This window comes from Hahella ganghwensis DSM 17046, assembly GCF_000376785.1.
GTDB classification, from domain to species: domain Bacteria; phylum Pseudomonadota; class Gammaproteobacteria; order Pseudomonadales; family Oleiphilaceae; genus Hahella; species Hahella ganghwensis.
In genome coordinates, this window is the sequence record NZ_AQXX01000088.1 from 1 (window position 1) to 45,431 (window position 45,431).

Here is a 45,431-nt window from a genome sequence, read left to right on the forward strand (position 1 = left end):
GGCTGGAAGACCAGGAGTTATCGGTGCTGGCACTGCACTTGTTGCAGATCTCTTTGGTTTACGTGAATACCTTGATGATCCAGCAGGTGCTTAACGAGCCAAACTGGTTGTCACGGATGAAACTGGAGGACTTCAGGGCGTTGACGCCGTTGATATACGCACATGTGAATCCCTATGGGATATTTGAGCTGGATATGAACACGAGACTGCCCATTGAAGTGGCCGCGTAAAAGTTGGCGGTTATCGCAGCTACCCGGTCACTACCCCGTGACACTGGTCCGGGCAGCAAACCGGGACGTGATATTGATCGAACGTTTTGACAGGGAAAAGACACCGAATGGCTGGACAAGACGGTCCATGGTTTCCGCGCTGACGATCTTTGAGCTGGATGACATGATGGCACGGTATGCCAGCTATGAGGATTTGGCTGAAATAATCCGCCATCGATTCGATAACCCACAAGCCTCTTTGGAAGAGCTATTCGCTCGACTGACTTTTAACATCTTGTGCGGTAATACAGACGACCATGCCCGTAATCACGCCGCGTTTTGGGACGGTCACCGGCTCCAGCTGACGCCTGCTTATGACCTTTGTCCTCAGGGTCGAACAGGCAATGAGGCTTCACAAGCAATGAGAATTCTCGGAGATCGAAATCAATCGCAGCTGACTCTCTGCTTGGAGGCGTGTGAGAAGTTCAATCTCAGGAAAGCCGAAGCTCTGAGCATAGTGGCAAAGCAGATTTCCGGCATTCGCCACTACTGGAAAGAAGTTTGTGACGAAGTGGAGCTCAGTGACGCCGATCGACAACTGCTTTATCAGAGACAGTTTCTGAATCCTTATTCGTTGGAAGGGATAGAGCATCACTTTAAGGCGCATGATTAAATCTGAAATTGGAGGCGTGATATCAACTAAAATATCTCAAATCCATTACAGCTCTCTAAACACTCCACAAACTTTAGCAGTACGGCCTTATTAGTACTGTAGTTCTTTTCTATTTGTTCTCGGTGAAATTCGCCATCGTCAGGCTCTTCTGTTCTTTCACCATTGAGTAGTATCCGTTCGGTCTCGGATAGCTTTGGAATAACTTGCGCCCTAAGTGTTTGCGCGACCAATGAACACTCTTCCTTGCTAAGACCATTGTTACAATATGCCTCATGCAGGCTATCCACAAGGGCATCGGAGAATAGATTCAGCCTTCTTATTTCTTCAACAATTGCACGCCAATGCCAAAAATTGATGCTGAAACAAATGTCTTCAGTCTCTTTATCAAACAGGCTTATTCCCATGTTCTACCTTCCAGTTATCCCCACTACACAAATTCAAGAGCCAACAAGACTCGCTCACAGGCTTTGCTATATAGAAAGTGCAGCTCTGGATTCAAATATCCGCAATATAAGCATGAATCAGCGTAACCAAGATAATCGTATTCGTTACCCTGACTATCCATCACAATGACGTTACTGTATGGCTTCCCGCTAGGTATTTCATGATCGCGATACTTCCAAACACTGGAGATTCCGGCAAACCAGTTAGATCCCCAATACGCATACTCTTTGGGGGTAAAAAGAGGGAATCTTGGAGGGCTATAGCTTTTGCTATTAGGTTTGTAATAAGGGTTTAGAATACAGCCCTTGCGAGCAAAGGCCTCGCGATTCTTCCTGTAGTCCTCAATCGCTCCTTTTTTCGTGCCACCTCCCATCGTCCAGTCAAATGAACTAAGATCATCTGCCGAACAATCAAGTGACCATTTGTCTCCGTGCCTTGAGTAGGTTACCCACTCTTCGCCACACTCCTCTGAAACCGAAGTTTTACCTATCAGCCCTTCTTCATCACCAAAGGGTACGGCCAATAATATCTCTTGTCCCTGATGTGGGCGGTATAATGCTAAAGGCAGCATCATTGACTTATCTAAGTCTGTTAAAAACACTTCATCCGGGTCGGGAAACGCCGTGAATTGTTCATTGTTCTCATAGATTGGTTCCACACATACTCCTTTGAGACATTGGCTCGATATTTTTTCACTTTATCCGCTTTTTAGCTCAGGATCCTAACCCCATGACGACTCAATACACCTTTATACGTGAGCAACCAACTCACCTTGTCTACCACCATATTGCGTAAATTGTTTGATTCCCTTCATGCCCCGCTCACACAACGCTTTGTACATGACTTCATTCATAAAAAGTGCATGCCCCAGCGAGTGAGGAGGATAATAGTGAATCCAAAGCGGTAGTGATACCACAAAAGCTCGTACCCGATCATCCTGTTGAATAGTCGCTATATGCTTTCCTTCCAGCTCTGGGTGAACAGAAAAATCCGTGTCCAGCATGGGTTTTTCTTGGCTTTCAATAGTCACATAACGGCGCATATTCATATGGTAGTAGGGTTTGTTTGTGACTAATCCGCCACTTTCATCACAGACTTTGATTGGCCAGAACTGATGACCAAAGGGATCGTGAGACTCAATAATCGTTTTGGCTGGTTCGGACACATAGGTGATACCATTCAATACCAAAACATCCGGCATGTCACAGCCACCGAGGGTGACCTCAAGGGGCACATCCATTCGCCACTCCGCTAAAATTGGCGCCTTATACACATGACACAAGGAACACCCGTCAGGAGTGATATCTTCAAAATACTGTTTATATTCACTTGGCGACAGGCGACGATCCATTTTGAACGGTATAGATCGCTGGGGACTAAAAAAAGTCTCAGAAGGCAAGTTATTGTAGTCAATTTCTAATCGATAGATCATTTAGAAGAGCCCCCCATCACACCTCACTCCCGCTCGAACTAAACTACGCATACCGACTCCTCTCCTACACCGTATTTCTCGCTGTACAATTCTAAACCACTGAGATCGGCTTCTTGAAAGGCGTTAATCAACACCTGACTCATGTACAGTATTGAGCGTTCTTTTACACTGCGTTTATCAATATCCTCCGCACAATGCTGCCACAAGGGTAGCTTTCCAAGACACTCCCTCAGAATAGAGTTGTCCTTTACCCTGGCCATAAAATCCTCACCATGGGGCACAGGATGAAACCCTAGCTCTGTGGCTGTCGCAGTGCGATTGGACGGTGCAATGGTTAAATGTCGGCGTTGGCAAAACCAGTAATACGACTGATCACTTGTAAATGGTTGTTCCTGATAATCAATTAAATGCACCGGAAAGTATTCATGCGCCAAGTCATCAAAAGACTCAACAATCGCCCTTGCCCCCTGGGAAATAAACAACTTGCCGCCGACTCCCCATAGATCCGGTAGTGTTTCTGATTCCTTCCCCTGATGAAAGCGAAGGCAGATTCCGATAGGACGATCAGCAATACTTGGTGCATGAAAAAACTTTACCCCTGGCTGATTGAAAGCCGCTGGCGCAGGCTTGAATTTCCTCTCGAAATGGATCCAGCCGACGCCCCAGCGCTCGCTTGTGTCACTATTTTGGCGAGGTACTGGAAAGGCCTCCAATCGCTCCTGTGTCGCCAGTTTCGATACAAACCGATAAAACATATGAATATCCTGGTTATAGCCTTGTGCTGTAATTCAAGCAGGCACAATTGACTAGCTGGTAATACATCGTTGATTGAAACTTCGGTGAGTAGATAGCTTCTGACCTGGTCAATGCGAATGGCGTTATCTTCACTACAGGCAGGTATGCAATAACCTCATGTCGGAGCTATTAGGAAATACATCAACCTTGGATAAGTGAATAGTGATCTCAACACTTTTCAGACTTATTTGTATCCATAGAGGACAAAGCCATCTTCATTTACTTCAATGGGTAGCTCCCCCAATTGACTAAGTTTCTCTAACGCCTCACTAAATCGTTTGTCACACTGATACTTTTTCCCAGTGCCAGAATCTACTCTTTGCTGATATCGCCTACCCTTTATTGCGTATATTTCCTTTAACTTAAAAGGACCGTGAGCACAGCAATCTTTGGTATGATCGTTTTCACACCCGCCTTCCGGAAACACGGTTTCAGACAAGAACCTCTCTTGCTCAACAAACGCGAATTGCACAGGCAACCCTACTGAGCCGAGAATATCCAACACCTGACGTGATCAACAAAGTTAGGTAGCGTCAGCGAGATTCTAAATTCCCTCTAATATTCGCTGGATGCGTATTCCTGTAAACATCCGTCAGCTTCTTAATCCCCGCATGCGTATAGATCTGCGTGGTCGAAATATCCACGTGACCGAGCATAACCTGCACATGCTGAATGTCGGCTCCGTTATCCAGCATTGAGGTCGCCACGGCATGTCTGAATACATGGCAGGCTCCCTTAATTTCCACTCCGGATCGTCGAATATATTTTTCTTTCACGCCCTAAGGCACCACAACCTCAAAATCCCCCTTCGGCTTCTCAAACACCAATAAAAACTGCACTAGGTCGATAAGGCTCCCTTCAACATTCAAATCATCTGTCGTCACAAGATCCATGATGTCTTTGTTATCGATAAGAATATCGACAAACAGGTCGTGGGTGATTTTCATGGAGATGTCGGATTCTGACGCCGCGGCATCCGTATCTTCGAGGAATTTGTGGTGCAACACGGAATTTTCGAACCACAGCAGATAACGCTCATTGATGTCTGTAAAATGGATCTTTAATTTGGTTGTCTGGTCTTCTGCTTTTTCGGGAATGACGCGTACGGCCATGGAGGTAAAAAACTTTTCGGCGCCTGTATTCTTCAGCACCTGTTCCATGACTTTGATGTCGATCCCCTCCTCCGGTGCGCCGTTATTCAGCTCATGGGTGGCGGTTAGATAGACGTTTCGCCAGGGGCCGGATTCGGCTTGATAACCTAATTGGGTATAGGTTTCAGCCAGCAGTGTTTTTGCCTTGATATGGTCTGGTTCGGCAAAGACCAAGTGATTGAGTAGTTCCGCTGCCCAGCGGTAATCGCCATTGGAGTAGGCTTCCCTGCCTTGTTTGAGAACAGATTCCGCACCGCCCATGGCTTTGACATATTTCTCTGCAGACTGTGCAGGCGGAAGTGGGTCGAGATTGGCGGGGTTGCCGTCATACCAGCCCATATAGAACTGATAAACCGCCTTGGCATTGTGTTTCAGCGAACCGTAGTAGCCTCGGTTTGGCCAGTAGTTTGCGAGTGACTTGGGTAACCTGATCTGTTCTGCGATTTCCCTTGAGGTCAGGCCGTTGTTGATCATCCGGACGGTCTGATCGTGAATGTATTTGTACAGGTCCCGCTGTTTACTCAGAAATGTCTGAATGGCCTGATTTCCCCACAGCGGCCAATGGTGCGACCCAAAGTACACTTCTGCTTCCGAAAACAGTTCCTTGGCTTCATTGATGTGATTGCTCCACTTTAATGCATCCCTGACCTTGGCTCCTCTCAGGGTATAGAGGTTGTGCATGTTTCGGGACAGCAATTCAGCGCCGCAAAATGCTTTTACCTTGGGAAGATAGAAAGTGAACTCTGTGGGAGATTCGGTTTCAGGGGTATATTGGAAGACCATTTCAACGCCATCGACGACGAGCCTTTGACCGGTTTCAGATACGGTGATTGATGGTTCAAGTATCGAAAAAGTGCCCATGACAGGCCCTTTACCCAGGCCAGAGCCGATGTAACCCTTGTCGCTTTTCTCCAAGGCAGAGCCATACATATATCCCGCCCGGCGTCCCATGGCTAAACCGACAATCACATTCTCGCTGGTGGCTTCCCCCATAAACCCCTCAGGGGCAATGATAGGGATGTTATGTTCAGCAACCTGCTCGGGAGTCACAATGCCCAGTGCGCCACCAAAATGATCGATATGAGCATGGGTGAAGATAATCGCGGATACAGGTTTTTCACCCAAGTGCTCGTTAGCCAGAGATAAGGCTAGCCGGGCCGATTCCACGGTTGTCAGTGGATCCACCACGATCCAGCCTTTATCGCCTTCGATCAGCGTCATATTGGCAAGGTCAAATCCCCTCACCTGATAAACGCCATCGGTGACTTCATATAAGCCTGGCTGGTGATTGAGCGTTGCCTGTCGCCACAGGCTTGGATTTACCGTATCGGGAGCATCACCTGTGATAAAGTTGAAAGCCTGTGTATTCCAGACACTTTGGCCGTCTTTGATAACATTGGCATGCGCCCTTGCGATCAATCCTTTGTTGCTGTCATTGAAGTCTTGTTTATCTTCAAACGGTAGTGCCTCCAGCACCTTGGCATGCTGAGCTTTTGTGTACTCACTGGCTTCGCTGCTTGACTCGCTGAGAGGGCCTGAGCAGGCGCTCAACAATAAGATGCTTATTACGGCGGACAGATTTTTTGCGGGCAGGTATCTTTCTGGGCTATTCGACTGACTGGCTCTTATAGGTTTGGGGTAAATGTGCCGCTTATTCAAATCTCATAATCCTTCATTCTGACCAATATCGAGCCCTACCATCTCTGATTAGGGGTAGATATCAATAAACGCTAATACCCCCTCTGCTTATCAACACATTCCGGTATGATGCCTTTCTGAAAGAAATCATGGATATTCTGAGAGACGATATCGCTTGCCGTATCATAGTCTGTTGGCGCGGAAATATGCGGTAACACGGTCACTTCTTCGTGATTCCATAGAGGCGAGCTTTCTGGCAGCGGTTCTGTTTCAAACACGTCCAGCACCGCATGCTTCAGGCCTCCGGCATCCAGTGTTTCCAGTAGGTCATCGGTTTTGACCGTTGCTCCCCGACCAAAATTGATAAGCGAGGCATCTTTCGGTAATGCTGAAAGCAGCGCTTTATTGATCAAGCCATTTGTCTGAGGCGTCAGAGGTAATAAATTAACCAGAATGTCCGCCTGTTTAACGGCTTCCTTAAGAGCTTCAGGCCCAGCATAGCATTTCACCCCTGGTACTTGTTTTGGATTTCGACTCCAGCCGGACACCTCAAACCCATTCTGTGTCAGACGCAACACACTGGTTAACCCCAACTCCCCCAACCCCAGCACCAGGACCCGGCATTGACTGGCCGAACGGTAGCGAATCTGGTGCCAGACTCTCTGCTTCTGTTGTTGCCCATAGGCCGGCATCTCCCGATGCAGATATAGCACCCATGCCAGAACCGCCTCCGACATAACCTGTGCCAGGTTCTGGTCTTTAAGGCGAACGATCTTGAGCGGGTGATCCTCTAGACTAAGCAGTAAAGCCTCCACACCCGCCCAGAGTGAGTGAACCCATTCCAGTGCGGGCAGCAATCTGACCTCTTCCGGATCAGGATTGGCCACGATGGCAACACGGGCTTTCCGGCGTTCATCGTCACTACAGTCCTGAACCTCAAGAATTCGATATCCCGGCATTTTTTCCTGCAGTATCTTCAACCATTTTCTGGATTCATCAGGTTCCAGTTGGTGGATAAAAGGGATTAACGTCATTGGGGTTTTACGTCTCCGGTTTAGCTCTTCCGATGTATTTTTTTGCTTGCTCTCTTTTCTCTTGTGAGCTGAGCCTGTGCGATAGAGCGTTAACTGGCAAAAATTCTGCTCATATCAGTGAATCCTTTGATCTCAATTGGATTCCCACATGGGTCTCTAAAGAACATGGTGTGCTGCTCACCAGGCTCGCCTTTGAAACGGACAAAAGGCTCAATTTCAAACACCAGCTTTGCATCGATTAATCGCTGGGCCAATGCCTTGAACTGTTCCAGAGGCAGTATTACACCAAAGTGTGGCATAGGGACCAGGTGATTGCCTACTTTGCCAGTGGGTTGGGTGTGAAATGGTTCGCCCAAGTGCAAAGAAACCTGGTGCCCGAAAAAATCAATATCCAGCCAGGTTTCTGTACTACGTCCTTCAGTCGCTCCCAGAAGATCGACATAAAAGGCCCTGGCCTGCTCCAGGTCCGTTACATTCAGCGCAAGATGAAAAACTGATGCCATTTTCAAACTCCTCCAGACTTTGGATCTGCTATATGACATTTATGATTCATCAGGAGTTTACCTATGAGGATTGATAAGCGTTACTATATATCTGTTAACCCCATCAAAAGTATTTCTTATGGATAGTCGATATCTGCAAAGTCTTATTTTCGTCGTTGAACAGGGCTCAATTGCGGCAGCAGCCAGAGCTCAGAATCTGACACCAGCAGCGATCAGCCAGAGAATTCAGGCTCTGGAGCATGAACTCAACTGCCCATTGCTGGACCGTTCCAGCCACAAAGCCGTACCGACTCACCACGCCGTCAGCCTGCTACCCAGAGCACGACACATTGTGCAGCAAACTCAGGCGTTAATGGGAGATATCGACCAGGATGGACTGACAGGCCCGATCAGAATTGGCGCGATTGATAGCGTGCTCAGTAGTCTGTTCCCAAAAGCCATGGTCCGGATTAATAAAATCGCGCCCCGGGCCAGATGTCAGATTACACCGGGCACCTCCGCTTTGCTCTATGACGCAGTGCAACAGCAAAACGTGGATATCGCCATTACGGTTGCCCCGACCTTTTCTCTCCCGAAGTCACTGGTTCAGACACACTTGTTTGAAGAGCCTTATGCATTGATCAGCCATAAAAAAGCGGAGAGTGTAGAGCAGGCTCTTCGGGAGCAACCATATATTCGTTACGACCAGAATTCCTGGGGCGGACACAAGATCGCGCAATGGCTGAAGGAAAAGAAAATCGCAACGAATGTCATAGCAGACCTGGATGCATTACATACCATTGCTCAGATGGTTAACGCCGGGGCGGGTGTCTCGGTGATTCCTCTGTGGGCCGGCATCCGAAAGCAACTGCCACAGCTTAAGATCATTCCCTTAAACAATCCCGAACTCATGCGACCGATCGTTGCAATACACCCACATTATCCGGAGCGCCCGGCGTTGGTGAGCGCCCTGATATCGGCACTCGCCGAAGCGGCCTCCGAGGCAACGCCAGCAACCTAAGCCGATTGTTGGCGATGCACCTCTTCCGCAATTTCCAGCGCTTCCTTGGGTAATTGCTTGGGTTTGGATTTTTGCTTGCGCTGGTTTTTAGCCGGGATCAGGGAGCGCATGGATTCCAGCTTGCCAAAACACAAGAGCTTATCATCCGGTTCCAGTTGTCGGCTGGATTTAGGGTTCGGGATGACCTTGGTTCCCCGGTAAAGCGTCAGGACATTGATATCCTGATCCTGAAAGCCAGAGTCCTGGATAGTGCGGCCGACATAATGTGAACCTGGGGGAATATAAAGTTCGCTGACCCCGTAACCTTTGCTCACCGTGAGACGTTGACGTATATCAATCTCTGGAAAGTCCACCTGTGCGGAAATGTAATCGATAATGGCACCGGCAATATCCAGATTGGTGCAGGTTTCTATTCCCTCCAGACCCGGAGATGAATTGACCTCCATTATCTGTGGCCCATCAGCCCCTTCCAGCATATCCACACCGGCAACATGCAACCCCATAATCTGTGCAGCACGTACTGCCGTCTCTTTGTATTGGTCGCTCAATTGAACTGCTTCTGCAACGCCACCCCGGTGCACATTGCTACGAAACTCCTGTCCCTGGGCGACTCTCCTCATCGCTGCGACCACCTGATTACCAACAACAAACGCCCGGATGTCTTTGCCTTTGCTTTCGGCAACGAATTTCTGCACCAACACGTTCTGTTTCTGGCTCTGAAGCAGCTCTATCAATGCTTCCGCTGACTTTGTGCTTTCTGCCAGCAGAACCCCGATGCCCTGAGTTCCCTCGATCAATTTGATGATGACCGGCGCATTACCCACACGGGAAATCGCCGGCAAGACATCTTTCTTGTCGCGCACGTAGTTCGTTTTGGGAATACCAATATAATGCCGACTCAGCAGTTGCAGGCTTCGGAGTTTATCCCGTGAATTCAATATTCCGTGAGCGCTGTTGGCACAAAACACATTCATTTCCTGAAACTGCCGGACGACAGCGGTGCCATAGTAGGTAATGGACGCGCCGATACGGGGTAAGACCGCATCAATACCAGAGACTTCTTGCTGGCGGTAGTACAGACTCGGTGAGCCTCTTTCGAGATCAATCGCAAATTTCAGGGTGTTCATGACTTTGACACTGTGTCCGCGTGCCAGCGCTGATTCCTTCAGTCTTCGGGTGCTGTAACATTTTGGTCCACAGGAGAGTATGGCAAGTTTCATTGGCCTGTCCGATTGGCTAACGTTCTTTTAAGCTTCGTATATTCTGATCAAAATGCAAGCAGACCAAGACCTGCTTTGGCTGCGCAAATGCTAACGGTTTCCATGGGTCGCGAACGAGTATCCAGCGGCATGCGAAAACATCAAAATAGAAGACATTCATCAGGGAAAACTATCAATAATAGCCACCAAGGATATTTAGCAACGATAACCAGCAACGATAATTAGCAACTTCCACAAAACCCAAAAACTCCGCTTATACTTAATCAATCAGAGCTTCCGTCTACCTTTCAGGTTTGGGACGTCGTAGTATGTGGCGATTAATCTTTACGCTGATTCTGACCTTCTTTCTTGGGCAACCATCCTGTTACGCTGAAGAGCGCCTGGCACTGGCGTCTGCCCTCCTTCCGCCCTATGTCTACGAAGAGTCCGGGCATGCCAAAGGTGTTGCTGTCGATATTGTGAGGGCCGCACTCAATGAGGAAGGGATAACCCTCAGTATTGTCATTGTTCCACCAAACAGAGCGATAAACATGCTGGGGGGAAAACAGGTCGCCGGCTTTTTCCCGATTTTGAAGAACGATGACAGAAGCATGTTTCTGCATTTCTCCCAACCGCTGGCCTATTATCAAATGACCCTGTTCACACGAGGAACAGGCATCACCTCGTTTGAAGCGCTCAAACATGACAACAAGACATACAAAATAGGATTATCCCAGAACTATATCTTTCCAGAAGAATTTCAGTTTCTGTTGGATCCTGATCGACACGATCCAATGTATCTGACCTCCAGGCTGCCGATCGAGCTGCTTCATCTTCGAATGCTTGCTTCCGGCAGAACCGATATCACCATCATGGACGAAAGTATCGGGGACTATTTTATCCATCAACACAAGAAGGAACTGGCGGATATCCGGAAGATACCGGGCGCCAGGGTTCCCCAGTTACCCATCTTTTTGGGACTGCTGAAAGCGCTTCCGGAATCAGAGTCCACAATAACCAGGTTTAATCAAGGACTGTCAAAGCTCTTTAACTCCCCAAGAATCCACGAAATATATCAACGGTACGGTGTTGATTCCCCAAAGTAATGGGCTTCGCTGTTGCTTGCGATCCATTGATATAGACGCCTCATTATTCACCCACCTCGCAATTCCATTCTCCGTTAGCTTTAATCCAGGCGAAGATGCAACAAACCACCTGATAAAGTGAGAAACACATGCGCTTGTAAAGTACGGGGTGTATAGTAATTGACGGTTGGATTTCCGGGGTGTATTCGGTACGGGATATCAGCGACTAGGACAAAAATGGCTGTATCAACTTTTCATATCAACGGAAGGAACCGAACTATGAAAATCTCGAGTTGTTTACTCGTTCTTTTAATCTCTCTCTTTTCTATCGCAGGGGCAAATGCCGCTCCCACTTCTTTCTATCTGATTGTGATCGACAAAACAGGCTCAATGACCAGCACCCGCTCGACTACCGGAAATTCCCGTTTTCAGGATGCCATCACTCAAGCCGAAGGTGATCTGCTGGAAGCCATCAATGAAGCGCAAAGTGTCGGCGGTGATCTGCAGGTGTCTGTTGCCACATTCAATTCAACCATTGGATATCAACAACTCCTGGATTTTGGCAATCCCACCAGCGCGCAAACCGTTTTGAATAACCTGAGATCAAACAGACCGGGGGCCAGAACTAACCTGGCCGACTCGCTGTGCACAGGGGCGGATGAACTGTTTGATGAGTCAACCACCGACAGCTACAAAAGAGTGATTGGTTTTTATACGGATCTGGATGAGAACCAAAGTTCCGGATCCTGTTCTGGTAGTGACTGGATGTCAAAAGTCATTCAGAAGTTTTTCAGCGGATTTCCCAATCCGGTGTTCAATGTCACCTTGTTTGCGACCGTTGATGATCTAACCGTCTCTTCCATGTTGATGGGGATCGGAAAGGTTGTGAAGGAATCGGATCCACAGCGGAAGGAAATGTCAGGACTCTACGAAGAGTTGGGACTGGTCGCCCCCGCGCAATTATTGAATATCAAAGATGAAGTGAGGTTTATGATGACGTTAGCCGGCTATACCGGCGGCGCAGTGCTCGGCATTGCGGATACTCAGGACGACCCGGTTATTGATACTGACAACTCGGATTGCGGCAGATTCTTCCCCTGCCCCAATCAATAAACCTATATAGCAATATACCCGGCAACAACTAACCTCATAAAGAATTTAGTTAAAATAACAGTCAGGGCGTAGGCCAACGTCCTGACTTCAGCAGGATCTTTTAATCAGCAGCCTTTTAATAAATCGCTAGAGCGTCGCCCGATTAATAATACGTTTCTTTAGCGTATTCTTCCGCCAGAGCCTGCTTCTGTTTACGCTTTATTTTCTTCCATCGCTACCCTGACTCAATGCCGAAGATTCTTTCGTCGTATTTGTCGTATTTCAAAAGTGAAGCACGAACATCACTTAATGCTTGCAAAAGCTTCTTAATTATAAATAATGATAATCATTCTCACTTATATCCACCACCAACCTTTCGGCACGACCGTAATTCATAGAGATTGAATGGATGTTATCTGATCAGAATGAAGCTGTTTATGCTCTGTATAGCGAGCATAATGACTGGCTCAAGAGCTGGCTTCGTAAAAAACTTGGATGTTCACATAGTGCGGCTGATATGGCGCAGGACACATTTGTCAGGGTTCTCTCTGCCGCGCCCAATCTGTTTACGATAAAAGAGCCAAGAGCTTATCTGACGACGATTGCCGGGCGATTGATTATCGATAATGCCAGGCGCAAAAAGATAGAACAGTCCTATCTGGAGACCTGGTCCGCTTTGTACGGCGAGCACGCGGTTGCCCCCTCTTCTCAGGATCTGGTTGAAGTAGTAGAACTGTTGGTAGAGGTCGCCAATTTACTTGAGGGACTGCCTGAGAAACCCCGCCAAGCCTTTCTCATGAGCCGACTTGAAGGGAAAGCCTATAGTGAAATCGGTGAGATTCTTGGCGTATCCGTCAGTATGGTGAAAAAATATGTCGCTCAGGCATTGCTGCATTGCCATGACTTTATGAAAACCTGATTAAGAGCTCTGTTACCTTACTTAATTGCTGCTACCTCACTAAATATGAACCATCACACCGAGCAAAGTGTCGTTAATGATCGCGAAGTAATCGAAAAGGCAGCGGAATGGCATGCCACTTTGACCTCCGGAGAAGCCACTCAAGATGAGCGTGAGGCATGCAATCGTTGGCGAAATGCCCACCCGGCTAACGAGGAGGCTTATCAGAAGCTTTACGCGCTATCCCACCGGTTTGACTGCCTATCCCCTGAGATGCGCAAGCCAGTGGGTTCGGTGCTGAATGAAGTGCTCAAGGAAGATACGGTTCCCGTAACATCAGGATTTAAAGCCACGGTGCTTGTGCTCACGTTTCTCGTGGTCTCAATTCTTGGCGTGCAATCCTTGACTTCATCGTCGTTGGCGATTGACTACCATACCAGCGTGGGCGAGCGAAGGAGCATCACTTTGAGTGACGGCACTCAGTTGATACTTAATACCGATTCCGCTGTAAAACTGGCATTTGATGATTATGAGCGCCGGCTGTTGCTGCCTCATGGTGAGATTCTGGTAGAGGTTGCCCATGACCCGACAAGGCCGTTCGTCATCGAAACGTCTCAAGGAACTGCGCGAGCCCTTGGTACTCGTTATAGTGTCCGGACTCTGGATGATGTAATGGATGTCGTTGTAACAGAGTCCAAGGTGGAAGTCTGTCGCAGTGAAAGTTCTTCTCTTGATTCCCCCTCCTGCGTGACAACTCATCAGGGCGAGATGGCCCGAGTGCACCACAACAGCGTTGAATGGTCGCAGCACCATGACACCTTTGGATCCACTGCCTGGAGCCAGGGACGCCTGGTGGTGGATGAATGGCCTTTACCTCGTGTCTTGGAAGAGCTCAAACGTTACCGTCCTGGCATCATGCACTTTAACGCTGATGACCTTGCCGACATAAAAGTTTCCGGTGTTTTTCCATTGGACGATACCGAACAGACACTGGATATTCTCAGCCAGAACCTGCCTGTTCAGGTAAATCGATTTACGCGTTTCATTACACTTGTGCGTAAATTGCAAACCAAATTACACTTGCCGCCGGACTGAAAATTATTGACGAGAAAAAATTAAAATCGGGCTCCGTATGCTGCACCCGATGGATCTTTGTGCATCGTGATATAGCGGATGGCTAATGCTCTTACTCTTTCTCACCCTTGTATGAAAGTTCTGTATAACTGAGCCATAAACTCGTTATTTTTCGGCTACGCTTGCAAGTATTACTTATTAATACCTAACGACCCGACTGACTGAACTTTACGCTCTATCGTTCAGGAATACTCTGCAGTTCGTATGATGAGCCTCGTCTCAAGTCTGAAGGCTCACTCTTCTTCAGGCGACAATTAAAATAACCAGGAAGAAACGACATGCGAACTCACAAGAGTATTACGGCTTTGCTGCTAACGATTGCCATTACCTTCTTTATCCAAGGGTGTGCAACCAGCCCTAGAAATGTGGCATCTCAGGATATCGATCAGGTTCTCAATCCGGTCACAGATTCCCTGCTATCCAAAGAAAAAGCGCCTTTAGTATTTCCTGCCTCCGTAGGCATTCTCATGATCCCCTCTAATAATTCACTTAAGCTTCCGAACACAACATTACGTTTGGCTGCCGACAGTCTAAAAAAGGAGCTGTTGAAGAATAGCCGCTATATCAACCGTGTGGCTATTGTGAACAATAGTGACCTTGGCAAGAAGTTTTCACTTGAGGATATCAGACAGGCTTATGCGGTGGATATCGTCGCTGTGATCACCTTTGAGCAAGATCAGAGAAGCCGTCGCAGTGGCATAGCTGCCTTGTCAGATATCGCCGTGATTCCAGCGTTCACCGTTCCCACAGTCGAGCTCAAAACCACGTCTGTTGTTGAGGGAACCATCGTTCACGTTCCAAGCAATGCGGTCATTTTTAGAACGACAGGAATAGATGATCGATCCACCAATATGCCCTCCTTTACTGCTCAGGAAAACGGAATGAGAGAGGAGTCCATTAAAGGATTAGCGGCTTCTGCGGAAAACTTTGGCATGGAAGTCAGCCAAGTCCTGACAGGGCTCACCAATTTCAGAATGTCGAATGCCGTTTCCATGAATGATGTTATTGGAGGTGACCTCACTTCAACTGAACAGTCCTCCGCCAACAAAAAAAAAGGGCCTGAAAACCAATGGGAACAAGTTAACGATTACAAAAGAACAGGTGGCACTACAACTCCTTGGAATCTTATTGTATTGGTCTCGTTTTTTGCTCTGATCAAGAGAAGGTTTATCCGATAGATCCCCCGGGCCAAGTGTGGTGTTCTTTCAAGCTGCACTTGGTTTTATTGGTTACACAAACTCCTGCCACCTTCTTGTTGCTAGGTGCTTCAAACTTTCCTCGCCCGAATAAATTCTAAAAAAACTTTACCTCTACTGTCCCTTTCCGGATTTCGCACGTCATCACTAGTGTATCAACAGAGATGTAAATGCGAATTATTAATGATTAGAAGATGTAAGTTCCTGGTTGTTCTGGGACTGATGCTGAGTTTTGCCAATCTGACTTGGGGAGAAGCGCCTGGATCATCGCAACGCCCCTCTTCGGGCTCGTCCGCGGTACCTCTGTATCAATTTGATATTCCCGCCGGCCCCCTTGGTCCTGCGTTAAACCGGTTGGCGATGGAGGCGGGTCTGGTGATGTATTTTGATCCTTACCTGGTTCAGGGCAAGGAAACGATGGGCATACAGGGGCGTTACTCCATCACCCAGGGATTCTCTGCGTTGCTGAAGGGGTCCGGACTCATCGCCATCCGCAGCGCTTCCGGGCATTACACAGTGAGCCCGGTGATCTCGGGTGAATCATCGCCATCAGAAGTGTTTGTGACATTGGACGCCCTGGAAGTCTATGCCAGCACAGAGACTGGTAAGGTCTACCAGACGCCCGCTGCAGTCAGCGTCGTTAGCCAGGAACAGATAAAGCGTCTGCCGCCCAGAAATACGTCCGATGTGCTCACTGCTGTCCCCGGTGTCAATACTTCTCAAAGTCGCCAGGACCCCGGAGTTTCAGTGAACATTCGTGGATTGCAGGACTTCGGACGGGTCAACATGATGATTGATGGCACCCGACAAAATTTCCAGCGCAGCGGCCATGGGTCTAACGGTGCTCTGTACATGGACCCTCAATTACTGGGAGGTGTAGAGGTATCCAAGGGGCCGTCGTCGACACTGGGCGGAGCAGCAGTCATTGGGGGCGTCGTAAACTTCCGGACACTGGAATTTGAAGACCTCGTATCGGACGACAAAGATTATGGCGGTCGTTTAAATGCCACCACAGGCAGCAACGCCTATCACTTTTCCGGCAGTTTGGCCGGCGCGGCCAGAATAACCGAGGATCTTGATCTGGTGATCGCTGCGGGCCGCAAAAATGTCGGCGCCTTTGAGAAGGGTCGACAGGGCGGCAATGCGGACAACGGAAGTTACTGGGAAGGCACCAGTCAGTATACCGGCCAGGATCAATGGTCAGGGCTGTTGAAAGGAACATGGCGTTTTACTGAGGAGCAACAGGTAAAACTGAGCTACATCGGCTTCAATGCCGACTTTGAAGAAGGTAGCAACACGGATGAAGGGGCCATCGACAGCAAAAGCAGAATCCGAACGGATACCTTCCTGACCAACTATGAATGGTCCCCATCAACAGACTGGGTTGATCTGAAAAGCAGCCTCTATTATACCCGCACCCGAAACGATCAGTACCGCCCGGAAACCCAGGATCCTTCAAACCCCTACGGGGAATTCAACGTACGTTATGAAACCAATACCCTGGGCGGAACATTGGTGAATCAGTCGCTACTTGATCTACCAGAATACGAGTCAATCATCACCTTCAACTACGGAACAGAGTTTTACTACGACTGGACCCGCCCACAAACAGAACAACTCAGTGAAGGCGAAGGCCGCGCAGAGTGGATTTCAGGCCCCACACCCGAGGGCGATCGGTGGCTGACGAGTCTTTTTACCCGAACTGAATTTTCTCACGCTTCAGGATTGGATCTGATTGCCGGATTACGTTACGACTATTTCAGCCTGGAAGGCAATGGCGAAATGTATGTGGGCTCCATAGACAATCCACCGGGTGTTCGCCCTTCCTCCACAGCCATTTATACTGACTTCAATGTTGCCCGTCATCAGGGATATTTTTCTCCGACATTTACCGCTGCTTACCAGTTCAAGAATATTCAGGTTTTTGCCAATTACGGCCTGGGGATTCGTCCACCGTCGATCACCGAAACCCTCATGTGGGGCACGCACGTGGGGAACTCATTTCCTTTTTTCCCGAATCCCGGACTGGAACCAGAGCGCTCTCATAATCTGGATGTCGGAATGAACATGCGTTGGCAGGCCCTGCTAGGTAACCAGGATCAATTGAATCTTAAGGCGGTGTGGTTTGATAACCGGGTGGACAACTACATCACTCAGGCTCAGATCATGGGTCCGGCATCCACCAACAGCAATTCAATGGCCGTCGCTTTCGTCAATCTCGAAGATCGGGTAAGGAACTATGGCATCGAGTTTCAGGCCGAATATGAAAGCCGTTATTACTTTGCCGAATTCAGCCTGACCCGTACTCACAGTGATCTGGGACGTGGCGGCTATGATCCCTTCCCGCTGGGTAGCATTGTCGGATATCCACCTACTGATCATGGTGAAGCTAATGGTGGCGGTCTGATGTATGTCCCTCCTCCCAGTAAAAAGATTGTGTTTACCAATGGCCTCTATCTGCTTGACCGGTCACTGATCCTGGGGGCTCGGCTTCGTCTTGAGGACAACGAAGGACGCGGAGGAACGGCATACGAGAGCGTTGTCGACTGGGAAGTCTACGACCTCTGGCTGAGGTATGAGGCAAGCCACTGGCTGACATTAAATGTTGCCGTCGACAACCTGACAGATCGCAATTACGCGGAACTTAACGGCACCTCTTATTGGATCGCCCCCGGCCGCACAGCGACAGCCACGATAACTCTGACTTACTGAAAACAATGGCCTTTCAAGGCATGACATTGATAAGAAAAGCAATTCAAAGGAGACTCCCAGTGTTATTTTCATCATCCATTAGCGTCACTCGTCCTCGTTCGCGCCCTCGCTCGCTTCGGGGAACCAGGACAATATTCTTTGTCAAAAAACTGCTCTGTTCGATGATGTTGCTTGGGTTGGGAAATGCCGTTGCAGCAGATTTTTCCCCTGAAGTTCTGCATCGTTTTTCGGTGGAGGCAGCCACCGGCGGTACTGGCGAGCTGGTAGGAGCGAAGCCTCATACCCCGCCCGCATACAACCCTGTTGACGGCAGGCTCTATGGCGTCACGCCTGAAGGTGGATTGCTGGGCATCTACAGCACCCAATATCGTTTTACACCAGGCGCCGATATTCCTGACTATGAAGGCCGCTCCAATGAAGTGAGCGTCGTTGGAGGTTTTTATACTGGTTTGGTAGTTAACAGTGACGGTATCGTATTCGGTGGGGCCAATCCTCTGGTGGTTCCCTCCCCCTTCCCCTACCCGACAGCTGTTACCGGGCTTCTATTTCAATGGTCGGATATCGAAGGCATGAAAAATGCCTTTCCTGGCGAACCAACAAAAACCGAATATGGCAGCGCATTCGATTTACGGGGCCTGATGGACGTAGATATGGACGGCAATACCTATTTTGGCGGTGGCTCCGGCCGTGCCGGCATGGCGTTGTACCGGCGTACTTCCGATGGAGAACTCCAACAGCTTGTCGATTTCTCACGTGCAGAATATGTGCAGGGGTCAGGATCTTCCAGCGTGTACCTAAAAGGCCAGTATCCGGCAGCGGTTCTCTTCAGTGATATTGATCGCGCCGTTTATGGAATAACCGTCCAGACGCAATCTGGCGGAGCCGGTGATCCAAATTCAGTCCCCCTTGGAGACGAGGCTGCCGGCACCTTGATTCGTATTGCTGAAGCGGACTTTACCCATGACGGTAGCAGCACGGTAGATGTCCTGCATACCTTTGCCAGGAACGCCGAAGGTGAAATTCTGGCCAGTGATTCCGGGCAACACAGTCTTGTTGAAGTGGGTCATTGGCTCTACGGCACCACAAACAAAGCAATTTGGCGAATCCGCAAAAATGAACCAGGCAGTTTCACCCTGTTGCATCGCTTCGGCAACGGAGAAGGCGTTGACGCAAATGACGATGGCAGCCAACCACATGGACCTTTGGTGTTGGCGGAGGATGGCCACCTTTACGGCACTACCCGAACGTCTTTCGCCAAAGGCAGCCCGGCGCAGGCCGGCACCCTGTTTCGTATACGACTGGGATCGGAACCGGATCATTCCGACGACACCTATGAACAGCTTCATCAGTTTGATATCGAAACAGATGGCGCGTGGCCGGTCGGACTCACCCCAGGCCCTTCCGCCAATGGCATTCACACCCTTTACGGGGCCACAGCGCGAGGGGGAAGTACGGGCAACACCCTGACCAACACCAGCGCTGAAGGTCTCGGGACCGTTTACGCTTTGAACATTAAAATCCCCGGCAACCTGGCGCTGAACGTCGATCAGGAGGAAATCAACTATGGTGACAAAGTGAACCTCACCTGGAACGGCGACTATCTGGACAACTGTATAGCCACAGGAGAGTGGGAAGGGGAAAAACTCGTCGACGGCACCGAAACCATTACTCCCAATCAGGTTGGTGAGGCGGTGTATATCCTCGATTGTCAGGATATTCACGGTAACGACCTCACGGCAACCGCAAGGGTTCAGGTCAATTAAATCGACACGAATGATGGATCAGAAGGTGAAGACGACAACGGTGGTGCTTCCAGTGGCGGAGCTTCCGGTGGCGGCGCTATCAACCCCTTGATGATCCTGCTGCTGGGCCTGGCCGGAATCCTTGGCAGAACCTGCAAACACCCATCTGCCCCAAATTGATCTTCAAAATCTCACCATGAGAAATGGCTGAATATTTGGGCAGACATATAAATGGAACAAACGATTTTTCGGGTCAGCCTCCAATTAAGGCAGCATCCGAAAAAATAACGGCGGCCCGGCAAGGCCGCCATAACCTAAGTAGCAAGTTAAAAGCCGCTACCAGTATATAACAGTCATTAAGGAGAAATCATTATGGCCATTACAGTGACCTATGGCGATACCTTTTACGATTATGACAACGCAACACCTGTGTCCTGGGCTGATCTTGACAGTTTCTTTACTGCTTACGAAAGCCATTTCGATGTCGCTGATCATAGTGAAAATCCAGGCGCTTTTGCGGGACAGGAAGATCCTGACCCGGTAGTTGATACTGGCATATGGGGGAATATTTTTGGCCCCTTCTCCGGTACCCAATATGTCCTTGAAGGAGAGGCTGACGGCCTGGATCTCGGATTTATTGTCGAAGCCGCCGATGGCAGCTACCTGAACTACACCTTCTTCTCCGGCCCTTCTCACACGATGTACGGCGAAATAGCTTCCATTACTTTCGGTAGCGGTTTGGAGCAGGACTCAACAACTGGAGAGTACAGCTTCAGCGAAGAACTGGTCAGCATCGACGGTTTGAACAGCATTGGTCTCAACGGTGGGCTGGACGCTAATGGCGATGTCATTGGTCGCAATACCGGCAACAACGATACCCATAACCTGATCAATGCACTGAAAGACGGTGATGCCTCTGATCTGGTTAACATCCTCGCCGACAATGGTTATACCGAAGCGAACCAGTTGGCTGAAATACTGGGTGTTGCAGAAACCACAGAGTCTGAACTGGCATTTGCTGCCTGACTTTAGAATATTTTTGAACCAACGGTGCCTCCTTTATAGGGGCACCTTATTCAGGCTACGAGCTTGCTTTGTTAAGCGCACCTTTTACACATTCATTTATACAACTGGAAACACCATGGCTGATCTCCCCAAACTGCGCCCGTTAACTGCTCTGTTATGTCTGCTGGGCACTATGTCCGGTTTACCGGTACAGGCGGAAAGCGCGGATGTCCGGGTCAATTACCTTACCTCATTGCACAACAGTGGTCCCAGCGGCTGGCCGGCCGCCTCTTCTCCCCTGGCACCTCCAATAGAGGCGAACAATAAACAACTATATGGACTCGCTAGCGGAGGTATTTTTACCCTACCAACGACACCTTCCCATTATTCATTGTTCGGAGCCATTCACGAGGATACGGAACTAAGGGATTTTCCCGGAGCCATGGTCGAGAGTTCCTTAACCGGCCATCATTACGGTAGCGCCTATTCAGGAAAAGCGACCAGCGACTATCAGAGTGATGTCCTGAATGGTGCAGTATTCAGAGTGGAGTTTGACGGCACGGGATTCGAGCTGCTGGACTCTACCATCGGTACAGTGAAACACCCCAACGGGGCCGTATTACTGGACGAAGAAGACAATCTCTACGGTTTGGATCGCGGACCGGATAACAATGGACGGCTCTTTAAAGTCTCTCATTCCGGCGAGTTTTCCGTCATTCACCAGTTCAGTGCCGGCCCCGCTGGGCAAATGCAGTTTCCCAACGGCATGACTTTAGCCAGCAACGGCTGGCTTTACGGTATTACAGCCTATCGAAGAGGCATTCCCTATGTTGATGGCACTCCCACAGACCAAGACACGCCGGTAGGTACCCTGTATCGAATTGATCCAAAAGACCCCGACACCTTTGAGATACTGCACACCTTTACCCTAAAAGAAGGGGAAATTCCCTGGTATGACCTGGCTTACAACGGTTTGGGGGTTGCCCGTCTGCCAAGTAACGGTGCTACCCTTGCTCATCTGGCGGAAGGCCCTGACGGTTATTTCTACGGCACCACCTCTATCGGCAGTTGCCTGAGTCAGGGACGATTCGTCAGCGGAACTCTGACTCTCCGGGAAGCTCCGTTGTGTGGAGGCGCCTATCGTGCCACTTTCAGTAAAAACGGCGAGTCTGCCATGACCAGCCCTTATCCTCACTACGATGGTCCCATGGTTCACGGGGCAATTTATCGCATCGCACCGGATGGCAGTGAATTTACTATCCTGCATCGCTTTAACGGCGAAGATGGCAGTCAGCCAAGGGGCTATCTGGCCATTGCTCAAGACGGTTTTCTCTACGGCACCACGTTGAGCGGAGGTCAACACCAAAGTGATGTTGACCGATATCTACAGGGAGAAAACTATCCCGGCGGACTCTACGACCTCACCTATGACGGTACACTTTACCGGCTCAGGATACCCGAAATCGACGTCACCGTTGACGGCAAGGTGATTAACAGTGGATTTGAGCACCTGCATTCATTCCGGGCAGGTGTCGCCGAAGACAGTGACGGCAAAGCCCCGAACGGGGTGTTAATGGGTAGTAGTGGCAAACTTTACGGCACGACAAGATACGGAGGACGAGGTTTTACCAGTGCCAATGGCAAAATCTGGCAGAACGACCAGAGTGGCACCGTATTCGAGGTAGACCTACAGGGGGACATTCCCGGAGCCAGCATTAGGATCACTGCCACACCAGGTGTCGCAAAGGCTGGAGAAACTGTGCAAATCACCTGGACCACCAATGCAGCTTCCAACTGCATTGCCAGCGGTGGCACACCCAGTGACGGATGGAGTGGCAACCAAAATACAATGGGTAGCATCGAAGTCAGTCCTGATCCCGGTGTTTACTACTATACCCTGACCTGCGATGACGATATCAAGGGAGGTCAGGTCGGCGAAGTAGTCCCCCTCAGGGTCGATGCAGACGATGTGACCAATGACGGAAATAATGTGAATTATGGAAACGGTGGAGGCAGTTTGTCCCCCTACTCCTTGCTGATCTTACTATTAACCGGTGTTGCAGCAGGAAGAATCAGGAGGCGTTCAAGCGCTTCCAGTGGAGATATCCTGGCATGAAGGCCGCGACAGCCCGCGGAGCAATCCGCCAGGCATTATTGCTGCATAAGTCGGCCTTTCGCAGTGTGGGTGTTTTCAGTGCTGTTATCAATCTTCTCATGTTGGTGCCGGCCATTTATATGCTGCAGGTCTATGACCGGGTGCTGGCATCGGGCAATGGCTATACATTGTTAATGCTGACCTTATTGGCGACAGGTCTCTACATGTTGATGGGAGCACTGGAATGGGTACGAAGCCTGCTGGTGATCCGTATCGGTGATCAACTTGATTATCATCTCAGCGCAAGGGTCTACAACGCCAGTTTTCGTCATCAGCTCAATGGCGCCCAAACCGACGCTTCACAAGGCGTCAATGATCTGAACCAGGTGCGTCAGTTTATGACGGGCAGCACCTTGTTCGCTTTTTTCGATGCGCCCTGGTTTCCGTTTTACCTACTGGTGATTTTTCTGTTTCATCCATGGCTGGGGAGTCTCGCCCTGGCTGGAGGAATGCTGCTATTGATCCTGGCCTGTGTCAATGAGCGCTGGTCAAAAAACTCATTACAAAAAGCCAGTGAATATATGGCGTCATCCAGTCAGTTGGCCGCCAGCCAATTGCGTCATGCGGAAACGATTGAAGCCATGGGGCTCCTAGGCCAGTTGCGTCAACGCTGGCAACGCATTCATCGCCAATCTCTCCTTCATCAGAGTGACGCCAGCGAACGCTCGGCCCTTATCAATGCGATAACCAAAACCACTCGGACGGCGCTGCAATCTTTTATGCTCGGTCTCGGTGCTTACCTGGCACTGCAAGGAGAAATCACTCCGGGCATGATGGTCGCAGGTTCCATTCTGGTTGGGCGTATGCTCTCTCCTGTGGAACAGTTGGTGAGTGTCTGGCGTCAATGGGCCAATACTCAGATTGCCAAGCGCCGCTTGCAAGCGCTGTTAGACGCCTATCCTCCAAAATCGGCCGGTCTGTCTCTGGCCAAGCCTAAAGGTGCCCTACGAGTAGAAGGCGTTAGTGTGATTGCGCCGGGGGGTAAAATACCAAGCCTGGTGAACGTCTCATTTACTTTAGGTGCTGGAGAGGTACTTGGGGTTGTCGGCGCATCTGGATCTGGAAAATCCTCTCTGTTGCGCGCCCTTGTGGGTGCCTGGCCGCCCAGGTTGGGGAACATTCGTCTGGACGGGGCCGATATTCGGCAATGGGACAAGTCCGAACTGGGGCCAAGTATCGGCTATCTGCCACAGGATGTTTCCCTCTTCAGCGGTACCGTCGGAGAAAATATCGCCCGGTTTGGCGATCTGGATACTGGCAAAATTGTGGAAGCCGCCAAACTGGCAGGGGTTCATGATTTAATTTTAACGCTCCCTGGTGGCTACGACACCATGCTTGCGGAGGGGGGAGCCGGACTATCCGGTGGACAGAAGCAAAGAATCGCCCTGGCCAGAGCCCTGTATGGCAAACCTTCTCTCGTCGTACTGGATGAGCCCAACGCCAATCTCGATGAAACCGGTGAAGCCGCATTGGCCAATGCTATCCGACAATTAAAATCCTCAGGCCAGACCGTAATTCTGGCCACTCATCGGGTCGGCGTACTGGCGCATACCGATAAGATTCTGGCCTTACGCGGCGGGGAACTGCAATCCTTCGATTCAACGTCCAAGGTTTTATCCGCACTAAAAGGGCAAAAGGCTCAGACAGGCACTCCCCCTTCGTCACAGCAACCATCGCCTTCGACGCCACCAGACTCCGGCAATCCCGGCGTGAAGATCTCTTATCGCTTCGGCGCTCAGACATCGGTACCTGAGGCTCAGGAATAAAACTATCGGGTTCGCCCTTGGTTCTTCTATTAAATCACCCAATCACTAGCAAGTTATTTAAGCCATCCTATGACTACTGCAATGAGCACTGAAAAGCACACAACAAGCGCACCAGGTTCGCAACCCATCTATGCAGACTCGATTCAGGAGAGCCCCCGTGCTCTGTCAGAATATCCGGATAGCAGACGATATAGCCGAATAGGCTGGATGATTGTGATAGCTGGCTTCGTCGGCTTTGTCGCCTGGGCAGCATTGGCGCCGCTGGACCGTGGCGTGGTGGTTGAAGGCGCTGTCACCGTCGCGGGCAATCGAAAAGCGGTGCAGCACCCTAGTGGCGGTGTTATCAAAAACATTCTGATACAGGAGGGTGACTACGTTCAACAGGGGCAAATACTGGTGTTGATGGACAGCACCGTCCCGCAGGTCAAAGTTCAAGCTGCGCAAAGTCATTATTTTACCGCTCTGGCCACTGAAGCCCGACTGATGGCAGAGAAAGAAGGCCTTGCAGAAATCGACTTTCCCGCCTTATTGCAAAACTTGGAATACGCTGCCCCAGGGAAGGAAACACAGGACAGCGCCGCGCTCCCAAGCCCAAGCCTTGCCACCACTATTCGACAGACTCAAGAACTTCAACGACAGTTGTTTATCAGTCGTCGACAGGCCAGCTACCAGCAAGATCTGCGGACGCAATTGGCCGAGATTCGCCTGGACATTGAAAGTCAGCGTGAGCGAAAGATCACAGCAGAGCAGACTCTATTACAGAGCCGTATTATTGCCCCGGTGGCTGGCCGTGTAGTGGATTTAAAGGTCTTCACAGAAGGAGGCGTGGTCAGCGCAGCAGAAAAACTGATGGAAATTGTGCCTGATAACCAGCCTTTACTAGTAGAAGCACGTCTTCCGTTGGATGTGGTGGATAGCATGAGACTGCAACAGCCTGTGGACCTTATGTTTACGGCTTTTAACCGCAGCCAAACACCAAAGGTCACTGGTAAGGTGGTACAACTCTCTGCCGATCGCCTGACCGACCCAGCCACTCAACAGGCTTATTACGGTTTAAAAATTGAGGTGACTGGGAGTGCCATGGCGGAGCTGAATGGGTTAAAGATTATTCCCGGTATGCCAGTGCAGGCTTTTATCCGCAACGGTGAACGCTCATTGCTGAGCTATCTTTTTAAACCGTTGCTTGATCGCATACCTCTCGCAATGGCGGGGGAAGTATAAATGCGCTGGCTAACGACCATTTGGGTGCTTTTCGCCTCTTTCTGCTCGAACGCGCTGGATTATCAGGAAGCCTATACTTTGGCGCTACACCAAAACCCAGACTACCTTGCCGCCCAGGAAGAGCACAAAGCTGCGCAGGAATATATCGCACGAGGCCGTGCGGGCCTGCTTCCCTCGTTATCTTTGAACTACAGCCAGGCGCAGAATTGGTCGGATGTCGAGCAGCAATCCGGTACCTTTGCGAATAGTGAAAAGCGAGACTATCAGAGCCATAACGCAAGCCTGGTTTTGCAGCAACCGCTGTTTGACTACAGTGCGTGGGCTGCCTATCAGAAAGCCAAACAGCAGACGCTGGAATCGGATTTTCGTCTGATTGGCAAAAACTCCGCCTTGGCCATGACAGTCCTCGAAGCGTTTACCAAAGCTTTACTGGCGCGAGATCAGTTGGACCTGGCGAAACAGCAACTGTCGTCCTATGAGGCTTTACTGGTCCGGAAGGAAGCCCTGAAAGACCATGGCGAAGGAACTCAGACTGAAGTACTGGAAACCCAATCCCGCCTGTATATCGCTGAAACCGAACTCATTGAAGCTCAGGATGAATTTGAGTTGTCGCTTAGAGAACTGTCCAGCCTGATTGAGCAGCCAGTAGCCATGGCCGCCCTTCCCCGTTTAAAGGAATCGCAGAAAGATCTGCCCATGCTGTCTAACGATATAAGACGCTGGCTTAGTCTGGCCTTGAGTCAGAATCCTGAATTACGTGCCCTGAACCATAAAGTCAGGGCGGCCAGTCATGAGGTGGACGCCCAGCGAGGCGGACATCTTCCCAGAGTCAGCCTCTATGCAACGGCAAGAGACACTGAATCAGATACAGAAAACACTTACCAACAACGGTATGACACCCATAGTGTGGGCATCAGAATTCAGATGCCACTGTACTCCGGTGGCAAAGTTTCTTCCGCCACCAGGCAGGCCAGTGCAACCAAATCACAATTTCGCTATGAACTGGATGCCAGACGGCAGGAAATAAAGCTCCAGATCAGACGCTACTACCGAAAGTGCATGAGCAGCCTGTCCAGCCTTAAAGCGCGTTCGTTTGCTGTTATCAGCGCTGAGGCACTGGTGGAGGCCACACAAAAAAGTGTGCAGGGAGGCGAACGGGACAACCAGGACATTCTGAATGCCGAGCGACAGCTTTTCCAGGCCAGACGTGATCTGGTAGAGACCCGATATGACTACCTGAAATCCTGGCTTGGGCTTTATGCCGTCGCCGGAATGCTCGCAGAAGAACATATTCAGCTGGTATCCAGCCAGTTTCAGACAGCCAAAGAACCTAGTGCCCTCTCCCAATAAACAAGAGCTCCCAATAAACAAGCGAGACCTTCGGGGACTCTAAAAAATAACATTCGATCGATGCTGAGCGCTGTCCCTTTTCTATCGTTATACGTCATAACCCAAAAGGGAAATAAAAACAGACCATCAACTGAGGTATCCGATAGTGACTGTTCATGTCCAGGTTAAAGACTTCCCGGCATCAAAAGCCATCGTATCAAACAGCAATAAACCGCTTTCCGTATTGCTGAAAGAGAAAACTACCACCGACCATGAAAGTCTGGATCGTCGCATCATGCGTGCCGACCCCTTCGGTGATCCGGGACGTTACCAGGGATTCCTCAAAATGCAGTACTGCTTTCATTGGATGACGGCCCCGCTCTACCACATTGAATCACTAAATCAATGGATTCCCAATCTGTCAGACTCTTGTCGGCTGGAACAGGTGATTCAGGACTGCCTGGATCTGGGCATCACCAAGCATCAACTGGAAGAAATGGCACTAAAACTGAAACCCGCAGCAGTGAACAAGGTGGCGGCATTAGGTTGGCTCTACACACTGGAGGGCTCTAATCTTGGAGCTGCATTTCTGTTCAAACACGCCAAAGCCATCGGTTTCTCAGCGACCTATGGTGCTGCACATCTGGCCGGCCACAGTGAGGGACGAGGACGTCACTGGCGTATGTTCAAATCCTGCCTTGACGCCATCCCCCTCAACGACGATGACATCGCCATGGCCTGTGCCGGCGGTCAATCAGCCTTCCAATATGTTCGCAATCTGGTGGAACAACATCTGCCATGAGATTGTTAAAGGGACGGAATGCGGGTTCCTCAGTGTTTAGATCTCCTGGCTATAGCGCCTTTGCATACCGGATGTTGGCTTACCTGAGTCTTGCCATCGCCGCGATTGGCGTCGTCACACCCGGGTTGCCGACAACTGAATTCGTACTTCTGGCTGCCTGGGCGTCGGCAAAAGGGTCGCCGAGACTGCATCAATGGATGAAGAGCCACACGGTTTTTGGACCGATCATCGAAAACTGGCAGGAGCACGGCGCGATCAGTCGTCATACCAAATGGCTTGCCAGCATGATGATGGGGGTTGCGGTTCTATTAATGTTGCTCTGGTCGCTTCACCCGCTCTGGATTCTGACGGCAGTGGTTACGATGCTTTTGGGCTCAATCTGGATGTGGACACGACCTGAAACAATGACTCAGGCCCCTCTGGATGATACAGGTAAGGAATCTGAAGCATATTTGAGGACGCCATATTTGAGGACACCCAAGCAAACGCTGCCCGACAGAACGCTGCCCGACAGAACGCTGCCCGACAGAACGCCTTCAAAAGGAATTCATTGAATAGCATGAACAAGAAAATACGGTTAGGCGAATGTGTTTTCCTGGTTGGCCTGGCTCTTTCTGCCATGGCAGCAGGTGCAGTCGATAATGGCATTACCAGGGCTGCTTCCGACACCGCGGCATCAGAGAATTTTGCCTCACATACCTCGTTGACGGAATCTCCTGCGATAAAAAATCAGGCGCCCGAGGCCGAAGAAGCCAACACCAGAACAGTTGATATCGCTGAATCAGAGACCAAAGCTCTCGCGTCTACCGACAGCAAAAAGACAAGACCTGACGGAGTCGTCACAGACAACAAACTGGTACTGCACGACCTTTCACCTTTGACCATGTTCCGTAAGGCCGATTGGGTGGTACAGAGCGTTATGGTGATTTTGATTTGGGCGTCGGTCCTTAGTTGGACTGTGTGGCTGGTAAAAACCTTGCAGTTGCGTTCAGCCCGTATCCGCACCACCAGAATGATCAGAACCCTTAAGAATATGGACCGGCTGGAGGAGGCCTTTGATAGCCTACTGGCTGTCTACATCCCTGAACGACAAATGCTGGAGGCCGCCCAGCGTGAGGTATCTGTAAGACAAGAAGCCTGTATAAAGCAGAGCGCCCTCTGGCCAACAGATAGCAGAGCCTCTTTGCCTTCCGAAGGAATCAAGGAGCGAGTTTCCCTCCGTCTGACCAATGCTGAAACACAGCAAACCGCAAGTCTCGGCAGGGGGATTGGCATCCTCGCGTCCGTTAGCTCCACAGCGCCCTTTGTCGGACTTTTCGGTACAGTCTGGGGCATTATGAACAGCTTTATCGGTATAGCCAGCACCCAGACGACCAACCTGGCGGTGGTCGCTCCCGGCATTGCCGAGGCCTTGCTTGCCACCGCAGCCGGGTTGATCGCCGCAATTCCTGCTGCGCTGTTTTACAACCTTTTTTCCCGCAAACTCGCTGATTATCGGCGCAATGTGGCCGAAATCTCCTCGGAACTGGTTGTACTTCTGAGTCGTCACCTTGACCAACAACTGCTTGAGACTCAGGGGCCTGATTTCGTCAACCGGGACTCTACCATGAGAAAAGTTTCAAGTAATTCCGCGGAGGATCAGCGCCATGGCCATGTTGCTGCCGCAAAAACAGGATGATTATCCGGAAAATCATGATATCAACGTCACACCTTTTATTGATGTCATGTTGGTGTTACTGATTATTTTTATGGTCGTTGCGCCTTTGTCCACCGTGTCAGTGAACGTGGATTTGCCTTCATCTACGGCCGAACCTCAAGTGCAGGAGAACGACCCTGTGATTCTGACGCTGAACACTGATGGGACACTGCTGCTGGGAGAGGATAGAAGGGTTTCTCGCCCCGAACTGTCAGAGATCCTGAATACCGCTACCCAGAATGACAAGCAACAGGTGATCTTTATTCAGGCCGACAAACGTGTGGATTACGATTCCCTGATGAGTTTGCTTAATGACTTGCGCGGCGCTGGCTATCTCAAAATTGCTCTGATGGGATTGGAGCATTCCACTGCCGCCAGATGAAGAATGACGCTCAAGCCCTGCCCCATCGTTTCTTGAGATCCGCCACTGTTCATTGGATCGGAGCGTTTGTGGCGATACTTCTGTGCCATGCTGGCATTGCCTTTACCTTGCTGCTAAAGCCCGCCATTCATAGGCCCGCCGCCGTATCCACTGCCATCCCTGTCATGATGAGTGTTGTGGTAAGCTCGCCTTCACAGGTATTGAACGACACTCAGAAGGCAAAGACCGTTTCAGAGCCAACCACCAAAACAGAGAGCCCCCAAAAACAAAAATCAAAACCAGTCCCTACCAACCCTCTTCCCCAAATGGAGCCCTCTATAACAGACTCTGCCGACATTTATTTACCAAAACGAAAAGACTTCAAAACAGACACGGATGAGGCGGATAAAACGAGTGAAAAGATTTCGCCTGACATAAATGATGAAAAACCTACGCCAACCCGTGAGCCTGAATGGGATAAGCCTGAGTCAACATCCCCCCCATCTGCCCCCCGGTCAACCCAGGTTTCGCAGGAGACAGACCTGTCCGTAGCGCCTGCCCAGAGCTACAGTGTGGCGAAAATTGCGACGGCAAAATACCACTGGCAAAGTGAGTTAATGGCTTACCTCGCCCGAGAAAAGCACTACCCACGACTCTCGCGAAAGAAAAGAGAACAAGGAACCGTCATAGCGCGCTTTGTGATTAATCGGCAGGGCCAGTTACTTCAGGCAGAACTGTTGCAACCCACTCAATACACCGCTCTTAACCAGGAGGCTATCAATCTTTTACATCGTGCATCTCCTCTGCCTCCTCCCCCAAATGAAGTTCCCGGAGCTGAAGTGGAGCTAGTTGTTCCGATTGAGTTTCTGATTCGTTGATGCGTCAGGGTTAGCTAAAATGCTCAACCATTTTTAATGTAATATATTAGAAATACCTTCTATCTCATTGTTTTTATATAGATTAATCGTAACACCTTCAGCTTCATAAGAGCCCACTAACCATCGCAGTATTTTGCCTCTTAATTGTCTTTGACCCTTTACCAAACGAATTCTCTGTTCAAACCACCCGAAACGTAACCTACAAGCGTTAAAAGTTAGACTTTTGTAACGCCGCCAATCAGTTCTCAAATAGGCCGATATAGGCCAAATGGACGGCGAAGTTAAAGAGCTTCTTATTTAAAATTGCGCTTTGCTCCGTTTGCCTTGATATTCACCGGCGAATATCGTTTTGGCAGCTTTATCTGAGGATGTCATGTGCAGTTAATGGCTATTTTTTACACCCGCCCGGTTCTGGCATTTGGGCGCTTCCCTTTTCTTTCTGGCGTAATGCTTGCAATGTCTCTCAATGTTGAGGCCGACGATCGTTTTTGGGTGCCTTTGGACACGCCCCCGGAAGCTCAGGATTTCCCCTTTTTCGCTGTCGCACTGAACGCCGACGAACTGCGCGAACACCTGCGAGGCGCACCGGAAGAGACATCACCACAAGGCTTGAAGTTAACTCTCCCCTTGCCTGATCGACGCTTCACCGAGATGGAAGCCTTTTATTCTCCAGTAATGGCTCCAGAACTTGCCGAAAAGTTTCCCCAGATTCGCACCTACAAGGTCAAGGGACTGGATCTTCCCACCCTGTCCGGGCGAATTGATTTTACGAATGCAGGATTTAAAGCGTTTTTGACGACAGAAGGACAAAGCATTCTGATAGAGCCGGAAAAAACCTTTGATCCGTCAGCTCACCAAAAACAGTACCGGGTATTCTTCAAACGTGACCTCCCCGATGTTCCAAGACCTATAAACGAAGGTGCTCAACAGGAAGTCAATAATCAGTCCAATGAGCAGACCCGCGGACAGAAGGCAGACGCTCAGGAAACTGACAGACAGATCAACACTGAAGAAGCCTCCCGCACACCCAGCCAGTCTTCAGCCCAAAAAGATACCGGATTTCTGAGCAGACTCTGGAGATCTTTGACGAACTGGTTTTAAAAAAATCAAAAAAAATGCAATCAGCACTTTTATTAACGAGACATTATCCAGGAAAAAAACTTTCCAGCATGAAAAAGGTAATCTTATTCGCCGCCCCACTTTCGCTGATGATAGCGAGTATCGCCCACGCAGAATCGCCTGATGGTTTATGGCTGGACCTGAGAGGGAAAGCTGTTGCAGACAGCTCATTCCAGTATCGCGGCATCGCAACTGACATTGATCGCCTGAAGACTTATCTTCAGGATGCGCCCCTTGAAGGTCAGCCGGAGGGCCTGACGTTCTATTATCCTCGACCTGATGGCGGATACATCCACCTGGAAGCTTTTTATTCACCGATCATGGCACCAGAACTGGAAGCAAAGTATCCGGATATCAGAACGTATAAAGTCTTCGGCGTTGACGACAAAGGTATCAGCGGACGTATAGATACTACCCCTCAAGGATTTCATGGCTATGTGAATACCGGCGGGGAAACCATCATTATTGAACCGGAAGGCAGTTTTGGTTCCACTGGAAATGTTTCTCAATATCGCGGCTTCTTTAAGGAAGACATTCCCGCTACAGAGCCTGTCGCCTGTGAAACCGAGGTGCACGAACACGAAGCAGAAAAGGAATTCTCCTACCTCAGATCTCTTGCTCAGCCAACCGTTGCCGCCAAAATCACCTCCGGTGACAGTTATCGGATATACAGAATGGCCATGGCTGCGACGGCAGAGTTTACCGCTTCTGTCAGCAGTGATTCCTCCAATCCCACCGTTGCGGAAGGCCAGGCATTTATCGTGTCGGCAATTAACCGAATCAATCAGATCTATGAAAAAGAAGTCGCTGTACGCTTCCAGCTCGTCGGCAACAACGACGAAATTGTCTACACCAACGCCAGCACGGACCCTTATACCACATCAGGTAGCCTCCTGAATGAGAACCAAACGAATCTGGATTCCGTGATCGGCTCGGCGAACTACGATATCGGCCATGTTTTGAATCAGTATGGCGGCGGTCTGGCCACACTGGGAGTGACATGCTGGGATGGTGGCAAAGCCAAAGGACGCACAGGTCTATCCAACCCGGACGGGCGTTTCGAATACTTTGTCACCGGATTGCTGGCCCATGAAATCGGGCACCAGATGGACGCTGACCATACCTTTAACGCCATCAGTGGCAGCTGCTCCGGGAACCGTTCTGGCAGCAGCGCCTGGGAGGTGGGTTCCGGCTCGACCATCATGTCCTACGCAGGGCTCTGCGGCTCACAAAACATTCAAAACAGCTCTGACGACTTCTTCCACGGCGGAAGCCTGGAGCAAATGCGTGAATTCATCACAGATTACGCGTCCAGTTGCGGCACGCTGGTCAATACTGGCAATACGCCACCCACAGTCGATGGTGGCGAGGATTATGTAATTCCGGCCAGCACTCCCTTTATGCTCACAGCCCAGGCTTATGATGTGGATGCCGGGGACCTTTCCGGTCTAACTTACATCTGGGAGCAGATGGATACCGGGGAGTCGTCTTCCACCACCACCCAGATGTCGACTGATGATGGAACCCGACCACTGTTTCGTTCCTTTCAGGGAAGCACTTCCCCTACCCGTTACTTTCCTGACTTAAGCGCGGTGATTTCCGGGGACCTGAACTCTTCCTTTGGTGAAACTCTGCCAACAACTGATCGTAATCTGAATTTCAGAGTTACTGTCAGATCTGGTGATTATGGTGTCAACCAGGACGATGTTCGCCTCACCGTAGACCGTGATTCCGGCCCATTCCGCGTCACTGCACCCGGTTTCGGCAACTATACCGGCGGACAGTCACTGGAGGTGATATGGAATGTCGCCAACACCGATCTTGCACCCGTGAGCTGCTCCCAGGTGGACATTACCCTTTCCAAAGATGGTGGAGTGACTTTCCCGGTTGAGATTGCCTCCGGCGTTAACAACGACGGGGCAGAAACCGTGATTATGCCGAATACCGATACTGTGGAAGGCCGAATCAGAGTTAAATGCAGTGATAACGTCTTTTACGCTATGTCCCCGTCAGATTTCACTCTGACATCCATCGACACCTCTGGCAGCATCTCTCTCTCTGTTGTTGATACAGGCAAAACCGAAGGCAACAGCGGCTCAACTCTCCACACATTCAGAGTGACCCGGGAGTGGGCTGTGAATAATATGAGTGTTGACTTTTCTGTGGAAGGTATCGGAGAAAATCCAGCAGATAAAACCGATTTCGGGGGGGCTTTCCCTGAAGGAAATCTGTCTCTTGCCATTGGAGAGCTCTCCGGTACCTTTACAGTTGAGGCAACCGGCGACACGATTTACGAAAGCAATGAATCATTCCGTGTCACGATCAGCAATCCTACGTCAGGGTATCTGAATCAGACGACAGCAGATGGTGAAATCCTGAATGACGACGCATTACCGGTACCGGTTACCACAGGCACAGGCTCTACCGATTCCGGCTCAAGCTCCGGCTCAAGTTCCGGCTCATCCAGCAGTAACTCTAATGATGACGGTGGTGGCGGTTCCGCCTCCTGGTGGCTACTGAGCTTATTGCTGCTTATAAGAGGCATGCAGCGCAGAGATTCTGAAGAAACCAGAATGTCTTAACGGGTTTATCCTGCCTGCTGATACAAGGAGCGGCTTCATACCGCTCCTTCATTACCTTGCAATACAAGCCTCCCTGTCAAAAAGCCCATACTTTGGTAAAGAGTTGTGGCGACCCTTTTCAGCGAATGAATGCGCATTTTCCCTAAGGAATATAGGCATCAATCTGTTGCCTGAGCTGTTCCGGCATAGAAACTGATCCATCAGGGTTTTCGGCACCATGATACTCCCACTCTTCGCCACAACTATCCGTGTCTTCGCAGTATTCAATCAGAATACCGCTTTCAGTATCTGCCCGGAGAGTCAGCATCCCTTCTAGGGCCGGAAAATAGGTCTGTCGCTTTCCTGACCTGGAGTGGACTACCGTCAACTGCGCATCTCCTCGGTAATAAACGTCATTATTGAAAAAATCACTCTGCCACTTATCGGCTTCAATCATTATGTCGACCGAGCCGAGATCGCAAACGATCGGCTCTGGCGAATAGCGCCCCCATTTGGCACCAAAGCTGTATAGCCCATAGGCGTCCTCAATCTGTTTCAGAGCCTCCTCATGATCGACCCAATTGCGTGCGGCAACGATCGTTTTGTGCTGCTTATAAAGATCTTCGATTCTGGCAAGGGTCTTTTCATCTTCTTTGGTCACCCCCACTTCAGGAATGGTCTTTTCAAGCGCCTCAGCCTGTGCCGAGAACTCTGTTTCATGCGAGGAGTAGAAACCTGGAAAAAGCAGGCTATCTATATTCCAGATCACGACATCTCGAGTGTGAAATACTCGCTTTTCAGAATCACACATCACCAACCGAAAGACATAGCCAACATCGGCCTGAGCAGAGACTGCATAGGCAGCACAAAAAAAGACAACAGAAAAGCGTAGATTCAACATATTCGGGAAATTCCCCATCTGGCAAAACAATACAAAACAAACGAACTACGGCCTAAAGAGCCCTCGTTAAAAAGTTACAAAAAAGGGCACCAGGCGATGCGGCAGGGAGTATAGCGGTTCATGGAGGAGAAAAGCATGCCAGCGAATCTCGACTATAGTTAGTAACACTCTGCAGTTTTATGGTGAACGCCATGCTCTCTCTCAGGAGCCGTCTGAAAGCATTACAGCTGGGACTATTTTTGCTGGCCTTTCAGTGCTTTGCGGATAGCGAAAACAAACCTCCAATTCATTGGCTGATGGTCGACTGGCCACCCTACACCTATACCGACCAGGATGATCAATGGCGCGGATATGGCGCTAACTTTCTGTTTAAGATTATCGAGCACCTGCCTGAATATAAACATTATTTTCTCAAATCAAAGTTCTCCTACCTGAACAGCAGCAAGTTTGTCAGGGAGAGAAATATCTGCTCTATCGGAATTTATCCCACACAACAGAGAGAGGAGATTTTAACCTTTTCACTTCCGGATCAGATCTTTCCCCCAATGCAACTCTGGATGCGGAAGGATACCTACTCAAGCCTCGGAAGACCTGACTACCTTTCTCTGGATGCACTAATGGACAGCCGTTTGGGGGTACTTGGACTAAAAGCGGGAGTCGCTTACAGTCCGGAACTGAGGACTGTCATCAGTCGCTACGAACATACAAAAAACGTTTTGCGACTCACTCAATCGGAAATGACAATCCCATTGGCTGGCATGCTGCACCTTGGACGTATCGATTTTATGCTCGAGTATGCAGATATGATGCACTACACATTAGCCTCAGAGGAGTTAAGGCACCTGAAAGGTATAGTGCCAGTTTCCGTTGAAGAGGAGAGAGGTATTCTTCACTACACGCGCGTCGGATGCCCCAAGACCCCTGTCGGTGCAAAAATCATCGAGACCATCAATGCTGTACTACCTTCCCTGTACGCAGATGAAAGTTACTGGGCGCCATTTATGCAGTACCTGACACCCCAGCAAAAGATTGAATTTGACCGCTACTTAAATAGACTGATTGAGAATCCGGCCGACTGGCGTTACATCGCACCTTGATCGATCCCATTGGATAACCAGTTTTACCGGATCAGCATCCACAGAAGCTTATTCAGGGCAGGTCATCACATTCCTGCCATCCAAATCATACCCTTGCTTCCAAAGGGCTGAAATTCCCGCACTGAGAAAGTAGGCGCAGGCGTTATTGAGAAATTGTGCCTGACCAATCTCACCTTCTGCGCCATCCTCATAGTATTCCTGATTAAAAACCGCTTTGCCGGCAGCCAGAAACGTATCTTCATAGAGGACACATTCGTTGCCGTAGGCAAAACACTGCTCATTCACCGCGAAATCATAATGGTCGACCAACTCATCCAGCTGATCCAGATCGTTTTTCAGACCTATACTCAGGTTTCGGTTGTGCGCAGCTTCTGCCAGCCAAAGGTTGAAGGCGAGCTGGTCAGCCGCAGATATCATCCCCCGGGTTTCTTCAACATTGGCATAACCATCCACATTATCTGGTTCCACTGCATCACAGCCACTATCCCTGGCCAGGTCTAGCCTTGCTTCTAAAATGGGTTTTATAGTGCCGCTCAAAGCCTCCGAGTCACCAATATTCAACCAGGTCTCATCAGGCCAATTTTCCAAACCACCCTCCGCGATGACGGATGCTTCCGTAAATTTGTCAGCATCAGGGCGCCAGTCTTCGCGAGTTCCGGCGCTGAAGTAGCAGATCACTTTTTTTCCACGAGCTTTTAACTGCTTTACGAGGCTTTCCGCGCCTTCAAAGAGATCGATATCATAGACTTCCGTATTCTCATCAACATCCAGATTGTCATAATCCTGCAGATGCCAGACCCATAAAGCTCCCGGAGTCGGCACCCAGCGTTGGGAGGAATTGTCTGCGGATGGTTCTCCAGTGTTTTCAGTATCTTTTGAACTTCCGACCGAACTGCCGGAACTGCAGGCACTCAAAACGGCTGCAAACATCAGGATTGGGATGGTACGTTTCAATCGAATGAAATGATTATGCTGGGGGTTCTTTTGGAGGAAGAAACAAATAGTTCGATACATTATCAGCTACTGCATGCAAATAAAGTAACCATCGTAGCCCAATAAAAGTTATGAGAAGGTTATGATCCAATAACCTGTCCGCCAAAGTGCATAGAAGGCACTATGGCAGACAGCAGCGCGCTCTATATTAGCTGTACCCGTCCTATTGCTTGGCCGTATATTTCGTCTTGCCGTAAATGTTTTTTAGGGAAAAGCAGGATGGGAGTATTCACTCCCTCTCTCAAATAAGGAAGGAGCGAATCATAGATGCATAAATATCACCAAGGCGCCTGTTACTATACCTCGCGATTTTTTATGATTGACGATATATTTTTAATCGAAACCCTAAAGAACTGAAAAGCCGACTAAAACAATCCGCTTCCCCCTGAACCGAAGTTTGGAAAGAAGTGCGATGAAACACTCGCATCATCAGGCAAACTGATACCTGAAAGCCCTCCCGGAAAGCTCATCCCTGAACCTTGCCCTGACAGCAGAGGCAGATTACCCGGAGCAACCTGAGCCTGCGGCAGTTTCGCAGCAGCACGTATTGCCTCTACCTGTCCAGGCCTCTCAACACCAAAGTTATCTCCCAAGACAGTCTGATTGCACATTGCATTGATATCAACACCTGCCTGTTTCGGCATATGCTTCGTCATTGCCCACCCGGCAACAACAGTCCCCGTGCGCCCTTGACCAAAGCCGCAATACACAAGAGCGGCGCCTTTTTTTCTGTTTGTTTCAATGATGTCCGCTGCTATTAAAAGCTGTTCTGGTGATGCAGCCCTAAAATCACCAATTTTGAAATGATAGTAGGAGATACCATAGGTTTTCAGCAGGGTTTTACTGTGCTCTACCATCGGATATTCATTTGAGCTGATAATACAGGTAATCCCTTTTCTTTTTAAAAAATCGACCTGAAGGAAGCTCAACTCCTGCGGCTGATCATGCCCCCTATAATTGGGCTGTGAAGATCTCGCCAACGTCCCTGGAAGCACCCATTGAAAGTTTTTGAACCCTAACTGAATGGTGTTGTTGCTTTGATATTTGTTTAGGCCGTAAGCCATGATGTTCTCCTTAATGAGCGTTCATGTATCTTTTCTTGTTATTTTTAAAGACGACCATCAGGAGCGATTTGGATGCAGGCTCTTAAATTATTTACAAAAAACACGATCTAAATAATCTCAAGTAGACTCATCTATTTCTTTCATCTGGCAAAGATTCAATCAATTCAGATAAATCACGATTTCCCTGCCCGGCAGCCAAGGATGCCGCATCACTACCGGACATATCTTTCTTGGACAAATCAGCTCCCCGCTTTTTTAATTCCAACAAAACATCTTCACGTCCGAACAACGCAGCAAACATAGCAGCGGTCATACCCCTTTTGTTTGTCTGGTCCGGATTGCAGTCTGCAGAGATCAGGCGTTTGGAAATGCGTAGCTCACCACGAAACACCGCTGCCATCAGTGCGGTATTCCCTCGTTTATCTTCTGCGCAAGCATCCGCACCATACTGCAGCAGATAATCAACCATCACCTCCTGGCCGTTATAAGCGGCGACCATCAATGGAGTGTAGCCTTTATGGTTTCTGAGGTTCAGGGAAATACCGGAGCTTCTGAACGCTTCCATCAGCTCCAGATCACCAACCCGTGCGGCGGCGAAATAATAGTCAATGAGTTCTTCGGTTTGCCTGGAGAGGTAGTTTGATATTTCAGCAGGGCTTTGCGTTTCTTTGACATCCTCAACTGAAGCCCCATGGCTAACAAATGAATGCCCAAGACAAGTGACAACCAGCAAGAAAATCGCCAGAATTCTGGTCATAATATTACCTTCTTTATAGCTTCCCCCCCTCAAGTCTAAGGGGATAATGCTCTAAAAAAAGCCTGCCGAACTGTAGAAGTGAGAGCGACTCAGCCCGGCAGACTTCCCCCTCGCCAAAAGGCTAGAGAGACTGTGCCAGCTGTTTCACTTTCCCAAGATCAGCATTCAATGCTGCGGCCAGCCGTTGACCATAGTCGTTATCAGCCTTAAAAAAATGGCTAATCATGATCAATTTCGTTTGCTCATCCTTTACTTTACCCAGGTCTCCCGCAAGATTGCTGATCAGATTCTTTCTCTCGGAATCACTGAAGCTTCGGTAAAGCACACCTGCCTGGTGAAAGGGTAAGGTCTTGTTAATTGCTTGCTGTTGGTAGCTGCCGGATAAGCTTTTCCGACTCCACTTTTCACGAATATCCTCGGGGCGTGGATCAAGCCTACTGGGCTGATAATTGACATCAGAGGTCTGGGAACCATAATTGCCCTTACCATCCTGATTCCAGTTACTTACCGGTACACGAGGCCGGTTGATCGGCAATTGTTGATGGTTAGCTCCCAATCGGTAGAGTTGTGTATCGGCATAAGAAAAGACACGCCCCTGTAGCAACCGGTCCTCAGAAGGTTCGATGCCGGGCACCAGATTGGCCGGAGCAAAAGCGGACTGTTCTGTTTCCTGAAAAAAGTTGTCAGGTGTACGATTCAGGGTCATGGTCCCTACCTTGACCTCTTCAATATCCAGCCACATTTTCGTGGCATCCAGAGGGTTATAATCAAAGTCATTCAAGTCAGACGGCTCCAGCACTTTTATATAGAGATCCCACTTGGGAAAATTTCCAGCCGCAATCTGCCCATACATATCATTGGTGGCATGACTGAAATCTTTTGACTGAATTTCACCCGCTTCTTCTGCCGTCAGGTTCTTAATTCCCTGCTGGCTTTTCCAGTGGAATTTGACATAACTGACGTCACCGTCCGTATCGACGAACTTATATGCATGCACTCCCCAGCCGTCCATTTGCCTGAGATTCGCAGGAGTTCCGTAATCGGAATAAACCCAGGTCAACATGTGAGTTGACTCAGGCACATGACTGAAGAAATCAAAAAAGCGGTTAGGATGCTGTTGATTGGTAACAGGAGATGGTTTCAGCGAGTGAACCATGTCGGGAAACTTGATTGCATCGCGGATAAAGAATACCGGAAGATTATTACCCACCAGATCCCAGTTACCTTCATCGGTATAGAATTTAGTGGCGAACCCTCGCGGATCCCTCAGAGTTTCAGGAGACCCTTTTGAGTGAATAACTGTAGAAAACCTGACAAATACTGGCGTGACTTTACCTTCTTCAAACAAAGAAGCCTTGGTTAATTCTTTGAGGTCACGAGTCGCCACAAACTCCCCATGCACTCCGGTTCCACGAGCATGAACGACACGTTCGGGAATACGTTCCCGGGCAAACCGCTGGAGTTTTTGGATAAGTTGAACATCCTGTAACAGGACGGCACCATCGCTTCCGGCAGTATAGGAATTCTGGTTATCTCCAACCGGAGCGCCGTTGTCACGGGTTAATGGGTTATTTTCTGCGCTTACCGACATTGAAAGCGACAATGCCATTACGGCCAAAGAGGCTGATTTGAGCATAGGGTCTCCTGACTCATTCTGAGTATCCAATGAAATTTCTTTTTTGTCGCTCTCGGAAGGAATCCTAACGATATTCAGAATTCATAGAAGTTGAATAGCGCAATGGAATTGATAGGAAATAATTATTGGCTTCAGCGGCGCTTTAGGAGACTGATATTGCTTAAAATTTGACGACCAGATGTATCGCCTGAAAGACTGATACAGATAAATATTCACGCCAAACCGTACCTAAAGTAAACCTCACCAAAGCCCGTACCCAGCTCCTGATTAAGGTATTCCGTCAATTCAGACATGCTGTTTATCGATTTAAGATCCTGATAATCACATGCATTCCATGCTATCAAGCCTGCTCCCGCATTCATCAACTCATTCAGCAGCACACCAAGCTCTGTTTCAGACAGCATGGTACCGCGGGTCATTTCAAATCCAGCGCCGGAAAATAGATTATGGGAGGTATCACCAGTATCATCCAGCACAGCCCAAGCCTGGGATGGGTCAATTCCGTAGTGCCCTATGACTTCTGAGAATATTGACTGCGGGTGTTTTGGGTCACTGAATGTAATATTGGGGACAGTAGTTTTTGGGTTTTCTTTTTTAATAACGATCAGAAATTGGCTCATAACTGCTTAAGATACTTCTGGGCGGATAGCTTTGGGGGTCTCAGCATTCTTATATACTGGCTGATAGAGATATAACAAAGCTTTATTGCCAACCACTGATATTTTTATAGGTTTCATAGTCTGTTGGAGACACATACTCCCACTCTTTACCATTTTTTTGTTCGTAGGCTTCCTGCGCGACATAGAGTATCGCCTCGAACTCCATATTCTTCGGAAAGTCTGCAGGATTTCTCAAGGTACGCTCAAACAAGTCATTCCCGTTAGCCACAACAACACATCTTGCATACAAAAAGGCATCTAAAGAGAAGTACTGCTCTTCATTGACGTATGCGTCTTCACCTATTTCTTTAGCATGAGACCTAGTATCAAGTGCATGAAGCTTCTGAGCTAATATCTCTTCAAACTGAAAGATTTCTTCGTCGGATTTACTGGATAAATAGTTGACCAAAGGCTCGACAACAGCTTCGTCATCCCCAACCTCTTCCCAATTGAGCATACCGATAATGCTCCAGAATTCATTCTCGTTCATGACCATCCTTCCGGGTATCTTTGATTGTAATTTGATTTAACGGATATGAATTTTGCCCCGCTCAACGCAAATCTGTGTCTGCAATCTCCTCATCCATGTTTAAGTGGAAGGGAGACTAATGAGTAGCCTCGGATCAAACTCGGCATTGCGTTCATCCACGTACCCTCTAGGATTGCAACGAATATTGCAGCAACCTACATAGTAGTTGCTTGAATTATGAAGGTGACCATGAAGCCAGAGATCTGGTTTGAATTCTTCAATAAAACTCTCGAGGTTCGAAGCATACGCTGCCGTGACGATATTTTCTTTATACCTTTGCGGTACTGATTTGATACTTGGCGCATGATGCGTAACGACCACATTTAAAGCCGCGGGGGAATCATTCAGACTTTGGGAAAGCCAGTGCATGGAGTGGGCATGAATTATGGCAACATCCAGAGATCGCAATTTTGAATAAGAAGGCTCCTTTCTGATCTTCTTAAAATCAGTCATCACCTGCTGACACTCATAACCGGCGACCTTTGGATTACCATAAAGTTCAAAGTTTGTCCAAAGTGTCGCACCATGAAACCTGACACCATTGATATCGACACTCTCGTTTTCCAGCACATGTATATTGGTGCCAGCAACCCTGGCTTTCACCTTACGAATAAGACTCGGATATTTATGCCGATAATATTCATGGTTACCCAGAACATAAATAATTGGGCAATTAATGTTCTGGCGTTCGATCCATTCAATTCCTTTTACACCAATATGGATATCACCTGCGAAAACAACAACATCTGCACCATCACAATGCGCCTCAAAATCTTCGAATTCAATGTGCAAATCGCTAAAAAGCTGAATATTCATACGTTGCCTGAATTAAATTAAGCACCACTAGTAAGCTTAGATATGCTTCTCTACTCTAAAGTAGATAAAGACCGTCGCCAAGCCAGACACAATGCAGTAGTATCAAAATCGCACGGGGCCTTGAACTGATTTAGGCCCACCTTATTTTTATAAAGGAGCGGTAATTAATGGATAAAGGTGATTGTTTCAGCTGTGGTAGAAAGATTCAGAAAACACTCACGTCGACCTGTATCTATTGCGGCGAACCACTGCCCGAATCTCAATTATTTAGCGAAGAAGAAATAAAGCAAATTCAAAAAGAAAAAAATGCACGAGATATGGCCCGAGCCAAGCACAATGATTCAAATAGAGCAGACTTTAGCCCTTATTCTTCTCCAGAATCACCCTGTGATTTCGATCTGTCCTGGTAAGAGCTGACGAATAGAAGGATTTAGAATACGTCTAAAACGCCTCCCGCTTCGCCCTTATATACCCGTGCAATTTCACGGCGCTCCATTATTGATTTGCCGCCATTTTATGCGCTTCTCGACACAGTTGATCTACTCGCTTCAACAGGACTGGTATCCGATGCTTGCCGTGCATGCTGGCAATGAGTTCTTTCGCAACACCCAATTCACCAGTCGCCGTTACATAAAGAGGCTTGCTGCTTTCACCCCGGTATATTTCACACTCATGACCAATACCGGCGAAAGGCTTCTTTGCCACACCTATTACATCAACCTCTTCTTTCAGAGAATCAAAGAGATGCTTTCCCAAACCTGGCCTTTGATCGCCATCAAGATACACGTAGCCATCAACAATAATCGTTGATGGCTTCAGTGCATGTTCTTCAAGCAGCTTCAGGATGCAGGGAAGCTCCCTTTTGTAGAATTTACCGGGCTCATATTCCGCAACCTGATGCAGAACGCTGACAAATTCCTTATCCGGAGAGGCGGCATCCCATTCTCGAAATAATACACCTGCGACGAATGCAGAATCGTCTGCGTATTGGACATCTACTGCGAGGATCATAAACACACCATCTCAATCATCGAGTTTAGATTGATCATTATCCGTCACGCTCTCTCGCGAATTGCTCATATCGGTCACCAAACTCAATTTCCATTGCTATTCTGACCAGAGCTGGATAGCAAAACCAATATTGCCTACGGATAGCATCGAGATATCTTTCATCTCCCATATCTTCTCTATACAGACGCTGATGAAAGGCATCCAAAGGCTCTTTATCGATGATTAACAATTGGCGTCGATGTTTCTTAAGTAAAGTCCTGACCTGCAACCTGGTAGTAATGGAAAATAACCTTAACTCGTCCACCACCTCTGCCAAATCGCTCAACGTGGCGCAGTCATTCTTCCTGGGAAATAATGACCTCATCATCTTGTATAGATAATGGAGATCAAACTCTTGTCGATCGATCAATGCTCTTCTATTCACTACAACGTCTCAAACCGTGTTCTAGTGGCCGGCATACCAGCCCCCGCTTAACTCTCAAAGCCATTACATTCTCCAGCCAGGCTTCCCTGCCCAACAGGAATTTTTACTGAGATTACTGCAGAATCGGCTTTCTTGGGACAAAAATTTCAACCAGCTTGTCATCAAAGCTCGCCATTTCCATATCCTTGAACACCTGAGTATAGAAGCGCCACTCTCCCTGACTCGCCCTTATGCCAATAATAAAAGCGGCCCTACCTGGAACATAATCGGCCTCATCTTTACTGGTAATGGAGAAGCGCCTGGACAAGTTTCCACCTATATTGCTGAAGTTTGCCTCTTCGTCGATATTTCTGGCCTGAGGGCCGGATTTATTTACCTGTCCCCATTTCCCCTGCACCTGCTTCTTCAGGTTTCCGGCAATATGAAGCACGGTGACTGATTTTTTGGAGGCGTCATGACGTGGCCTAATAGAACAGACCAACCCAGTTAAGGATAATACCCCTAACTGGAGATGAAGAAATTGACCACACGAAAGAAGTACTCAAAAGAATTTAAATTGGATGCCATCAGCCTGGTTCTGGATCAAGGCTACAGTCAAACCGATGCTGCTCGAAGCCTTGGGATTACCCCCAATATGCTGGGCCGCTGGATAAGGGAACATCGCAGAGATGACGGCCAGGCTTTTCGAGGCAATGGGAAGCTAACTCCCGAGCA

Annotated in this window: 46 protein-coding genes and 1 pseudogene; 25 read left to right on the forward strand and 22 right to left on the reverse strand. The window is 49.0% G+C overall.

What is annotated here, in order from left to right; genetic code table 11:
* Together F566_RS32130 and F566_RS32135 are read left to right on the forward strand one after the other, a co-directional pair.
* The coding region (locus F566_RS32130) for a Tn3 family transposase (RefSeq protein ID WP_020406196.1) at positions 1–230 on the forward strand (230 nt) is incomplete at its 5' end.
* On the forward strand, positions 214–882 hold the full coding sequence (locus tag F566_RS32135) for a type II toxin-antitoxin system HipA family toxin (protein WP_157496686.1): 669 nt from the start codon (positions 214–216) through the stop codon (positions 880–882). The genes F566_RS32130 and F566_RS32135, both read left to right, overlap by 17 nt.
* Positions 883–908: 26 nt before the next feature.
* On the opposite strand, the gene F566_RS0106605 is transcribed toward F566_RS32135, so the two are convergent.
* The 8 genes from F566_RS0106605 to F566_RS0106645 form a co-directional block, all read right to left on the reverse strand.
* Entirely contained in the window at positions 909–1,286 is a 378-nt protein-coding gene (locus F566_RS0106605; protein WP_020406198.1) for a hypothetical protein, read from the reverse strand.
* 23 nt (positions 1,287–1,309) lie between these two features.
* The gene (locus F566_RS0106610) at positions 1,310–1,984 is read right to left on the reverse strand and encodes a hypothetical protein (protein ID WP_020406199.1); all 675 of its coding nucleotides are present in this window, start codon (positions 1,982–1,984) and stop codon (positions 1,310–1,312) included.
* Between the two features lie 90 nt (positions 1,985–2,074).
* Positions 2,075–2,566 (reverse strand): imm11 family protein, encoded by a 492-nt coding sequence (locus F566_RS0106615; RefSeq protein ID WP_245555165.1) that lies wholly within the window; start codon positions 2,564–2,566, stop codon positions 2,075–2,077.
* A gap of 230 nt (positions 2,567–2,796) precedes the next feature.
* Positions 2,797–3,513: a hypothetical protein gene (locus F566_RS0106620; protein ID WP_020406201.1), complete on the reverse strand. Its 717-nt coding sequence runs from the start codon at positions 3,511–3,513 to the stop codon at positions 2,797–2,799.
* A 573-nt stretch (positions 3,514–4,086) separates the two neighbouring features.
* A complete protein-coding gene (locus F566_RS0106630; RefSeq protein WP_020406203.1) occupies positions 4,087–4,329 on the reverse strand; it encodes a tyrosine-type recombinase/integrase in 243 nt (80 codons plus the stop codon).
* Between the two features lie 3 nt (positions 4,330–4,332).
* Entirely contained in the window at positions 4,333–6,255 is a 1,923-nt protein-coding gene (locus F566_RS0106635; protein WP_211210611.1) for an alkyl/aryl-sulfatase, read from the reverse strand.
* Between the two features lie 179 nt (positions 6,256–6,434).
* Positions 6,435–7,376, reverse strand: coding sequence for a 2-hydroxyacid dehydrogenase (locus F566_RS0106640; protein WP_020406205.1), 942 nt, complete (start codon positions 7,374–7,376; stop codon positions 6,435–6,437).
* 89 nt (positions 7,377–7,465) lie between these two features.
* Positions 7,466–7,879, reverse strand: coding sequence for a VOC family protein (locus F566_RS0106645; RefSeq protein ID WP_020406206.1), 414 nt, complete (start codon positions 7,877–7,879; stop codon positions 7,466–7,468).
* Positions 7,880–7,997: 118 nt separating this feature from the next.
* On the opposite strand from F566_RS0106645, the gene F566_RS0106650 reads away from it, so the two are divergent.
* Positions 7,998–8,879, forward strand: a complete 882-nt coding sequence (locus F566_RS0106650) for a LysR family transcriptional regulator (protein ID WP_020406207.1) — start codon at positions 7,998–8,000, stop codon at positions 8,877–8,879.
* On the opposite strand, the gene F566_RS37615 is transcribed toward F566_RS0106650, so the two are convergent.
* Positions 8,876–9,232 (reverse strand): cation:proton antiporter regulatory subunit, encoded by a 357-nt coding sequence (locus F566_RS37615; protein ID WP_245555167.1) that lies wholly within the window; start codon positions 9,230–9,232, stop codon positions 8,876–8,878. The genes F566_RS0106650 and F566_RS37615 overlap by 4 nt on opposite strands.
* Positions 9,221–10,099 (reverse strand): annotated as a pseudogene (locus F566_RS0106655) (ATP-grasp domain-containing protein); the annotation flags it as partial. The pseudogene F566_RS0106655 and the gene F566_RS37615, both read right to left, overlap by 12 nt.
* Before the next feature lie 308 nt (positions 10,100–10,407).
* Here F566_RS0106655 and F566_RS0106660 point away from each other — a divergent pair.
* The 7 genes from F566_RS0106660 to F566_RS0106690 all read left to right on the forward strand — a co-directional run bounded on the left by F566_RS0106660 (position 10,408) and on the right by F566_RS0106690 (position 19,958).
* Positions 10,408–11,184, forward strand: coding sequence for a substrate-binding periplasmic protein (locus F566_RS0106660; protein ID WP_020406209.1), 777 nt, complete (start codon positions 10,408–10,410; stop codon positions 11,182–11,184).
* Positions 11,185–11,442: 258 nt separating this feature from the next.
* Positions 11,443–12,276: a vWA domain-containing protein gene (locus tag F566_RS0106665; protein ID WP_020406210.1), complete on the forward strand. Its 834-nt coding sequence runs from the start codon at positions 11,443–11,445 to the stop codon at positions 12,274–12,276.
* 388 nt (positions 12,277–12,664) lie between these two features.
* Positions 12,665–13,174, forward strand: coding sequence for a sigma-70 family RNA polymerase sigma factor (locus F566_RS0106670; RefSeq protein ID WP_020406211.1), 510 nt, complete (start codon positions 12,665–12,667; stop codon positions 13,172–13,174).
* A gap of 45 nt (positions 13,175–13,219) precedes the next feature.
* Positions 13,220–14,248 carry a FecR family protein gene (locus tag F566_RS35275; protein WP_020406212.1) on the forward strand — a complete coding sequence of 343 codons (1,029 nt, stop codon included), beginning with the start codon at positions 13,220–13,222 and terminating at the stop codon, positions 14,246–14,248.
* Positions 14,249–14,565: 317 nt separating this feature from the next.
* A complete protein-coding gene (locus tag F566_RS0106680) occupies positions 14,566–15,465 on the forward strand; it encodes a hypothetical protein (protein WP_020406213.1) in 900 nt (299 codons plus the stop codon).
* Positions 15,466–15,666: 201 nt separating this feature from the next.
* Positions 15,667–18,195, forward strand: coding sequence for a TonB-dependent receptor (locus F566_RS0106685; protein WP_020406214.1), 2,529 nt, complete (start codon positions 15,667–15,669; stop codon positions 18,193–18,195).
* Between the two features lie 59 nt (positions 18,196–18,254).
* Positions 18,255–19,958, forward strand: a complete 1,704-nt coding sequence (locus F566_RS0106690) for a hypothetical protein (protein ID WP_157496687.1) — start codon at positions 18,255–18,257, stop codon at positions 19,956–19,958.
* Between the two features lie 18 nt (positions 19,959–19,976).
* Here F566_RS0106690 and F566_RS37900 read toward each other — a convergent pair whose 3' ends face one another.
* Positions 19,977–20,099, reverse strand: a complete 123-nt coding sequence (locus tag F566_RS37900) for a hypothetical protein (protein WP_020406216.1) — start codon at positions 20,097–20,099, stop codon at positions 19,977–19,979.
* 210 nt (positions 20,100–20,309) lie between these two features.
* Here F566_RS37900 and F566_RS0106700 point away from each other — a divergent pair, with 210 nt between their 5' ends.
* The 12 genes from F566_RS0106700 (at position 20,310) to F566_RS32155 (ending at position 34,851) form a co-directional block, all read left to right on the forward strand.
* Positions 20,310–20,963 carry a heme acquisition protein HasA gene (locus F566_RS0106700; protein WP_020406217.1) on the forward strand — a complete coding sequence of 218 codons (654 nt, stop codon included), beginning with the start codon at positions 20,310–20,312 and terminating at the stop codon, positions 20,961–20,963.
* 115 nt (positions 20,964–21,078) lie between these two features.
* On the forward strand, positions 21,079–23,058 hold the full coding sequence (locus F566_RS0106705; protein ID WP_020406218.1) for a choice-of-anchor tandem repeat GloVer-containing protein: 1,980 nt from the start codon (positions 21,079–21,081) through the stop codon (positions 23,056–23,058).
* Positions 23,055–24,863 (forward strand): type I secretion system permease/ATPase, encoded by a 1,809-nt coding sequence (locus F566_RS0106710; RefSeq protein WP_020406219.1) that lies wholly within the window; start codon positions 23,055–23,057, stop codon positions 24,861–24,863. Before F566_RS0106705 ends, F566_RS0106710 begins: the two co-directional genes overlap by 4 nt.
* 81 nt (positions 24,864–24,944) lie before the next feature.
* Positions 24,945–26,084, forward strand: coding sequence for a beta-barrel domain-containing protein (locus F566_RS0106715; protein ID WP_157496688.1), 1,140 nt, complete (start codon positions 24,945–24,947; stop codon positions 26,082–26,084).
* Positions 26,085–27,434, forward strand: a complete 1,350-nt coding sequence (locus F566_RS0106720) for a TolC family outer membrane protein (RefSeq protein WP_020406221.1) — start codon at positions 26,085–26,087, stop codon at positions 27,432–27,434.
* Positions 27,435–27,579: 145 nt separating this feature from the next.
* The gene (locus F566_RS0106725; RefSeq protein WP_020406222.1) at positions 27,580–28,215 is read left to right on the forward strand and encodes a biliverdin-producing heme oxygenase; all 636 of its coding nucleotides are present in this window, start codon (positions 27,580–27,582) and stop codon (positions 28,213–28,215) included.
* Entirely contained in the window at positions 28,212–28,769 is a 558-nt protein-coding gene (locus F566_RS32145) for a YbaN family protein (RefSeq protein ID WP_020406223.1), read from the forward strand. The genes F566_RS0106725 and F566_RS32145 overlap by 4 nt, the downstream gene beginning before the upstream one ends.
* A gap of 5 nt (positions 28,770–28,774) precedes the next feature.
* Positions 28,775–29,893 (forward strand): tonB-system energizer ExbB, encoded by a 1,119-nt coding sequence (gene exbB / locus F566_RS32150; RefSeq protein WP_020406224.1) that lies wholly within the window; start codon positions 28,775–28,777, stop codon positions 29,891–29,893.
* The gene (gene exbD, locus F566_RS0106740) at positions 29,862–30,293 is read left to right on the forward strand and encodes a TonB system transport protein ExbD (RefSeq protein WP_020406225.1); all 432 of its coding nucleotides are present in this window, start codon (positions 29,862–29,864) and stop codon (positions 30,291–30,293) included. The genes exbB and exbD overlap by 32 nt, the downstream gene beginning before the upstream one ends.
* Before the next feature lie 68 nt (positions 30,294–30,361).
* Positions 30,362–31,150 carry an energy transducer TonB gene (locus F566_RS0106745; RefSeq protein ID WP_157496689.1) on the forward strand — a complete coding sequence of 263 codons (789 nt, stop codon included), beginning with the start codon at positions 30,362–30,364 and terminating at the stop codon, positions 31,148–31,150.
* A gap of 384 nt (positions 31,151–31,534) precedes the next feature.
* Positions 31,535–32,251 (forward strand): hypothetical protein, encoded by a 717-nt coding sequence (locus tag F566_RS0106750; RefSeq protein ID WP_020406227.1) that lies wholly within the window; start codon positions 31,535–31,537, stop codon positions 32,249–32,251.
* A 68-nt stretch (positions 32,252–32,319) separates the two neighbouring features.
* Positions 32,320–34,851, forward strand: coding sequence for a reprolysin-like metallopeptidase (locus F566_RS32155; protein ID WP_020406228.1), 2,532 nt, complete (start codon positions 32,320–32,322; stop codon positions 34,849–34,851).
* Between the two features lie 142 nt (positions 34,852–34,993).
* Here F566_RS32155 and F566_RS0106760 read toward each other — a convergent pair whose 3' ends face one another.
* Complete coding sequence (locus F566_RS0106760; RefSeq protein WP_020406229.1) at positions 34,994–35,731, reverse strand: hypothetical protein; 738 nt, start codon at positions 35,729–35,731, stop codon at positions 34,994–34,996.
* Between the two features lie 191 nt (positions 35,732–35,922).
* Between F566_RS0106760 and F566_RS0106765 the strand changes: the two genes are divergently transcribed.
* Positions 35,923–36,828 carry a hypothetical protein gene (locus F566_RS0106765; protein WP_020406230.1) on the forward strand — a complete coding sequence of 302 codons (906 nt, stop codon included), beginning with the start codon at positions 35,923–35,925 and terminating at the stop codon, positions 36,826–36,828.
* Positions 36,829–36,876: 48 nt separating this feature from the next.
* Here the strand turns inward: F566_RS0106765 and F566_RS0106770 are convergent, their stop codons facing one another.
* From F566_RS0106770 to F566_RS0106800, 7 genes are all read right to left on the reverse strand, one after another.
* Positions 36,877–37,782, reverse strand: a complete 906-nt coding sequence (locus tag F566_RS0106770; RefSeq protein ID WP_026179816.1) for an endo alpha-1,4 polygalactosaminidase — start codon at positions 37,780–37,782, stop codon at positions 36,877–36,879.
* Positions 37,783–38,186: 404 nt separating this feature from the next.
* Positions 38,187–38,885, reverse strand: coding sequence for a phosphatase domain-containing putative toxin (locus F566_RS0106775; RefSeq protein WP_020406232.1), 699 nt, complete (start codon positions 38,883–38,885; stop codon positions 38,187–38,189).
* 127 nt (positions 38,886–39,012) lie between these two features.
* Positions 39,013–39,642, reverse strand: a complete 630-nt coding sequence (locus tag F566_RS32160; protein ID WP_020406233.1) for an ankyrin repeat domain-containing protein — start codon at positions 39,640–39,642, stop codon at positions 39,013–39,015.
* 121 nt (positions 39,643–39,763) lie between these two features.
* A complete protein-coding gene (locus tag F566_RS0106785; protein ID WP_020406234.1) occupies positions 39,764–41,278 on the reverse strand; it encodes a catalase in 1,515 nt (504 codons plus the stop codon).
* Between the two features lie 212 nt (positions 41,279–41,490).
* Entirely contained in the window at positions 41,491–41,898 is a 408-nt protein-coding gene (locus F566_RS0106790; RefSeq protein ID WP_020406235.1) for a hypothetical protein, read from the reverse strand.
* Between the two features lie 82 nt (positions 41,899–41,980).
* Positions 41,981–42,427 carry a DUF4240 domain-containing protein gene (locus F566_RS0106795; protein WP_020406236.1) on the reverse strand — a complete coding sequence of 149 codons (447 nt, stop codon included), beginning with the start codon at positions 42,425–42,427 and terminating at the stop codon, positions 41,981–41,983.
* A gap of 99 nt (positions 42,428–42,526) precedes the next feature.
* Positions 42,527–43,282, reverse strand: a complete 756-nt coding sequence (locus F566_RS0106800; protein ID WP_020406237.1) for a metallophosphoesterase — start codon at positions 43,280–43,282, stop codon at positions 42,527–42,529.
* A 167-nt stretch (positions 43,283–43,449) separates the two neighbouring features.
* On the opposite strand from F566_RS0106800, the gene F566_RS0106805 reads away from it, so the two are divergent.
* The gene (locus tag F566_RS0106805; protein ID WP_020406238.1) at positions 43,450–43,692 is read left to right on the forward strand and encodes a hypothetical protein; all 243 of its coding nucleotides are present in this window, start codon (positions 43,450–43,452) and stop codon (positions 43,690–43,692) included.
* 85 nt (positions 43,693–43,777) lie between these two features.
* On the opposite strand, the gene F566_RS0106810 is transcribed toward F566_RS0106805, so the two are convergent.
* The 3 genes from F566_RS0106810 to F566_RS0106820 form a co-directional block, all read right to left on the reverse strand.
* Positions 43,778–44,293 carry an endonuclease V gene (locus F566_RS0106810; RefSeq protein ID WP_020406239.1) on the reverse strand — a complete coding sequence of 172 codons (516 nt, stop codon included), beginning with the start codon at positions 44,291–44,293 and terminating at the stop codon, positions 43,778–43,780.
* Positions 44,294–44,330: 37 nt separating this feature from the next.
* Positions 44,331–44,717: a hypothetical protein gene (locus F566_RS0106815; RefSeq protein ID WP_026179817.1), complete on the reverse strand. Its 387-nt coding sequence runs from the start codon at positions 44,715–44,717 to the stop codon at positions 44,331–44,333.
* A 112-nt stretch (positions 44,718–44,829) separates the two neighbouring features.
* On the reverse strand, positions 44,830–45,147 hold the full coding sequence (locus F566_RS0106820; RefSeq protein WP_157496691.1) for a hypothetical protein: 318 nt from the start codon (positions 45,145–45,147) through the stop codon (positions 44,830–44,832).
* 90 nt (positions 45,148–45,237) lie between these two features.
* On the opposite strand from F566_RS0106820, the gene F566_RS0106825 reads away from it, so the two are divergent.
* Positions 45,238–45,431 (forward strand): transposase (locus F566_RS0106825; RefSeq protein ID WP_026179818.1); only part of this gene is annotated, 194 nt, incomplete at its 3' end.

What these genes read in the sequence shown, in the direction of transcription:
- F566_RS0106705 (WP_020406218.1), top strand. Translation starts at nt 21,079, where the DNA reads ATGGCTGATCTCCCCAAACTGCGCCCGTTAACTGCTCTGTTATGTCTG.
- F566_RS0106650 (WP_020406207.1), top strand. Translation starts at nt 7,998, where the DNA reads ATGGATAGTCGATATCTGCAAAGTCTTATTTTCGTCGTTGAACAGGGC.
- F566_RS0106685 (WP_020406214.1), top strand. Translation starts at nt 15,667, where the DNA reads ATGATTAGAAGATGTAAGTTCCTGGTTGTTCTGGGACTGATGCTGAGT.
- exbD (WP_020406225.1), top strand. Translation starts at nt 29,862, where the DNA reads ATGGCCATGTTGCTGCCGCAAAAACAGGATGATTATCCGGAAAATCAT.
- F566_RS0106720 (WP_020406221.1), top strand. Translation starts at nt 26,085, where the DNA reads ATGCGCTGGCTAACGACCATTTGGGTGCTTTTCGCCTCTTTCTGCTCG.
- F566_RS0106620 (WP_020406201.1), bottom strand. Translation starts at nt 3,513, where the DNA reads ATGTTTTATCGGTTTGTATCGAAACTGGCGACACAGGAGCGATTGGAG.
- F566_RS0106645 (WP_020406206.1), bottom strand. Translation starts at nt 7,879, where the DNA reads ATGGCATCAGTTTTTCATCTTGCGCTGAATGTAACGGACCTGGAGCAG.
- F566_RS0106750 (WP_020406227.1), top strand. Translation starts at nt 31,535, where the DNA reads ATGGCTATTTTTTACACCCGCCCGGTTCTGGCATTTGGGCGCTTCCCT.
- F566_RS32155 (WP_020406228.1), top strand. Translation starts at nt 32,320, where the DNA reads ATGAAAAAGGTAATCTTATTCGCCGCCCCACTTTCGCTGATGATAGCG.
- F566_RS0106605 (WP_020406198.1), bottom strand. Translation starts at nt 1,286, where the DNA reads ATGGGAATAAGCCTGTTTGATAAAGAGACTGAAGACATTTGTTTCAGC.
- exbB (WP_020406224.1), top strand. Translation starts at nt 28,775, where the DNA reads ATGAACAAGAAAATACGGTTAGGCGAATGTGTTTTCCTGGTTGGCCTG.
- F566_RS0106665 (WP_020406210.1), top strand. Translation starts at nt 11,443, where the DNA reads ATGAAAATCTCGAGTTGTTTACTCGTTCTTTTAATCTCTCTCTTTTCT.
- F566_RS0106795 (WP_020406236.1), bottom strand. Translation starts at nt 42,427, where the DNA reads ATGAACGAGAATGAATTCTGGAGCATTATCGGTATGCTCAATTGGGAA.
- F566_RS32145 (WP_020406223.1), top strand. Translation starts at nt 28,212, where the DNA reads ATGAGATTGTTAAAGGGACGGAATGCGGGTTCCTCAGTGTTTAGATCT.
- F566_RS35275 (WP_020406212.1), top strand. Translation starts at nt 13,220, where the DNA reads ATGAACCATCACACCGAGCAAAGTGTCGTTAATGATCGCGAAGTAATC.
- F566_RS0106775 (WP_020406232.1), bottom strand. Translation starts at nt 38,885, where the DNA reads ATGGCTTACGGCCTAAACAAATATCAAAGCAACAACACCATTCAGTTA.
- F566_RS0106765 (WP_020406230.1), top strand. Translation starts at nt 35,923, where the DNA reads ATGCTCTCTCTCAGGAGCCGTCTGAAAGCATTACAGCTGGGACTATTT.
- F566_RS0106680 (WP_020406213.1), top strand. Translation starts at nt 14,566, where the DNA reads ATGCGAACTCACAAGAGTATTACGGCTTTGCTGCTAACGATTGCCATT.
- F566_RS0106670 (WP_020406211.1), top strand. Translation starts at nt 12,665, where the DNA reads ATGTTATCTGATCAGAATGAAGCTGTTTATGCTCTGTATAGCGAGCAT.
- F566_RS0106640 (WP_020406205.1), bottom strand. Translation starts at nt 7,376, where the DNA reads ATGACGTTAATCCCTTTTATCCACCAACTGGAACCTGATGAATCCAGA.
- F566_RS0106785 (WP_020406234.1), bottom strand. Translation starts at nt 41,278, where the DNA reads ATGCTCAAATCAGCCTCTTTGGCCGTAATGGCATTGTCGCTTTCAATG.
- F566_RS0106660 (WP_020406209.1), top strand. Translation starts at nt 10,408, where the DNA reads ATGTGGCGATTAATCTTTACGCTGATTCTGACCTTCTTTCTTGGGCAA.
- F566_RS0106810 (WP_020406239.1), bottom strand. Translation starts at nt 44,293, where the DNA reads ATGATCCTCGCAGTAGATGTCCAATACGCAGACGATTCTGCATTCGTC.
- F566_RS32160 (WP_020406233.1), bottom strand. Translation starts at nt 39,642, where the DNA reads ATGACCAGAATTCTGGCGATTTTCTTGCTGGTTGTCACTTGTCTTGGG.
- F566_RS0106700 (WP_020406217.1), top strand. Translation starts at nt 20,310, where the DNA reads ATGGCCATTACAGTGACCTATGGCGATACCTTTTACGATTATGACAAC.
- F566_RS0106760 (WP_020406229.1), bottom strand. Translation starts at nt 35,731, where the DNA reads ATGTTGAATCTACGCTTTTCTGTTGTCTTTTTTTGTGCTGCCTATGCA.
- F566_RS0106710 (WP_020406219.1), top strand. Translation starts at nt 23,055, where the DNA reads ATGAAGGCCGCGACAGCCCGCGGAGCAATCCGCCAGGCATTATTGCTG.
- F566_RS0106615 (WP_245555165.1), bottom strand. Translation starts at nt 2,566, where the DNA reads ATGGATGTGCCCCTTGAGGTCACCCTCGGTGGCTGTGACATGCCGGAT.
- F566_RS0106790 (WP_020406235.1), bottom strand. Translation starts at nt 41,898, where the DNA reads ATGAGCCAATTTCTGATCGTTATTAAAAAAGAAAACCCAAAAACTACT.
- F566_RS0106805 (WP_020406238.1), top strand. Translation starts at nt 43,450, where the DNA reads ATGGATAAAGGTGATTGTTTCAGCTGTGGTAGAAAGATTCAGAAAACA.
- F566_RS0106715 (WP_157496688.1), top strand. Translation starts at nt 24,945, where the DNA reads ATGAGCACTGAAAAGCACACAACAAGCGCACCAGGTTCGCAACCCATC.
- F566_RS0106800 (WP_020406237.1), bottom strand. Translation starts at nt 43,282, where the DNA reads ATGAATATTCAGCTTTTTAGCGATTTGCACATTGAATTCGAAGATTTT.